Below are 55,684 nucleotides of genomic sequence, written 5' to 3'. Positions count from 1 at the left end.
CGGCTGCGGCATCCGTGTCGAATGCGGCGGCATCACCGTAGACGGGAGCGAACGCGGCATCGGCCGTGAGGGTCGACAGCTCGACCGTCTTGGCCTCGGTGGCGTTGTTCAGCGCCACCAGATACTCGACCTTGTCGTCGCGGTCGACGCGAGAGAAGGCGTAGACGCCGGGGCCGTTGGTCGCGTGGCGCTCGATCTGGGCGCCGTCGACGAGGGCGGGGTGCTCGGCACGCAGCTGGGCGAGGCCGGCGATGTGCTGGTACACCGGCTCGTCGGTGCCGAAACGGTCGACGGCGCCGACGGTCTCGCCGGTGAGGAGCTTCTGGTCGGTGTACTCCGCGACCTGGCTGGCGAACAAGCTCTGACGGGCGCTCTTGTCGTTGCCCGGCTCGGCGCCGGCGAATCCCTGCTCGTCGCCGTAGTAGACCACCGGCTGGCCGCGGCCGAGGAACATCAGGTCGTGCGCGAGCAGGTCGCGCTCGAGGGGCTGCGACTGGTTCTGCAGGAAGTACCCGACCCGTCCCATGTCGTGGTTGCCGAGGAAGGTCGGCAGCGCCGTCGCCGACGAGTCCGGCGTCGTGTAGCGGTCGTCACCGGCGTACAGGTTCTGCAGGCCCTTTGCGCTGTTGCCGGCGGCGTAGGCGACCGCCGCGGACTGGAAAGTGAAGTCGAGCACCGAGTTCATGTCGGTGTCGCGGACGTAGGGGGCGAGCTTGACCGGGTCGGCATCGTAGACCTCGCCGAACATGAAGAACTCGGGCTTGCCGGCGGCGTGGGCGTAGTCGAGCACCTGCGCCGACCACTCCTCCCAGAACTCGAAGTTCACGTGCTTGGCGGTGTCGATGCGGAAGCCGTCGATACCCAGGTCGATCCAGGTCTGGTACACGTCCACGAAGCCGTTGACCACCGTCGGGTGCTCGGTCATCAGGTCGTCGAGGCCGACGAAGTCACCGTAGGTGACCGATTCGCCCTCCCACGTCGAGTCGCCGCGGTTGTGGTACAACGTCGGGTCGTTGAGCCACGCGGGCACCTTCACGTCGGCGTCGGCCTCGGAGACCACGGGCGTGTAGGGGAAGCTCGTCGCGGCATCCATCTCGGGGAAGCTGCCGGTGCCGGCGAAGTCGGCCGGGTCGAAGGCGTCGCCCGCCGCGTCGCGGTAGGGGCTCGTCGCCTTGTCGATGTAGGAGTACTGACCCTCCTGGTAGTCGATGACGTCGGCGGTGTGGTTGGTGATGATGTCGAAGTAGACCTTCATGCCGCGCTCGTGCGCGTCGGCGATCAGGGCCTCGAGCTCGGCGTTGGTGCCGAGGTGCGGGTCGATCTGCGTGAAGTCCGTCACCCAGTACCCGTGGTAGCCGGCGCTGGCGTTGTCGCCCTCGCCCTGCACCGGACGGTTCTTGAAGCTGGGGGTCAGCCAGATCGCCGAGGTGCCCAGGCCCTGGATGTAGTCGAGGTTGGCGTGCAGACCCGCGATGTCGCCGCCGTTGAAGAAGCCCTTGTCCGTCGGGTCGAAGCCGTGGTCCAGGCGGTCGCCGGCGATGCCGGCGGTGTCGTTGCCGGTGTCGCCGTTGGCGAAGCGGTCGGTCATGACGAAGTAGAACTGCTCGTCGCTGCCCGGCTGGCGGGCGGGGGCCGCCACCAGCGCGTCGTCGTCCTCGGTGTACTCGCCGCGCGTGGACTGCACCTCGACGCCCACGCGGTGCGCCACGTCGTCGAAGAGGAAGCGCAGCGTCGCAGGGCCCGCGATCGACAGCGGGATGTTGTCGCCGCCGCCGTTCAGGCCGTACGACTCGTCCCACGTGCCGTTGACGGCGACCTTGTACTCGTAGGTCCCGGCCGGCACCTCGAACTCGGCGGCGTACAGCCCGTCGGTTCCGGTGGCCACGAGCGCGCTCGCGCCGCAGTCGAGCTGCCAGTCACCCGGGCACCCGATCTCTTGCTGCAGGTCGCCGACCAGCGTGAACGTGCGGTCGGCGGCCATCGCGGGAGCCGCGGCGACCGCGCCCCCGGTGATGATGAGGGCCGCTGCGGCGAGTGCAGCAGAGACCCGGCGGACACGGGAGTGAGTCGTCTTCGACACGAATGGTGCTCCTGATGGCGCGGCGGCACGACAACGTGCCGAGGATGCGGTGTGCCGCCGACTTTACGTCGCCCGCCGCGATAGTGCAAGCGCTTACAGCATGAGAAGGGTCTCATGCGCGGGTTTTCCCGCGGATGCCGTGGGCCGCAGCATCCGCGATCGCAAGCGCTTGCACGGCGCGCCGCTCACTCCCACCCGGTCGTCGAGCGAGCGTAGCGAGACGAAACGCCCCGCGCCTCGGCATCCTCCCTTCGCCGACACCGAGCGGAGTGGATGTCACCCAAAGGAGTACGAAATCGCGATTTCGGTCCTCCGCTCGCCGACATCCCCTCCCATCGCCGTCGGCGAACGGAGGACCCGGCCCGCAGGTAGGCCCCTACAGGCGCTCGATGATCGTGGCGTTGGCCATGCCGCCGCCTTCGCACATGGTCTGCAGCCCGTAGCGGCCGCCGGTGGCCTCGAGGTGCGCGACGAGGGTGCCGAGCAGGCGGGTTCCGGAGGCTCCGACGGCGTGGCCGAGCGCGATGGCACCGCCCCACGGGTTGAGCTTCGCGGGGTCGGCGCCGAGGTCGCGCTGCCACGCCAGCGGCACGGACGCGAAGGCCTCGTTGACCTCGTACGCGTCGAGGTCGCCCACGCGCAGACCGCTGCGCTCCAGGATGCGGCGGGTGGCGGGAATGGGGCCGGTCAGCATCATGAGCGGGTCGTCGCCGACCACCGCGAACGAGTGGAAACGCGCCCGCGGCGTCAGGCCGAGCTCGAGCGCGCGCTCCTCGGACATGATGAGCGCGGCGGACGCAGCATCCGTCAGTGGAGAAGAGTTGCCCGCCGTGATGTGCCAGCCGATCTCAGGGAAGCGCGCGGCGAGTTCGTCGGTGCGGAAGGCCGGCGGCAGGGCGGCGAGGCGATCGGCCGTGGTCCCCTCGCGGATGGTCTCGTCGACGGCGACCGCCTCGTCGCCGCCGGCGAGGACGGGCACCACCTGCGAGTCGAACGCGCCGCGGGACCACGCTTCGGCCGCCCGCCGGTGCGATTCCGCCGCGTACTCGTCGAGCTCGGCGCGGCCGATCCCCCACCTCGCGGCGATGAGCTCGGCCGAGACGCCCTGGTTCACGAGTCCGTGCGGATAACGGCGACGGATGCCGTCGGCCGGGGTGCCGCCCTGACGCGACGATCCGAGCGGTACGCGGCTCATCGACTCGACGCCGCCGGCGATCACGATGTCGTACGCGCCGGCCATGACACCCTGCGCGGCGAAGTGGGCGGCCTGCTGACTGGATCCGCATTGGCGGTCGATCGTGGTCGCGGGGACGGTCTCGTCGAACCCGGCGGCGAGGACCGCCTGACGCGCGATGTTCATCGCCTGGTCGCCGATCTGGCTGACGCACCCGAGCAGGACGTCGTCGATCTGGACCGAGTCCAGGCCGTTGCGCTCGAGGACGGCCATGAGCACGCCGGCGGCGAGGTCGACGGGATGAGCGGCGCTCAGCGCTCCCGCCGGCTTGCCTCGTCCGGACGGGGTGCGGACGACGTCGACGATGACGGCAGTTCTCATGAGCCGATCCTTGCACCGGCGAGCGTCCACCCCCCTACGAACCGGCGCTCGAGCCTCAGCCCGCGGCTTCTTCGGGCCGCTCGGCCACGTCGATCGCGGCAGTGTCGGGCACGTAGCCGTCGATGTGGCGCTCGTCGGGGCCGTTGTAGGCCGACAGCGGGCGGATCAGCGCGTTCGAGGACAGCTGCTCCATGATGTGCGCCGTCCACCCCGTCACCCGGGCGGCGACGAACAGCGGCGTGAAGGTGGCCGTGTCGAACCCGATCAGGTTGTACGCCGGGCCCGACGGATAGTCCAGGTTCGGATAGATGCCCTTCCGCGCGACGAACCCGGACTCGAGCGCGTCGTACAGCGCCGCGACGTCAGGGCGGTCGTAGTGGGCGACGAGCGTGTCGAGCGCCGCCTTCATCGTGGGCACCCGCGAGTCGCCGCGCTTGTAGACGCGGTGGCCGAAGCCCATGATCTTGCGCTTCTCGGCGAGCGCGCGGTCGAGCCAGCCCTCGACGTTCTCGGCCGACCCGATCTCGTCGAAGATGTGCAGAACCGCTTCGTTCGCGCCGCCGTGCAGCGGGCCCTTCAGCGCTCCGATCGCGCCGACGACCGCCGAATACAGGTCGCTGAGCGTGGACGCGATCACTCGCGCGGTGAAGGTCGAGGCGTTGAACGAATGCTCGGCGTACAGGATCATCGACCGGTTGAACGCGTCGACGACGACGTCGTGCGCCTCCTCCCCGAAGGTCATCCACAGGAAGTTCGCCGCGTAGTCCAGATCGTCCCGCGGCTCGACGAGCGCTTCGCCGCGCCGGCGTCGCTGCCCGTAGGCGACGATCGCGGGAAGGACGGCGAACAGGCGGATGCTGCGCTCGAGGTTCTGCTCGACCGATCCGCTGGCATCCATCACCGATCCCGAACCGGCCAGATCACGTGATCCGAGCAGGCTGACGGCGGTGCGCACCTCGTCCATGGGGTGGGCGTCGAGGGGGACGAGATCGATGGCGGCGCGGACGTCGTCCGGCAGTGCACGATGGGCGCGCTCGGTCGCGCGGAACGACGCCAGCTCATCCGGCGTCGGCAGCTCGCCGTGCCACAGCAGCCACGCCACCGCCTCGAACGACTGGGTCGCCGCGAGCTCCTGCACCGGGTAGCCGCGGTACAGCAGCGAGTTCGTCTCGGGATTCACCTTCGACACGGCGGTGTAGTCGACCGTGACCCCGGCGAGGCCCTTCTTGATGTCGATGTCGGTCATGTCACTCCTTGGTGATCGAGAAGGTGAAGACGTTCTGGTCGAAGTGGGCGTACTCCTCGTAGTCCACCAGGTCGTACAGGTCGGCGCGGTGCTGCATCTCGCCGAGCCGCGAGGTGAGATGCCCCTCCGACTCGAGCGTGTCGAGAGTCCGGGATGCCGCACCCATCGCCATCCGCAGGAGCGACACCGGCCAGATCACGATGTTGACGCCGACGTCGCGCAGCTGCTCCACGCTGAAGAGCTCGGACTTCCCGAACTCGGTCATGTTGGCCAAGATCGGGACGTCGACGGCGGCCCGCACGGCGGCGAACTCGTCGAGCGTGCGCATCGCCTCGGGGAATACGGCGTCGGCACCGGCGTCCACGAGCGCTCTCGCCCGGTCGATCGCGGCATCCAGCCCGTCGACGGCCCGGATGTCGGTGCGCGCCATGATCAGGAAGTTCTCGTCCCGGCGCGCATCGACGGCCGCGCGGATGCGCTTGACCGCCGTGTCGGCATCCACGACGGACTTGCCGTCCAGGTGCCCGCAGCGCTTGGGGTTCACCTGATCCTCGATGTGCATGCCCGCCAGGCCCGCATCCTCGAGGGTCTGGACGGTGCGGGCGACGTTCATCGGCTCGCCGAAGCCGGTGTCGGCGTCGATGAGAGCGGGCAGATCCGTCATGCGGGCGATCTGCTGGCCGCGCGCGGCGACCTCGGTCAGCGTCGTCAGCCCGATGTCGGGCAGACCCAGGTCGGCCGAGAGGACGGCGCCCGAGATGTAGACGCCCTCGAATCCGCGGCGGTCGATCAGGCGGGCGGATAGCGGGTTGAAGGCGCCCGGGAACCGCAGGAGCTCTCCGGAGGCGAGGCGCTCGCGCAGGATGCGGCGCTTCTCGTGGGCGGGGACGGTGGAGTAGAGCATCAGCGGGCCGCCTGGGGTCGGGCGCGCTTCGTCTCGCTGCGCTCGCTCAGCGACCGGAGGGACGCCGCACCGCCCAGCGACCGCAAGGACGCCGCACCGCCCAGCGACCGGAGGGACGCCGCACCGCCCAGCGGCCGGAGGGACGCCGGAGCGGGGCGCATCAGAAGAGGCCCTTCGGGGCGGGCGCCGTCGCGAGGACGCCCGGGGCGGCGACGATCGTCAGCTGCAGCACCTCTTCGGCGGTGAGCTCCGGCAGGCGCTGGGCGAGGTCCAGGAACCGCTCGATCTCGTCCGCGGCGAGCACCGGCTCGGCGAGGATCCGGAACTTGCGGATGTAATCCTCGCGGGCGAACGGCCGCGCACCCAGGGGATGGGCGTCGGCCACCGCGATCTCGTCCTCGACGGTCGAGCCGTCGGTGAGGGTGATGACCACACGCCCGCCGAAGGCCTTCTCGTTCGGGTCCTCGGAGTGGTAGCGGCGGGTCCACTCGGCGTCTTCGGCCGTCGTGATCTTGTGCCACAGTGCCACGGTGTCCTCACGGCCGGCGCGCTCGGGCGCGTACGAGTCGACGTGGTGCCAGCCGCCGTCCTGCAGCGCGACGGCGAAGATGTAGGGGATCGAGTGGTCCAGCGTCTCGCGCGACGCGGTCGGGTCGTACTTCTGCGGGTCGTTCGCGCCCGAGCCGATCACGTAGTGGGTGTGGTGCGAGGTGTGCAGCACGATCGACTCGACGTTCGCGGGATCGGCGAGCTCGGGGCGCGCGTTGTGCAGCTTGCGTGCGAGGTCGATCCACGCCTGCGCCTGGTACTCGGCCGAGTGCTCCTTCGTGTAGGAGTCCAGGATGCCGCGCTTGGGCTCGCCCGGGGCGGGGAGGGGCACGTCGTACGAGGCGTCCGGGCCGTCCAGCATCCAGGCCACGACGCCGTCCTCACCCTCGTAGATGGGCGACGGCGAGGTCTCGCCGCGCATCGCGCGGTCCACGGCCTCGATCGCCATCTTCCCGGCGAAGGCCGGCGCGTGCGCCTTCCAGGTCGAGATCTCGCCCTTGCGCGACTGGCGGGTGGCGGTGGTGGTGTGCAGCGCCTGCCCGACCGCCTGGTAGATCGTCTCGACGGGAAGGCCCAGCAGCGTGCCGATGCCGGCCGCGGCCGACGGGCCCAGGTGGGCGACGTGGTCGATCTTGTGCTTGTGCAGGCAGATGGCGCGCACGAGGTCGATCTGGATCTCGTAGCCGGTCGCCAGGCCCCGCACGAGCGCCTGCCCGTCGGCGCCGACGTGCTGGGCGACCGCCAGGATCGGGGGGATGTTGTCGCCGGGGTGGGAGTAGTCGGCGGCGAGGAACGTGTCGTGGTAGTCGAGCTCGCGCACCGCGACGCCGTTCGCCCATGCGGCCCACTCCGGCGACGTGCGCCGCTCGAGGGCGCAGCCGAAGATGGTCGCGCCGGTGCCGCTGACCGACACCGCGTGGTCGAGGGCCTGCTGCCGCGCGGCGCTCACGGGGGCGCGGGTGAGCGAGGCCGCCGCGACGGCGGCGTTGTCGATGACGCGGTTGATGATCATCTCGACGACGTCGTCGTCGACGGCGACGGGATCCGCCGCCACCTCGGCGATGTGCCAGGCCAGCTGTCCCTCACGGGCGAGGTTCTCGTCGCTGCGGTGCACGCGCAGGTGATGCGTGATGGTCATGCTGCTCCTTGGGTTGCGGGTCGGGCGCCCCGCGCGGCGGAGCGCGCCGGGGTCGGTTCGTCGGATGCCGGCATCCGTGGTGTGCTCTCGAGAGAGGTGAGGATGCTCGTGAGGGCGTTGTGCAGGTGCACGTGGGTGGCGTGGGCGGCGAGGTCGCCGTCGCCGGCGGCGATGGCCCGCGCCACCAGCGCGTGCTCCGCCGAAGATGCCGCCAGGCGCGCCGGGTTGTCGCGGGCGAGGCGCCGGACGCGGACGAGGTGGGTGCGCACGGTCCGCAGCGCGGCGGTCAGGTAGTCGTTGCCGACGGCCCGGTCGACGGCGGCGTCGAAGTCGGCGATGAGGGCGTAGTACGCGTCGCGCCCGTCCTCTCCGTCCAGCAGCGCGTCGGCGAAGCGCTCGGCGAGGCCGGCGAACAGCCGCCGGTCGGCGCGCGCGGCAGCCAGCCGCGCGGCGGTCTCTTCGAGGGCGCGGCGGACTTCGAACAGCTGCCGGATGTCGTCGGCATCGACCGGGCTCACGGCGGTGACGCGGGGCGACACCTGCACGACCAGCCCGTCGGCGGCGAGGCGGCTGAGGGCCTCGCGCAGCGGCGTGCGGCTGACACCGAGCCGCGCGGCCTGCTCGACCTCGCCGAGGACGGCGCCGGGGGCGAGTGCGCCGCGCTGGATCTCGTCGAGCAGCGTGGCGTACGCGCGATCGCTGGCTCGCATACGGGCACCTCCTCGACGAATCAGGTTCAGTGTATACACAAACCCCCACCGGTCCGCCATGGAGTGCCCCAGCACGCGCTTGGGTATACACTGCGTGCGGTCGGCGCCGTTCGTGCACCCATCTTCACAAGTTTGTGAAATCGGCGTAGCTTCACGGCCATGACCGACGTCATCCTCACCCGCGACCTGACCAAGCACTACGGTCCGGTCCACGCCCTGGACGGACTCGACCTGCGCGTGGCGGCCGGGCAGGTCCATGGATTCCTGGGGCCCAACGGCGCGGGCAAGTCCACCACGATCCGGATCCTGCTCGGGCTCGCCCGCAAGACGGACGGCTTCGTCGAGGTGTTCGGCTCGGACCCCTGGCAGAACGCCGCCGAGCTGCATCACAGCATCGCCTACGTGCCGGGCGACGTGAGCGTGTGGCCGAACCTGTCGGGCGGCGAGGCGATCGACTTCCTGTCGCGGCTGCGCGGGGCGGGTCGCCGCGATCGCGCCTACCGCGAACGCAAGGACCGCCTGATCGAGGCGTTCCAGTTCGACCCGCGCAAGAAGGGCCGGTCGTACTCGAAGGGCAACAGGCAGAAGGTCGCCCTGATCGCGGCGTTCGCGGTGCCCGCCGAGCTCTACATCCTCGATGAGCCGACGAGCGGCCTGGACCCGCTCATGGACGTCGTGTTCCGCAGCGAGGTCCGCCGGGTGACCGCGGCGGGCGCCACGGTGCTGCTGTCGAGCCACATCCTGTCCGAGGTCGAGCACCTGTGCGACCACGTCTCGATCATCCGCGCGGGACGCATCGTCGAGACCGGGACGCTGCGGGAGCTTCGCCACCTCACCCGCACCGAGGTTGCGATCGAATCACGTGATCCGGGCGCGGTGGCGGGGATGCCGGGGGTGCACGACGTCTCGGGCGACAACGGCCTGCTGCGGTTCACCGTCGACACCGACGCGCTCGCCGGAGTGCTGCCGGCGCTGGCGGCGCAGGGGGCGGCGGGACTGCGGATCGCACCCCCGTCGCTCGAGGACCTGTTCCTGCGCCACTACGGCGACGACCTGCGCGAGGGCGCCGCCGCGGAGCGCGCCGAGCCCGGAGCATCCGACGAGCAGTCGCGCCCGTCCTCGGCGGGCGCAGACGCCGGGCCGTCGTCGCGTCGTCTGCGCCGGGACCGCCGGAAGGGGGCGTGAGCATGTTCGCCGCGCTGCTCCTGCAGCGCATGCGGCGAGATGCGGTGCAGCTGGCCGTCTGGATCGCCGCCGCGGCGCTGCTGTCGGCGGGATCCGCCGCCGGCGTCGCCGACACCTTCGGCACCGACCAGGAGCGGCACGCGCTGCTCGCGCTCGCTCTCGCCAACCCTGTCATCCTCGTCTTCCGCGGTCTGCCGTCGGGTGCCGAGGAGGGCGCGTTCCTGATCTTCCTGATCCTGCCGTTCCTGTGCCTGCTCATCGCACTCATGGCCGGGTTCCTCGTCGTGCGGCACACGCGCGCCGAGGAGGAGACCGAGCGCGCCGACCTCGTGGCCGCGACCCCCGCCGACCGGATGCTCCCGACGGTCGCCACCCTGGCCCACGGCATCCTCGCCTGCGTGCTCTTCTCGGCGGCGAGCGCCGCAGCGCTGGCCGGGACGGGACTGCCGGCGCAGGGCGCGCTGGCCACCGGCGTCGCCCTGCTCGCCTTCGGCGGGGTGTTCCTGGCGCTCTCGCTCGTGACCGCGCAGCTGGTGCGGTCCGCTCGCGCGGCGAACTCGCTCACCGTCGCGGTGCTGCTGACCGCGTTCCTCGTCGCCGGGATCGGCAACGCCATCGGCACCCCGAGCGACGACCTGACCCGCATGTACAGCTCTCCGCTGGCGTGGGCGTCGCCGTTCGCGTGGGCCGAGAACGTGCGGCCCTTCGGCGACGACCACCTGGCTTCGCTTCTCCCCGCCCTCATCGCGACGATCGTGCTGCTCGGAGCGGCGTGGGCCCTGCACGTGCGGCGCGACGTGGGTGCAGGCCTGTTCGACACGCACGCGGCGCGCGCCGACGCAGGTCCGCTGCTGTCGTCGCCGTGGGGGCTGGCGTGGCGGCTGAGCGCGGGGTCGCTCGTGGCATGGTCGGTCGGCGCGGCGGTCGTCGGCACCCTGTCCACCGCGCTCGGGTCGGTCATCGGCGAGATGGCCACCGACAATCCCACCGTCGCCGCGATCCTGCGCCGGCTGGCGGAACAGGGGTCGATGGACCAGGGGATCCTCGTGACGTTCTACGTCATGGTGGGGGTGCTCGCATCGTGCTTCGGTGTCCAGACCGTCCAGCGTGCCCGGCAGGAAGAGGTGCGCGGCACCGCCGAGGCGACGCTCGCGACCGCGATCAGCCGGTCCCGCTGGCTCGCCGCCTTCCTGGCCACGGCAGTCGCCGGCATCCTGATCATCGTCGCGGTGGCCGTCACGGCCTCGGCCGTCTCGCTCGCCGCCACCGACGGCGACCCGGACCGGCTGCGCGACGCGTTCGTGTCGGGCGCGGGACAGGTGGCCGCGGCATCCGTCTTCGCCGTGCTGACCGCCGTCGTCTTCACCCTGCTGCCGCGCGCGACCGTGGTGCTCGGGTGGGCGCTCGTGATCGCCGCGGCGGGCCTGGCGTTCTTCGGCACGATCTTCGGTCTGGACGAGTCGATCATCCAGTTCTCGCCGTTCGCCGCTGTCCCGACGCCCGACGGCGACGGCATCGACCCCGGCGGGGTGTGGGGGCTGATCGCCGTGGTCGCCGTGGGCGCGGCGGCCGCGCTCACCCTGATGCGGCGGCGCGAGATGGCGGCAAACGGATGAGCGCGGTCACCGGCCGCGCCCACGCCGGCACCGAGGCGGCCGAGCAGGCCGCCGCCCTCATGACGGCAGCGGGGATGGCCCGCATGCCCGCCCGCGTCATGATGGCCCTCGTCGGCTCGCCCGACGACGGCTACACCGCCGCGGAACTGGCCGAGCGGCTGGGGGTGTCGGCCGGGGCCGTCTCGGGCGCGGTGCGCTACCTGCAGTCGATGCACATCGCCCAGAGGCTGTCCCGGCCCGGCGAGCGACGGGACCGCTACGACCTGGCCGACGACGCGTTCGGCGGCGTCGTCACCGGCAACACGCCGCTGTACGCGCGGCTCGCCGACCTGATGGACCGCATCGCCGACGACAACGCCGAGGCGCCGGACTCCGTCGCCCGCGCGCGTGACACGGCCGACTTCCTGCGCTTCCTCGCTGCACGGATGCCGGACCTCGTGGCCGAATGGCGCGCGCAGCGCTGACCCGCGCCGACCCGTCTCACCCGGCGCCGAGGGCGGCGAGGTGCGCCGCGAGCGCGTCGAGCGCGGGCCGCTGCCCCGTCACCAGGCGCTCGCGCGCGGCATCCGGGGCCATCCACTCCACGCGGTCCACCTCGGGGAATCGCCGGGTGCGGCCGGAGCGAGGAGGCCACTCCAGCTCGAACTCGCCGAAGGCGACGCCGTCGAGCTCCACCCCGGCGCCATCGGCGACGAAGACGGTGACCCGCTTGCCCGACGAATACGCCCAGGTGCCCAGTTCGGCGTACGGCGTGCCGGGCGGGTCGATGCCGAGCTCCTCGCGGAACTCGCGGCGTGCGGCCACGAGGGCGGACTCGCCATCCGGATCGAACTCGCCCTTGGGGATCGACCACGCGCCAGCATCCCTGCTCGCCCAGAACGGGCCGCCCATGTGGACGATCAGCACCTCGGGGGCCGGGGTGAGTCGATACAGCAGGATGCCGGCGCTCGCGGTCACCTCAGGTCACACCAGGCGCGACTTCGGCGAGACCGAGTACGTCTCTTCGGGGTCGGTGACGGCGACCGGCGCGAGGGCGTCGTCGATCGCGGCGAGGATGTCGGCATCCAGCGTCACGCCCGAGGCCTTGACGCTGTCGTCGAGCTGCTCCGGCCGGGACGCGCCCACGAGGGCGGCGGCGACGTTCGGGTTCTGCAGCACCCACGCGATCGCCAGCTGCGGCATCGTGAGTCCCGCCTGCTCGGCCACCGGCTTGAGCTTCTGCACGGCGGTGAGGACGTCGTCGGTCATGAAGCGCTTGATGAACTCCGCGCCGTTCTTCTCGTCCGTCGCCCGCGAGCCGGCGGGCGCCTGCTGCCCGGGCAGGTACTTGCCGCTGAGGACGCCCTGGGCCATCGGCGACCAGACGATCTGCGAGATGCCGAGGTCGGCCGAGGTCGGCACGACCTTGCCCTCGATCACGCGCCACAGCGCCGAGTACTGGGGCTGGTTGGACACGAGCTGGAACTTCAGCTCCTTCGCCAGTTCGTGGCCGGCCTGCAGCTGCTCGGCGGTCCATTCCGAGACGCCGATGTAGAGGGCTTTGCCCTGCCGGACGACGTCGGCGAACGCCTGCATCGTCTCTTCGAGCGGGGTTTCGTAGTCGTAGCGATGGGCCTGGTAGAGCTCGACGTAGTCGGTGCCCAGCCGCGTGAGCGAGCCGTTGATCGACTCCATGATGTGCTTGCGGCTGAGGCCGGTGTCGTTCGGCCCCTTCGGGCCGGTCGGGAAGTAGACCTTCGTGAAGATCTCGAGCGACTCGCGCCGCTGGCCCTTCAGCGCCTCGCCGAGGACGGACTCCGCGGCGGTGTTGGCGTACGTGTCGGCGGTGTCGAAGGTGGTGATGCCGAGATCGAGCGCGCGGTGGACGGTCTTGATCGCGGCGTCGTTCTCGACCTGCGACGCGTGGGTGACCCAGTTGCCGTAGGTGATCTCACTGACCTTGAGGCCGCTGTTGCCGAGGTATCGATATTCAACCATCGGGCCAGCGTAGACGGGGTCGGCGACGCGGATGCGGACTTGACGACCGGCGCCCCGAGTGTCCTAGACGGGGGTCGCCGCGGCGGCCTGCTCGTCCTCGGCCGTGGCCACCAGCTGCCCGCACGCACCGTCGATCTCTTTGCCGCGGGTGTCGCGCAGCGTCGTCGGGATGCCCTTGGCCTCGAGGCGGCGCACGAACTCGTCCTGCACGGCCGGCTCGGACGCGGTCCAGATCGACCCGGGAGTGGGGTTGAGCGGGATCGGGTTCACGTGCACCCAGCCGCGGCCGCGGGCGTTCAGCTTGTCGCCGAGCAGGTCGGCGCGCCAGCCGTGGTCGTTCATGTCCTTGATGAGGGCGTACTCGATCGACACCCGGCGCCCGGTGCGGTCGAAGTACGCGCGAGCGGCATCGAGGGCCTCGTCGACCTTCCACCGGGAGTTCACCGGGATCAGCTCGTCGCGCAGCTCGTCGTCGGGGGCGTGCAGCGACAGCGCGAAGGTCACCGGGATGTCCTCGTTCGCGAGCTTCGTGATCGCCGGCACCAGCCCGACGGTCGAGACCGTGATGCCGCGGGCGCTCATCCCGAGCCCCTGCTTCTTGTCGGTCATGACCCGGACGGCCTGCATGACGCGGGCGTAGTTGGCCAGCGGCTCGCCCATCCCCATGAAGACGATGTTCGTCACCCGCTCGCCCTCGTGCCCGACGCGGCGCGGGTCGCCGAGCCCGCCGTCGGCGATGAGGCGGTTGGCCCGCACGACCTGGTCGACGATCTCGGCCGCCGACATGTTGCGGGTGAGGCCTGCCTGGCCGGTCGCGCAGAACGGGCAGTTCATGCCGCATCCGGCCTGGCTCGACACGCACAGCGTGATGCGGCCGGGGTAGCGCATGAGCACCGACTCCACCAGCGCACCGTCGTGCAGCTTCCACAGGAACTTGATCGTGTCGCCGCGGTCGGTCTCGAGCTTGCGGACCAGGGTCAGCAGGGGCGGCAGCATCCCGTGGACGAGTTCGTCACGACCGGATGCCGGCAGGTCGGTCATGCGCGCCGGGTCAGAGGTGTAGTGCGTGAAGTAGTGCTTCTCGAGCTGCTTCGCCCGGAAGGACGGCATGCCGAGCTCGGCGACCTTCGCCGCGCGCTCGGCGGGGGCGAGGTCGGCCAGGTGCACGGGCGGCTTGCCGCGCTTGGGAGAGGCGAACTGCAGGAGCGGGCGCCCCTCGGCGTCCTTCTTCTGCGACCACCCCTCGGTCTTCGGGCGCACCTGGATGACGGGGGTGTTCTCGGGCCGCCCGTCGGCCGGGGCGGCGGGGCGCCGGGAGTCGGCAGGAGGGCGGGTCGACGTCATGCGTTCCAGGTTAGGCGACGGGCCTGCGTGAAGCCTGGCCGCGGATCGATTCGGCCGCACCGGCCCTGGGCCCGCCGGCGAGGGCTACCGTGGAACGCGGGGACGCCGACGCGGGCGGGGCGCGTCACGCGATGGAGCGGACGGGATGGATGAGGTCACACGAGCCGAGCTCGCGACGCTGAGACGCCGCGCCTTCGGCCCCGCGCCCGACATCGACGGCGATCCCGTCGCCCGCGCCCGACTCGAGGAGCTCGAGGGGCTCGCCCGGCAGGAACGGGCGGCGGCGATCCGTGCCGAGGACGCCGCGAGCGCGAGTCTCGAGGACGCCGCGCTCGCGATGACCGCCGAACGCGCAGTCCCGCGGGCCGCGGATGCCGCTTCCACCACGGATGCCGCTCCCCCCGAGGATGCGGCGGCACCGGCCGGGCCCGCCGGCCAGGCCGACTCCTCCGGCCCCGCACCGCCCGCGCGGCGACGCGGCCTCGCGGTGGCGGCCGTCGGCGTCATCGCCCTCGCGGTCGCGGCCGCGCAGGTCACCGCGGGACTCACGACCTCGGCGGAGTCCGCCGCGCCCACGCCGACGGCATCCCCCACGCCCGTGGCGGTCGCTGCCGCGGCGGCGATCCCCGACGGGACGGTCCTGCTGCAGATCCCGCTCGACCGGTCGCTCGCCCGCTACGTCCAGCCCTCGCCGCCGCCGGCCTTCCCGATCCCCGAGGACCTGCAGTGGGCGACGAGCATCGGCACCTACTACGGGTGGGATCTGTGGCTCGCACGCTCTCGCAGCGGCCATCCCTGCATCCTGGTCGCACGCGACGGGATGACGAAGGGTCAGTGCGTGGCGGACCAGGTGTTCCGCGAGCACGGCGTGAGCGTCGCCCTCGGCTACGGCAGCATCGACGCCGTCCGCCGCCCGCAGCAGATGGACGCCACCGAGCGGATCGAGTACTGGTGGCTGCCGCAGCGCGGCGCGGTGGTGGTGCTCGGCGGCGGGACGCTCACCTATTTCGGCGACCCGTGAGCCCGGGTCAATCGAGGAAGATGTCGGGGAAGAGCGCACTGTCCGGGGTGCCGGGCACCGCGGCGTAGCGCGAGAAGTCGGTGATGCCGGCATCCGTCAGCACGTCCTCGACGATGAGGCCCTGCCCCGTGCACTCGCGAGCGGGACGCATGAGCACCTCGTACGCCGCGTCGGCGTAGATCTCGGGCGTGCGGCTGACCTTCATCATGCGCTCGCCGCCGAGCGAGAACTGCACCGCCGCCGTCGCGATCGTCGTGCGCGGCCACAGCGTGTTGGCGGCGATGCCGTCCGAGGCGAACTCCGACGCCATCCCGAGCGTGACCATCGACATGCCGTACTTGGCCAGCGTGTATGCGGTGTGCGCGCCCAGCCAGCGGGGCGAGAGGTTCAGCGGCGGCGACAGCGACAGGATGTGCGGGTTCTCGGCATCCTTCAGCATGGGGACGGCCGCGCGCGAGAGCATGAACGTGCCGCGTACGTTGATGTCCTGCATCAGGTCGTACTTCTTCGCGTCGAGCTCGAGCGAGCCGGACAGGTCGATGGCGCTGGCGTTGTTGACGACGATGTCGATGCCGCCGAATTCGCCCTGGGTCTTCAGGACCGCCTCGGTGATGTCGTCGTCCAGCCGGACGTCGCCGACGATGGCGAGGGCCTGCCCGCCCGCGGCGCGGATCTGCTCGGCGGCGGTGTGCACGGTGCCCTCGAGCTTGGGGTGCGGGGTGTCGGTCTTGGCCATGATCGCGACGTTGGCGCCGTCGCGCGCGGCGCGCAGGGCGATCGCGAGCCCGATGCCGCGGCTGCCGCCGGACATCAGGATGGTCTTGCCGGCGAGGCTGGTGTCGGTCATCTCTCTCCTCGGGTTCCTCTGTCGGCCGACGCGGCGGCGAAGGCGCGGATGCGGGCCTTCGCCTCGGGGGTGTCGAAGGCGGCGCCGATGGAGCGCGCCTCGTCGTCCAGGTTGTCGGCGAACTGGCGTCCGGCGCCCGTGCGCACGAGGCGCTTGGCCTGCCCGAACGCGGCGGTCGCACCGGCCAGCCACGCCCCGGCGACCTCGCGGGCGCGATCGGCGAGCCGCTCGGCGGGGACCACCTCGGTCACGAGTCCCCACTCCAACGCGGTGGCGGCGTCGATCGTCACGTCCTGCAGCAGCAGCTGCAGCGCGCGGCGCTGCCCCACCGCGGCCGGCAGCAGCGTCGAGACCCCGAGGTCGGGGGTCAGGCCGATCTCGGCGTACTTGCTGACGAACCGGGCGCGGTCCGCGGCGACGATGTAGTCCGCGACGAGCATGAGGCCGAGTCCGCCGCCGGCGACGGCACCCTGGACGGCGGCGACGATCGGCTTGTCCGATTCGACGAAAGCCCGGATGCCGTCATGGATGGTCCGCGCCGCCTCGGTGACGTCGCGGCCCGCCGCCTGCGACGTGGCCATCTCGACCACGTCGCCGCCGGCGCAGAACGCCGGGCCGGCGGCATCGAGCAGGATCGCGCCGACGGAGTCGTCGGCGACGAGCTCCCGCGCGACGTCCCGCCAGCGGCCGCCCATCTCGAACCCCATGGCGTTGAGGGATGCCGGCCGGTTGAAGGTCACGCGCGCGAGCGCGCCCTCGCGCGAGACGAGGATCGACTCGCTCATTTCGGCGCCATCCGGATCGCGCCGTCCAGGCGGATCGTCTCGCCGTTGAGGTAGCCGTTGGCGACGATCGCCGCGACGAGGTCGGCGTACTCGTCCGGGCGGCCGAGGCGCTGCGGGTAGGGAACCTGCAGGCCGAGGGAGTCCTGCGCGGCCTGCGGCAGCCCCTTCAGCATGGGCGTCTCCATGATCCCGGGGGCGATCGTGACCACGCGGATGCCGTAACGGGCGAGCTCGCGGGCGATCGGCAGGGTCATCGCGTGGACGCCGCCCTTGCTGGCCGCGTACGCGGGCTGGCCGATCTGGCCGTCGAAGGCGGCGACGCTGGCGGTGTTGACGATGACGCCGCGGTCGCCCCCAACGGCCGGCTCGGCCTGCGCCATGACGGCCGCGGCCTGCGCGACGACGTTGTAGGTGCCGACGAGGTTGATGCGCACGATGCGCTCGAAGTCGGCGAGGGGCGTCGGACGCCCGTCGCGGTCGAGGACCTTGGCGGGCGGGGCGATCCCGGCGCAGTTGACGACCACGCGAAGGGGCCCGGATGCCGCAGCCTGCGCCACCGCGGCGGCGACCTGATCGGGGTCGGTGACGTCGGCGGCAGCGAAGGTGCCGCCGAACCCGGCGATCACGTCGGCGCCGGGCGACGTGGGCAGGTCGACGATCGTGACGGCGGCGCCCGCGGCGGACAGGCGGCGGGCCGTGGCCAGTCCCAGTCCGCTGGCTCCGCCGGTGACGAGGGCGGCTGCGCCCGTGAGCTCCATGAGTTCTCCTTCGAACCGATATCGCGTTCCACAATACGTGGAACGCAGTCCCACGCGGAAACCGCACGACGGACGATCCCGCCCTCTACGGTAGCGAGCGCGCCGCGGCCTCGTCAGGCCGGGCCGAGGATGAAGTTCCAGGCGCCGGTGGCCACGGCGGCGCCCACCGCGACCGCGGCGACCGTCGCGCCCAGCGCCATGAGCGCCCACTCCCGCGCGCCGAACGCCGAGTCCCGCGCCCACGTGCGGCGACCCGGCGCGCCGAAGCCGCGCGCCTCCATGGCGGTGGCGAGCTTGGACCCGCGGCGGATCGAGAGCACCAGCAGCGCGAAGGCCATGCCGAGGAATCGCCGTAGCCGGCCCCGGTCGGCCACGCCGCGGGCGCGGCGGGCGAGCTCCAGCGCGCGCCAGTCGTCGATGAACAGCCCCACCATGCGCAGGCCGGCGAGGGCGCCCAGGACGAAGCGGGCGGGCAGACGCAGCACCTGCGCCAGGCCGTCGGCGAGATCGGTCGGGTCGACGGTCACGAAGAGCACCACCGACGGCAGCGCGATGGCGAGGACGCGCAGCAGGGTGGCGGCGGCGAGGGCGAGGGACCCCTCGCTGATGCGGACGACGAACCATTCCGCGTAGATCTGCCCGGACGTCTCGCCGTAGAGCGCGATCGTGAGAGCGGTCAGCGGCGCCGCGAGCCACACCGGCCACGTCCGCACCCAGAACTCCCGCCAGCCGAGCCCCGCGAAGGGCAGCAGCAGCAGCTCCAGGGCGAGCGCGACGCCGGCCGATACGACGTCGATGGTGAAGATGAGAGGCAGCGCGATGAGCGCGGCGGCACCGAGCTTGGCGACCGGGTTGATGGCGGCGACGGTCCCCGTTCGGGCGCGCGTGTCCAGGAGCGTCATGCCGCCACCGCCGCGAGCTCGTACCGGTCGGCGTACAGCGCCGCGACGACGTCGAGGTCGTGGGTGATGGCGACCACGGCGGCGCCGCCGTCGCGCAGCTGCGCGAGCAGCCCCACCAGCTCCGCCCACGTGCGCGCGTCCTGGCCGAAGGTGGGTTCGTCCAGGACAAGCACGCGAGGTCGGGTGGCGAGGGCCGCGGCCACGGTCAGCCGCCGCTTCTCGCCGCCGGACAGCGTGTAGGGGTTCGCGCGCTCGAGCCGCCGCAGCCGCAGCCGGTCGAGCAGGTCGTCCACGCGGTGCGCGGTCTCGTCCGGATCGAGCCCGAGCGCGTGCGGGCCGACCTCGAGCTCGCCCCGCACCGTCGTCGACAGCAGCTGGTGCTCGGGGTCCTGGAACACCGTGCCGATGCGCGTCAGCAGCTGCCGCGACGTCCAGCGGATCGGCTCGGCGGGCACGGCCTCGGCCAGGTCGCCGGCCGCCGACAGCCGGCCCGATGCCGGCGGCAGCAGACCGGCGAGGGTGAGCCCGAGCGTGGACTTGCCCGCGCCGTTCGGGCCGGTCACGGCGAGCGCCGAGCCGGCGCGCACGTCGAGGTCGATCCCGGCGGCGACGGGTCGCCCCGCCACGCGCTGGACCGTCAGCTCGCGGGCCACCAGCAGCGGGCCGCCGCCGTGCGTGGCCGGCGGGGGCGGGTGCGGCGGGCGGATGCCGGGCACCCAGACCCCCGCCGCGGCCAGGGACTGCCCCTGCCCCCGCAGCACGTCGGCCGGGGTGCCGTCGGCGATGACCGCGCCCGTCCCCCCGGCGTCGCCGGCGCCGCCGATGACGATGACCCGGTCGATGAGCGGCAGCCACACGTCGATCCGGTGCTCCACGACGACGAGGGTCATCGGCTGCGCGTCCAGGGCCGCCGCCACGGCGTCGCGCACCTCGACGACGCCCGCCGGGTCGAGGTTGGCGGTGGGCTCGTCCAGCAGCAGCAGGCCCGGCCGCATGGCGAGGGACCCCGCCAGCGCCAGCCGCTGCTTCTGCCCGCCCGACAGCGCCTTGGTGGGCCGGTCCAGCGGCACGTCAAGTCCGACGGCGTCCAACGCCTCGCGCACGCGCGGCCAGATGCGGTCCCTCGGGACCCCGAGGTTCTCGCAGCCGAACGCGACGTCGTCGCCGACCCGGGCGAGGATGACCTGCGAATCGGGGTCCTGGATGACCAGGCCCGCACGACCGCGCGCCTCGGCCGCCGGCATCCCGTCGATGAGCAGGGATCCTGCGGTCTCGCCCTCCTCCTCGCCGCCGAGGACCCCGGCGAGGCCGTGCAGGAGCGTGGACTTGCCGGCGCCCGAGGCGCCGAGCAGCAGCACGCGCTCCCCCGGCTCGATCCGCAGGTCCACGCCCGCAAGCGCCCAGTCGCGGCGCGACGCGTGCCGCCATCCCCACCCGCGCGCCTCGACGGCCGCGGCGCGGGGGACTGCGCCGCCCACCGCGTCAGACCCGCGTGCGGACGTCCCGGCCGGACGCGAACCGGTCGAGGGCGCCCGTGGCGGCGAGTCCTCGCGCCAGCAGCCACGACAGGGCGCCGGCGATGACCGCACCCGAGACGATCGTCGAGGCGAGGTAGACGACGGTGAAGAGGGCGTCGGCGCCGACGTACCACAGCAGCAGGTTGTTGATGCCGCCCGCGAGGGCCGCTCCCGCGCCGGCGAGGACCGCCACCGGCAGGCTCCACCGCTTGTAGAGGAAGAGCAGGAAGATCAGCTCGGCGCCCAGACCCTGGACGAGCCCCGCCTCGATCGTGAGGAAGCCGCCCCACTGGTTGCCGACGAGGGCGGAGACCACTGCGGCGAGCGTCTCGGTGTAGATCGCGGCGCCGGGCTTGCGGATGATGAGCGCACCCAGGACGCCGGCGAACAGCCATGGGCCGTCGAGCAGACCCTGAAGGCCGGGCAGGAGCGGGTCCAGCAGCGTCTTCGGTCCGAGGTACCCGACGTTCCAGGCCAGGAAGATGAGGCCGGACGCGACGCCGATGACGCTGGCGACGACGATGTCGACGACGCGCCAGCGAAGGCTGCGACGCGGGGGCGTGGACGTGCCCGTGCCGGTGGATGCGGATGTGGACGTGTGCATCGGATCTCCTCCCTGCGCCGGCATGACCCGGATCAGGTTCGACGGTCGAAGCGTGGGTCGCTTCCTCTCAGCCCGGCTCACCGGACTCCCGTGGTTGTGGCGATGAGTATAGCGCGCTGCGGCGGGGGTAGTTTGGTCGCGTGACCGTGGATGACGCGCCCCTGATCTCGAGGCGTCAGGCGCGTGTGCGGCGGCAGGCCGACGCGCGCGAATCGTCCACGCCGACGACGCCGTCGCCCTCCTCGGCGTCGACGACGAGCGAGACTCCGGATGCCGTGGCGGCGGGGTCGCCGCCGGGCACCCTGGTGGCCCCGGCGATGAGCTCGTCGCCCGCGCCGCCCACCTCGACCGCCCCGACGCCCGCGCCGGCCGGCGAGCCGGCGCTGACGGCATCCGGCCGCATCGCGCTGACGTGGCTGGACGAGCAGACCCTCACGCCCCGGCCCATCACGACCCCGACCTTCATCACCTACGGCCTGCTCGACCGGCCGCCGCGCCGGTCGCCGCTGCGACCCGGGGTGCTCGTGCCCGCCGTCATCGTCCTCGCGGTCGTCGCCGCCTACTGCCTGACCACCCTGCTGTGGCCGCTGACGGCAGTTACACCGACGATCGCCGCCGCCGAGGTGACGTCGGCGGCGGCCCCCGCCTATGCGCCGGCGTGGCCGGACACCGGCGGCGCGGCGGTCGCGGTGGCCGGCATCGACGGCACGCTGTCGTCGACGGACGCGCCCGACGCCATCGCCAGCATCACGAAGGTGGTGACCGCGCTCGTCGTCCTCGACGAGATCCCGCTCGGACCCGGCGACGACGGGCCGGAGTTCTCGTTCACCTACGCCGACTCGCTGGACTACTGGAACTACCGCTACCGCGGGGAGTCCGCGCTGGACGTCCCGGTGGGCGGCGTCCTGACCCAGCGGCAGCTGCTGGAGGGCATGCTGATCGGCTCGGCCAACAACTACGCCGACCGCCTGGCCGGCAACCTCTTCGCCTCGGATGCCGTCTTCGCCGACGCCGCCGAGACGTGGCTGCGCAGCCACGGCGTGCCGGGCATCACCGTCGTCGAGCCGACCGGCATGGATCCCGGCAACCGGGCGACCCCCGCCGCGCTGATCGCCCTCGCCGAGAAGGCACTGTCCAACCCGGTGATCGCCGGCATCGTCGCCCAGCGCGAGATCGAGCTGCCGGGCGCGGGCACCGTCGAGAACACCAACTCCCTGCTCGCCGACGACGGCGTCGTCGGCATCAAGACCGGGACGCTCGCGAACTGGAACCTGCTGTCGGCCAAAGACCTCACCGTCGACGGGACCCCCGTCCGGGTGTTCGCGGCGGTGCTCGGGCAGCCGGACGCCGACGCGCGCAACGCGGTGTCGCGCGACCTGTTCGATCAGCTCGAGCAGGAGCTGCAGACCGAGCCGTCCGTGACGGCGGGCACGGTCGTCGGGATGGTCCGGACGGCGTGGGGCGAAGAGGTGGACGTCGTGACCGCCGAGGACGCCGCGGTGGTGCTGTTCAACGGCGGCGCGGGCACCGTGACGATGCGCTTCGACCTCGGCGACGTGCGCGAGGCGGGCGGCGAGGTGGGCGCGCTGACGGTCGACGGACCCCTCAACGTCACGACGGTGCCCGTGCGCCTCGCGGACGACGTCGAGGACCCGTCGGCGTGGTGGCGCCTGACCCATCCGCTGGAGCTGTTCGGGCTTTCGGGCTGAAGCGGCCGGGCACGCGGCTCAGACGAACGCGACCGCCCGCTGCAGGCGGGTGCGGATGTCGAACACCTCGTTGCCCCCGATGTCGCGGGCCCCGGTGATGCCACGGCGCAGGACGGTCGACAGGGCGCTGCGCGAGACGATCGCCACCGGCATCCCCTTGACCCTGCCGAGCTCCTCGACGGGCTGGACGACGTCGTCGTCGGGCAGGACGACGATGGCACCGCTGAAGCGGACGCCCGCCGCGCGGGCGATGACGCGCATGCGCGCGACGAGGGCGGCCACCGGGGCGCCGTCGACCCCGTCGCCGATGAGCTCGGCCCGCCGCGTGCGCACCGGGCCGCCGAAGTCCTCCGACAGGATCGCGTACAGGCCGCTCGGCCCGAGGACGATGTGGTCGAGCTTGTCGTCCGCATCGCCGCCGCGGCCGGCCGCCGCGACGTCGTGCCACACCGTGTAGCCCATGCCGAGGTCGGACACCACGCGCGCGGTCGCCTCTTCGGCGAGCGCGTCGGCGAGCAGCCGGCGCACGGCGTGCGGGGCCGAGCGGACCAGCGCCGGGTCGTAGGGGTCCTCGACGGTCACCCCGCGGCCGGCCCACTCCCGGATGAGAGCCAGGTACCGCTCGCGGCGCCAGCCGCCCGGGTGGCCGAACGAGCGGGCACGGGGACGGGTGTCGCGGGTCGCGGGACGCGGCGGCGACCACTCGGACCACTCCGGCGGAGCGCTCTGGCCGAACCCGTGGCCCCGGTCGTACGCCGCCCGGGCCTGGGGGGTGCCGACGAGCTCCCACGCCCGCTGGACCTGGACGAACATCGCCGCGTCGCCGCCGGTGTCGGGATGGGTCTGGCGCAGCCGCAGCCGGTACGCCTTGCGGAGCGCGTCGTCGTCGGCGGCCGGATCCACGCCCAGGATCTCGTAGGCGGATGCCGAGAGCGGACTGTCGAACATGTCAGTCGCCGCTCCACAGCGGCGGCTGCGGCGCGTAGGCGAAGGCGGCCTCGATGATGCCCGGGTCCACGTCGGCGAGCGTCGCCGGCTGCCAGGCCGGCGAGCGGTCCTTGTCGATCAGCTGCGCGCGGATCCCCTCGATGAGGTCGGGCTGGGTGGCGGCGAACCACAGCACCAGTCCGTACTCCTGGGCGAGGACGGCGCGCAGGCCGGGCAGCGTCCGCGCCCGGCGGACCGCCTCGAGGGTGACCGTGAGCGCCGTGGGCGCCAGCTCCGCGAGGGTCGCGAGCGCCTGGGCCGCGCCGGGCTCGGGCCGGGCGCGCAGCCGTTCGATGATCCCGGTCACCGTGTCGGCCGAGAAGGCGTCGTCGATCCACTCCCGCGCTTCCGCGAGGGGAGCGGGCGCCGGCGTCTCGTCGAAGAGCAGGACCAGCTCGTTCGCCGTGCCCGGGTCGGCGCGCGTGCGGAGCGCGTCGACGAGGCTGTCCAGCCGGTCGGAGGGGACGTGGTGGTCGGCGAGTCCGGCGTACAGCGCGTCGGCGGGGCCCATGACGGTCCCGGTCAGTGCAAGGTACTCCCCCACCCGCCCGGGAGCGCGGGCGAGCAGCCACGTCCCGCCCACGTCGGGGGTGAAGCCGATGCGGGTCTCGGGCATCGCGAGCTTCGAGCGCTCGGTCACCACGCGGACCGCCGCGTGGCCGGCCAACCCGATGCCGCCTCCCATGGTGACCCCGTCGGCGAGGACGACGACGGTCTTGGGGTACTCGGCGATGCGCGCGTCGAGGGCGTACTCCGCACGGAAGAACTCCGCCGCGGCCCCCTGGTCGCCCGCGCGGATCTGCTCGGCGAGACCCCGCACGTCGCCGCCGGCGCACAGCCCGCGCTCCCCCGCGCCGTCGATCAGGATCAGGTCGACCTGCGGATCGCGCTCCCAGCGGTCGAGGGCCGCGGCGAGGTCACGGATCATGCCGAGGTCGAGGGCGTTGATCGCCCGGGGACGGTTCAGGGTGAGGTGTCCGACGCCCGCCTCGACGCGGGCCAGGACGCGGGCCTCATCAGTCTCACGCACCCTCGCCACGTTACCCGCCCGCCGCCGAATCCCGGGATCGGGGCGGCCGGTGGGCCAGGATAGGGTGAACGCCCACACGACTGCGCACCCCACGACACGGAGAGGTTCGGCATGCCCGAAGGACAGCTGCTGGAGTTCTCGGCGGTCACCAAGCGGTTCGGCGGGATCACGGCGGTGTCGGATCTCACCGCCCAGGTCGAACCCGGCCGGGTCACCGGCTTCCTCGGGCCCAACGGCGCCGGCAAGACCACGTCGCTGCGCATGCTGCTGGGTCTCGTGCGGCCGACCTCGGGGCGTGCGACCATCGGCGGCACTCCCTACGCGAAGCTGCGGCATCCGCTGCGCACCGTCGGGGCCGTGCTCGAGGCCTCGAGCTTCCACCCCGGGCGCACCGCGGCGAACCACCTGACGGTCTACGCGCAGGCGGCGGGCATCCCGCGTTCCCGCGTCGACGAAGTGCTGGATCTCGTCGGGCTGTCGGATGCCGCGAGCCGCCGCATCGGCGGATTCTCGCTGGGCATGCGCCAGCGGCTGGGCCTGGCGCACGCGCTGCTGGGCGACCCGGGCGTGCTGGTGCTGGACGAGCCGGCCAACGGCCTGGACCCCGAGGGCATCCGCTGGATGCGGGGATTCCTGCGGCAGCTGGCGCGGGAGGGGCGCACGGTGCTGGTCTCGTCGCACCTGCTGACCGAGATCCAGCAGACCGTGGACGCCCTGCTGATCCTCTCGCGCGGCAGCCTCGTCTTCCAGGGCGGGCTCGGCGAGCTCGCCGACCCGGACGAGACGGTCACGGTCGTCGACGCCCCCGACCGCGCGGCCCTCGTCGCGGCGCTCGGCGCGGCGGACATCCCCTTCGAGGTGCTGCGGACGGGGCTCACGGTGCGCCAGAGCAGCGCCGCCGAGATCGGCGCGGTCGCCGCCGCCGCCGGCATCGCCCTGTCGAGCCTGCAGCGTCGTGGTCCCGCGCTCGAGGAGGTCTTCCTCGACCTCGTCAACGGGACCCGCGTCCACGTGAGCGCCGCCCCCCTCGCCCCCGCCGACGCCGACGAGGCCTCCTCCCGGACGCTGAGCGAGCCCGAAGGGCGAGACGAAGCGCCCCCCGCCCCCGCCGACCCCGCTCCCGCCGACGCGGACCCCTCCGACGCCGACTCCTCCGACGCCGACGCCGACCCGGCCGACGCGGACCCCGCCGACGCCGACACCGACGCGGACTCGGCCCCCGCCGACGAGGACGAGCCCTCCTCCCGGACGCTGAGCGAGCCCGAAGGGCGAGACGAAGCGCCCCCCGCCCCCGCCGACGCCGACACCGACGCGGACTCGGCCCCCGAGGACGAGGACGAGGCCTCCTCCCGGACGCTGAGCGAGCCCGAAGGGCGAGACGAAGCGCCCGCCACCCCCGCCGACGCCGACACCGACGCGGACTCGGCCCCCGAGGACGAGGACGAGACCTCCTCCCGGACGCTGAGCGAGCCCGAAGGGCGAGACGAAGCGCACCCCGACCCGGACGACCCCGGTCCCGCCGACACCGGCCCGCCGGCATCCGATCGATGGGACGACACCGCGGCGTTCGTGGTCGCCGCGACCGGCGTGATCGACGTCGTCCCCGCGCGAGAAGGGAGCGAGCAGCGATGAGCCTGGCACTCGCGACACGTTCCGAGACGACCAAGCAGTTCACCACCGCGTCGTGGTGGGTGCTCGCGATCGTGCTTGCCTGCTACATCGCCTTCACCGCCGGTGTCCTCGCCTTCGTCTTCGCGGCGTCCTCGTCCGGGTCCCTGCCCGGCAACGCACCGACGATCCCCGAGGAGGGCCTGGCCGAGGTGCTCTACTCCACGGCGACCTCGGTGGGGTACGTGTTCCCGCTGCTCATCGGGACGCTGATGATCACCAGCGAGTTCCGGCACAAGACGCTGACCTCGACGTTCCTCGCCGTCCCCCGTCGCGGGCGCGTGCTCGTGGCGAAGCTGCTCGTCGGGCTGCTGATGGGCGTGATCTTCGGCGTCGTGGGAATCGTCGCCTCGGTCGCGCCGTCCGCCGGCGTGCTCGCCGCCTTCGGCGTCGACACGGCACTGACCGAGGTCGACACCTGGACGCTGCTCGGCCGCATGATGATCGCGTCGGTGCTGTGGGTGCTCGTCGGCATCGGCGTCGGCGCTCTCGTGCGCAACCAGGTGGCCGCGATCGTCGGGGTCCTGGTGTTCACCCAGTTCCTGGAGCCCATCGGCCGCGCCGCCGCCGCCTTCGTCGACGGGCTGTCGACTTTCACGCAGTATCTGCCGGGAGCAGCAGGGGACGCCCTCGTGGGGGCGAGCGTCTTCACGAGCATGCCCGGCGGCGGCACCGGCGGGCTGGACTGGTGGGCGGGCGGGCTCGTGCTGCTGGGCTACGCGCTGGTGTTCGTCGTGCTCGGGCAGCTGATCAGCTGGCGCCGGGACGTCAGCTGACGCGGAGCCTCAGGCCGTTCCCGATCCGGCGACCAGATCGGCGACGTCGGCGGGACTCGAGTCGACATCGAGCCGGAGCGCCTTCACCAGCGCGAGGCCGTGGCGCGTCGTGAGGACGATGCGCTGGAACTCCGGGTGCCCGGCGAGGTCGATCACGACGCCCGTGCGGTGACGGCGAACGATGACGAAATCGTCGGCTGCCGCGGAGCGCCACGTCCCCATCGCGACGACGCCGCGCACGTGGGTGCCGGGCTGCGGGATGCCGCGGAGCCAGGTCCACGCGTCGTCGACGAGCTGCACCTTCTCGATCGTGTCGCGCTCGATCTCGACATTCCGCTTGCGGAATGACATGACGCGTTCGGCTCCCGACAGCACGACCTCGAGCCGGGCGGAATCCAGGAGCAGCGTCACCATTCCTCTAGTCTGCCAGCGCCGGGTTGCTGTCGTCGGAATGCGTTGCTCACGAGCGCGCAACGATCCGGGCGACGCTCCGGACCGCAGGCGGTGCGAGACTGGATCGATGACTCTGCTCGGAACCTCCGGCGCACGGCGGGTGGCCGCCTCGGCGGCGCCGATCCTCGAGCGTGCCCTCGCCGGAGAGGCCCTGTCGGCGGACGACGCCGAAGTGCTGCTGGGCGTGTCGGACGCGGACGTCGCCGCCGTGCTCGCCGCGGCCGCCCGCCTGCGGGATGCCGGGCTCACGGCATCCGGTCGTGAGGGCGTCATCACCTACTCGCGCAAGGTGTTCGTGCCCCTCACGACCCTGTGCCGCGACCGCTGCCACTACTGCGTCTTCGTCGACACCCCGGCGCAGCTGCGAAAGAAGCACAAGCCCGCTTACATGTCGCCCGAGCAGGTGCTCGCCGTGGTGCGGCAGGGGCAGGCGATGGGCTGCAAAGAGGCGCTGCTGACCCTGGGCGACCGCCCCGAGGACCGCTGGCCAGAAGCCCGCGAATGGCTCGACGACCACGGCTTCGCGAGCACGCTCGATTACGTCGCACACATCGCGCGCCTCATCACCGCCGAGACCGGGATGCTGGCCCACCTGAATCCCGGCGTGCTCACGGCGGAAGAGCTCCGGATGCTGCGTCCCACCGCCCCGTCGATGGGCATGATGCTCGAGACGACCTCGCGCCGGCTGTACGAAGTGCCCGGGCAGGTGCACTACGGCTCGCCCGACAAGGACCCCGAGGTGCGGCTGAGGGTGCTCGAGGATGCCGGGCGCGCGCGCGTGCCCTTCACCACCGGCATCCTGGTGGGGATCGGCGAGACCGTGCGCGATCGCGCGGAGTCCCTGGTCGCCCTGCGCGACGTCAACGCCGCGCACGGCGTGGCCGGCCAGGGGCACGTGCAAGAGGTCATCGTGCAGAACTTCCGCGCGAAGCCGCAGACCGCGATGCAGGACGCGCCCGACGCCGACCTGCGCGAGTACGTGCTGACGGTGGCGGTCGCCCGGCTCGTGCTGGGATCCCGGATGCGGATCCAGGTGCCCCCGAACCTGTCGGACCCGCGGGAGCTCGGGCTGCTCGTCGCCGCCGGCGCCGACGACTGGGGCGGCGTGTCGCCCCTGACCGCCGACCATGTCAACCCGGAGCGCCCGTGGCCGCACCTCGACGACCTGGCGCGGCGCACCGCCGAGCTCGGGTTCGAGCTGCGGGAGCGCCTGACGGCGCACCCGGAGTTCGTGGCGGACCCCGGGACGTGGCTGGACCCGGCGATGCACGAGCCGGTGCGGGCGCTGGCGGATGAGGCGACCGGGCTGGCGGGCGCTTCGTCTCGCCCTCCGGGCTCGCTCAGCGACCGGGTTGCGGCGACGCACGACCGGATTGGCGACCCCCGGACCCTGAGCGAGCGAAGCGAGACGAAGGTCCCCCGGACCCTGAGCGAGCGAAGCGAGACGAAGGTCCACCGGACCCTGAGCGAGCGCAGCGAGACGAAGGTCCACCGGACCCTGAGCGAGCGCAGCGAGACGAAGGGCCGGGCGGACCGCGCCGCCGCGGACCCGCTCAGCCTCGACGACGCCGAGTGGACCGCGCTGCTCGAGGCGACCGGCGACGACCTCGAGGCCCTCGTCGCCACCGCCGACGACGTCCGCCGCTACACCGTCGGCGAGGCGGTCACCCTCGTGGTCAACCGCAACGTCACCTCGAGCGGGTTCACGCGCGGCGCCGCGACCCTTCCCCAGCAGTTCACGCTCGACGACGTCGCCGCCGTCGCCCGCGACGCCCGCGACCTCGGTGCGACGGAGCTGTGCGTCCAGGGCCTCCTGCCGCCCGACGTCGACGCGGCCGCGTACCTCGACATCGCCCGCGCGGTGAAGGCCGCGGCACCCGACCTGCACCTGCACGCCTACCGGCCGCAGGACGTCGCCGATCTCGCCGAGCGCGGCGGGTTCGCGGGCAACCTCACCACGGCGCTCCAGGCGCTCCGCGAGGCGGGCGTCGACACCGTGCCGGGCACGGGCGTGAAGGTGCTGAGCGAACGCGTCCGCGCGCTCGTCGCCCCCGGCGACCTCGAGATCGACCGCTGGATCGAGGGGATCACGGCGGCCCACCGCGCGGGCTTCCGCTCGACGTCGGTCCTGTTCTACGGCCACGTCGAGACGGCCGCCGAGCGCATCGGCCACCTGCGACGGCTGCGCGAGATCCAGGCCGAGACGGGCGGCTTCACCGAGTTCGTCCCGATCCCGCTGCCCGGGCCCGCCGGGGGCGTGCCGCTGGTCGCCGGGCGCAGCCCGCTCGACGAGCACCGCGCCATGGTCGCCGTGTCGCGCCTGCTGCTGTCGGGCAGCATCCCGCACATCCAGATCCCGTGGACGCGCGTCGGCCGCGAGGCTGCGGCGGTGCTGCTGCGGGCGGGCGGCGACGACCTGGGGGGCGTGCTGCTCGACGGCCGCGTCCGGCCCGAAGCCGGCATCGAGCACGGCCAGGAACTGCCCGTGACGGATGCCGCGACGATCGCCCGCCGGCTCTTCCGGCCGTTCCGGCTGCGGACGACCGACTACCGCGACGCGGGGGCGGGGTCGTGACGATCCCGCACAATCGCATCGCGATCGTCGGGGCGGGGTTCGCGGGCCTCGGGATGGCGATCGCCCTCCGCCGGGCGGGCCGCGACGACATGGTCGTCCTCGAGCGGGCGGCATCCGTCGGAGGAACCTGGCGCGACAACACCTACCCCGGCGTCGCGTGCGACGTGCCCGCGCACCTGTACGGGTTCGCCAGCCACCCGAATCCGCACTGGTCGGGGCTGTTCGCGCGGGGCGATGAGATCCGGGCGTACCTCGAGGACGTGGCCGCCGCCGAGCGCCTGGGCGAGCGGCTGCTGCTGTCGACGGCGCTGACGGGGGCCCGCTGGGACGCCGCCGGCGAGCACTGGCGTCTGGACACCTCGCGCGGGCCCCGCACCGCGGACGTGCTGATCCTCGCCTGCGGCCGGCTGACCGAGCCGCGGATCCCCGGAATCCCGGGGCTGGAGTCCTTCCCCGGCCCGATCTTCCACTCGGCCCGCTGGGACCACTCGACCCCCCTCGACGGGACTCGCGTGGCCGTCGTCGGCACCGGTGCGAGCGCCGTCCAGCTCGTCCCCGAGCTCGCCCGCACCGCCGGCCACGTCACCCTCTTCCAACGTACGCCGGCATGGATCGTCCCCCGCGGCGAGCGCGCGTACTCGGCGGCCGAACGCGAGCGGTTCGCCACGCACCCGGGCGAGCTCGCGCGGCTGCGGGCCGAGCTGTACGCCGAGGGCGAGGCCCGCTTCGCGTCTCGATCGGGGGATGCCGTGGCCGCCGCAGCGGCACGGCGGACCGCGCGGGACCACCTGGCGGCGCAGGTCGCCGACCCGGAGCTGCGCGCTGCGCTGACGCCCGGCTACGCGTTCGGGTGCAAGCGCGTGCTGCTGTCGGACGAGTTCTATCCGGCCGTGTCCTCGCCGGCGGTGACCCTCGAGCCGTCGGCCCTCGCCGCAGTCGACGGGCGGACCCTCGTCTCGGCGACGGGCGCGCGTCACGAGGTCGACGCGCTCGTGCTGGCGACCGGCTTCGCCACGACGCGTCAGCCCTACGCCGACCTGGTCGTGGGTGAGGACGGCACGTCCCTCGCCGACCACTGGGCGCAGGGCATGACGGCGTTCGGCTCCACGGTGGTCGCCGGATTCCCGGACCTTTTCGTCCTCGACGGCCCCAACGCCGCCCTCGGCCACAACTCCTCGGTGCTGATGATCGAGGAGCAGGCCGCCTACGTCACGCGGTGCCTCGTGCACCGCGACCGGTCCGGTGCGCCGCTGCGCGTGGACCCCGCCGCCGAGGCCGCCTACACCGACGAGATCGCCGAGGCCGCGGCATCCACCCCCTGGATGACGGGGGGATGCCGCAACTGGTACGTCGACGAGCGCTCGGGCCGCCTCACGCTGCTGTGGCCGGGGACGGTCGACGCGTTCCGGGCGCGGCTGGCGCGGGCCGACGGATCCGAGTTCACCCTCGCGCCGGCCGGCGCGGGCGACGTCGAGAAAGTCGAGAAGGGAAGATCATGACCGCTCCGCTCACCCACCACGGCGTGCCGCTGCGCTTCGGCTACAAGGCCTCTGCCGAGCAGTTCGGGCCGACCGAGCTGCTGGACTTCGCCATCCTCGCCGAAGAGGTCGGCTTCGACTCGGTCTTCGTGTCGGACCACCTGCAGCCGTGGCTGCACGAGGGCGGGCACGCCCCGGCATCCGTCCCGTGGCTCGGCGCGCTAGGCGCGCGGACCGAGCGCGTGCTCATCGGCACGTCGGTGCTGACGCCGACCTTCCGCTACAACCCGACGGTGGTCGCGCAGGACTTCGCGACGCTCGGCGTGATGTACCCGGGCCGCGTGATCCTGGGCGTCGGCACCGGTGAGGCGCTCAACGAGGCGAACCTGGGGATCGCGTGGCCCGACCCGCCGGAGCGCTTCCAGCGCCTCAAAGAGGCGATCGGGCTCGTCCGCCGGCTGTGGAGCGAGGACCGCGTCAACTTCGAGGGCACGTATTACACCGCCCGCAACATCACGATCTACGACAAGCTCGACCAGCCCGTCCCCATCTACATCGGGGCCGCCGGCCCTGCCGCGACCCGCCTGGCCGGCCGGATCGCGGACGGCTTCATCACCACCAGCGGCAAGAAGCGCGAGCTGTACACCGACACGCTGCTGCCCGCGCTGCACGAGGGGCTCGAGAAGGCCGGGCGCCCGGCGGACGCGATCGACACGCTCATGGAGATCAAGGTGTCGCTCGACGACACCATCGAGGCGGCGAAGGAGAAGACCCGGTTCTGGGCGCCGCTGGCGCTGTCGCCCGAAGAGAAGATGGGCGTGGACGACCCGCTCGAGATGCAGCGGCTCGGCGAGGAACTGCCCATCGAGCGCGCCGCCTCGCGATTCATCGTCTCGGACGACCCGGACGAGCACGTCGAGAAGATCGCGTGGTACGTCGAGCTCGGCTTCCGCCACCTCGTCTTCCACGACCCCGGTCACGACCAGGAGAGCTTCCTGCGCCGGTACGGCGCCGAGATCCTGCCGCGGCTGCGGGAGCGGTTCGGCTCGTGACCGGCTGGGCGGTGATCGTGCCGGTGAAGTCCGTCGCGTCGGGCAAGTCGCGCCTGGACGTGCCGGGCGTCGACCGGGCGACCCTCGCCCACGCCATCGCGCTGGACACCGTCGCGGCCGCGGCGGCCAGTCCCGTCGTCGCGCAGGTCTTCGTCGTCACCGATGACCCCGCCGTCGTCATCGGCGCGCACGACATCGCCGGGCTCCGCTTCGTGCCCGAGGGCGACCCGCGCGGTCTCGACGCGGCGATCGCGCTCGGGGCGGCCGAGGCCGGTGACGGGATGCCGCGGGCCGCGCTGCTCGGCGACCTGCCGGCCCTGCATCCCGAGGACCTCACCGACGCCCTGCGACGTGCCGCGGCCGTGGACCGCGCCGTCGTCCCCGACGCCGAGGGCGACGGCTCGACCCTCGTGACCGCCCGCGCCGGCGTGAGGTGGGAGTCGGCCTTCGGCCCCGATTCCCGCGCGCGCCACGTGGCGCTCGGCTGCGTCGAGCTGCCGCTCGCCCCGGAATCGTCGCTGCGGCGCGACGTCGACACCGCCGAGCAGCTGCGGCAGGCGGACGCCCTGGGCGTCGGGCCGCGGACGGCGCGGCTCGTGGCGCCGCCCGAGGAGCCGAGCTCGACGGCCTGAGCCCGACCGGGTCAGATCAGCAGGTAGACCGCGCCGACGATCGTGAAGCCGATCACCAGCCGCTCGAAGAGCACTTGGTCGATGCGCCCGGCGAGCCACCGGCCGGCCAGCGCCCCGGCGATCACGAGCGGGATGAGGACGAGGTCCAGCGCGACCCCCGACGGCGTGAGGAGTCCGAGGCCGATCGAGAACGGCAGCTTGCTCAGGTTGATGACGGCGAAGAACCAGGCCGCCGTGCCGAGGAACGCCTTGACCGAGAACCGCGCGGCCAGGAAGTACATCGACATCACCGGCCCCGCGGCGTTGGCGACCATCGTGGTGAAGCCGCCGAGGGACCCGTAGGCGGCCGCGGCCAGCTTGTGGGGCCCGGTGTCATCGACGACGGCCGCCGCCCGGCGCCGCAGCAGCGTGATCGCGATGACCCCCAGCAGGATGACGCCGATCAGCCGCTTCACCCAAGCGTCGTCGGCGACGGCGAGGAACGCCACCCCGGCGGCGAGCCCCACGACGACCGCGGGCACGAGCCGCAGCAGCGCCCGCCAGTCGGCGTGCCGGCGGTAGGCGAGCACCGCGAAGACGTCGGCGACGATGAGCAGGAGCAGCAGCGTGCCGGTGGACTGCCTGGCCGGCAGCACCGCGGCGAACACCGCGACGGCGATCGTCGTGGCGCCCGGGACGGCCGTCTTGCCGAGGCCGACCACCAGGGCGGCGACCGCGAGCAGCACCCAGCCCCACGCGGCCAGGTCGGGCAGGAGGAACGCGCCCACGGTCACACCCCCGCCGCGGTCAGGGCGGCTTCGCCCAGGGCGGCCGTCGTGACGGCATCCGTCATCCACAGCGGCGCGACGACGGGACGGATGCCGGTGGCGGCGACCTCGTCGGCCGAAGAGGCGTCCTCGACGGCCATCAGCCACGCGTCGAGCAGTCCGCCGTCGCGACGCGCGCCGTAGTGCGCGGCGACGCCGGCGGCCGTGGCCGGCACGCCTATCGCGGCGAGGCAGATGTCGGCCATGCCCCGGACGACCGCGCCGCCGATGACTCCCGACACCCCCACCACCGGGGCCGCGGCGGAAGCGAGCGCCTGCCGGATGCCGGGGACGGCGAGGATCGGTCCGACGGACACGACCGGGTTGGACGGCGCGATCAGCACTACGTCAGCAGCGGCGATCGCCTCGGCCACACCGGGCGCGGGGCGTGCCGCCTCGACCCCCGGATTGTCGAAGCGCACCGGTTGCAGCGCACCGCGGTGCCGGGTCCACCATTCCTGGAAGTGCAGGTCGCGGGTTGCGCCGTCCTCCCGGACGGTGACACGGGTGTCGACCTCGGCGTCGGTCATTGGCAGCAGGCGGACGCCGAGCGGCCATCGCGCGGACAGCCGCGCGACGACATCGCTGGGGCTCGCACCCTCGCGCAGCCAGCCGGTGCGGGCGAGGTGGGTGCCGAGGTCGAGGTCGCCGAGTGTGAACCACGGCCAGCCGGCGCCCCACTGCCGGAGCTCGTCGTTCACGCGCTCGGTCTCACCCGCGCGACCCCAGCCGCGGGCTGCGTCGTTGACGCCGGCGAGGGTGTACAACAGCGAGTCGACGTCGGGCTGCAGACGCACCCCCGAAAGCCACAGGTCGTCGCCGGTGTTGGCCACCACGGTGAGCGCCGCGGCGGTGTCGGCGATCCCCCGCGCGCGCAGGGCGGCGCGAACGCCGCTGGCGAAGCGGGAGCCGCCCACGCCGCCGGCGAGGACCACGACGGCCGGCGCCGGCCGGGCGTCGGTCACAGGGCGAATTCGTCGGTCGCGTGGGGCAGGGCGAACCGGGCGACCGCGTCGATGAGCGCCTCGACGGTCTGCTGCTCGGCGACCACGTCCACTCCGAGGCCCGTGCTGCGCGCGTCGTGCGCCGTGCGCGGACCGATCGCGGCGATGAGGGTCGAGTCGGGGATGTCGGGGAACTGCTGGCTCACCTGCTCGGCGACCGAGCCGCTCGTGACGAGGATCGCGTTGATGCGGCCGGAGCGCACGTCCTCGGCGATGCGGTCCGTCACCGGCACCCCCACGGTGCGGTAGGCCACGACGCTGCGGACGTCGTGCCCGGCATCCGTCAGCCGCTGCGTGAGGACCGGCTTGGCGATCTCGCTGCGCAGCGTCAGGATGCGCCGCGGCTGGGGCTCGAGGGCGATGAGCTGATCGGCCATGCCGCCGGCGGAGTTGTCGCGCTCGGGGATGAGGTCCACGCGGTAGCCGACGGCCTGCAGGGCGGCGGCGGTGGTCTCGCCGACCGCCGCGACCTTCGTCGAGGCGGGGATGGTGGCGCGGTAGGCGTAGAGGACGTCGACCGTCGTGGCGCTGGTGACCGTCAGCCAGTCGAACGCGCCCGCAGCGAGGTCGCGGATCGCCTGCTCGAGCGTCGCCTCATCGGTGGAGGGGGCGAAGTTGATCAGCGGCGCGATGACGGGGGTCGCGCCCTGCGCGCGCAGCGACGCCGCCACCCCGTCGCCCCACGGTCCCCCACGCGGCACGAGCACGCGCCACCCCTTGAGGGGCTTGGGAGCCGGATGCTCGGATGTGTGGTTCATGGGGTGTGACTCTCGTGGTGCGCGGCGGCCACCCCTACCTTCGAGCAGCCGAGGCGCGACGGACCGGTTCGCGCGAGCGGCAGCATCCGCACCATTGCACTGCCTGTGAATCCCACCATACCCCCGCGCGTCGCCGCCGGGCGTCGCGCCGCCTGGGGCTCAGCGCGCGGCGATCTTGACCACACCCCACACCGCCGCGCCGACGCCGAGGGCCACGGCCAGCGCCGCAGCCGCCGCGCCGTTGGGGTTGCGCCGCGCGAACGCACGCGACTTGACGATGCCGCGATCCAGCGCCAGACCCGCACGCTTGGGCAGGTTGGCCTTCTCTTCGATGGCCGCCAGCGCCGCCTTGAGCTCGGCGCGCGCCTTCTCGACGGGATCCGTGATCCCGATGGGCACCGCCGTACGGGGCACGGCCACAGCGCGAGAGTCAGTACTCACCGCGCACCTCCTTCACGTCTCGGGCGATCGCCTGGGCGGGGTTCTTGCGCGATCCGAGCCTCTTGAAGCGCAGGATGCCGAGGAGCGCCAGCACGACGGTCACCAGCAGCATCGCGATGAACACCACGAGCGCCGACAGCCACACCGGCCACCACGACGACAGCCCCGCGATGACGAACGCGCCGAGGACCGGGATCGACCAGAACAGCACGAAGAGGGCGGCGATCATCCAGATCGCGCCCCATCCGCCGTCCTTGGCAGTGCGGGCAGCCCACACCTTCGCCGCGTCGATCTCGGCCGTGACGAGGTTCCGGACGAGTTCGGGGATCTCGCCGATGAGGGTCAGCAGACCGTCGTCGGCGCGATCGCGGAAGCCACGGGGCGTCGTCATGTCACGCCCCGTTGCTGTCGCGCGCCTCTTCGGCGGACCTCTTCGCCTTCTCGGCGGCCTTGCGCGCCGCGGCGGTGGTCTCGTCGGCGGCACGCTCGAGGTCGTCGGCCGCTTCCTTGCTCGCCTTCACGGCGGCGTCCACCCGCTGGCCGGGGGTCCCCTTCGCGGCGGCGGCCTTGCCGACCTTCACCGCCGAGTCCCACACCGTGCTCGGCAGTGCCATCGCGCTCGACTTGGCGAAGTCGGCGACCTTGCTCACCTGCTCCTGCACGGGCTCGAGGTTCCACACCTTCAGCCACTGGGTCTTGATCTGCTCGTACCGCTCGCGTCCGGCCCGCGACCCGAGCACGTAGCCCACGGCGATTCCGATGGCGAGTCCTGCCTTGCCCTTCATGGGTGTCCTCCCGGTAGGTGGTGCGCCTGAATAGGTGGTGCGCCTGAGTGGTGCACCCCAGATTAGCCATCCATGCCGTCAGCGGCATCCGCCCTTGACATTCGCCTGGGAATCGCCATCATCACGGCGCGCCGCCGGTCCACAGCACCGCTCGGCGCACGCGATCGGCCTCGGCCACGGCGTCCGCGATGGTGCGGTCGAGCTCGCTGCCCGCGAGCCACGGGCCGACGACGGCGATCGCGGGGGCGGCGCCGGCGGGTCGGGGTGCGGCGGACCGGGATCCGGCGGTTCGCGGCTCCGCGGGCCGGGGCGCGGGGGCACCCTCGGCGGTGGCGGCCCCCAGGGCAGCCCGGAGGGCCGTCCGCAGAGCGGCGGTTCCCGCGGCGTGACCCGCCGCCGAGGCCGGGCGCACGGCGGTGCGGCGGGTGCGGACGGCGGCGCGGACGCGCGGGACCGTCGGGATCCCGAGCAGCTCGACCGCCTCGGCGACGGCGAGCGCCACGGCGGCGGAGTCGTCGAGGGCGGCGGTCGCCGGCGCGGTCGCGCTGGTGCCGAACGACACTCGCAGCACGCGGCGGTCCGGCCCCGCGGCGGCGGCGAGCCACGGCGCGCGCGACGTCTCGTCGACGGCGGCGACCGCCGGGCCCGACCCCGGCACGCGGAAGACGACGGACCGGGCGGACGCCCCCGCCTGCGGGGCGTCGACGACCATCGTCACCGTCTCGACGTCCACCGCCGCCGGTGTCGCGGGCAGTTCCGCCAGCGGCGCCAGCAGCGCCCGGACGACGCCCTCGGATGCCGCGAGCACGACCCCGTCGGCCACGATCCGCGCCGGGGGTTCGGGCAAGTCCGGGGCGGCGCCCGGGTCGGCGCTCGTGGCGGCGTGATCCGCCGGCATCCGGGTCTCGATCTCCCAGATGTCGTCCTGCCGGCGGGACAGACCGGCGACGTCCGCCACGAGAACCTGCACCTCGAGCTCGGCGAGGCGGGCCCGCAGGGCGTCGGCGAGGCGCGGCATCCCGCCCTCGAGGACGCCCCGTGACGCGCCCGGCGCGGACAGCCGCAGCTCGGCGACGGCCGCGGCGAGGGATCCCGTCCGCGTGAGGGCGGTGTTCAGGCCGGGCGCGGCGAGGTCGACGTCGAGGTCGCTCGGGGTCAGGCCGAAGCGGCCTGCGACGACGGGGGCGACCATGCGGTCGAGGATCCGCGCCCCCATGCGCGAGCCGACCAGGCGCGCGAGGTCGCGCTCGACGCCGATGGTCAGCGGCGGGCGGAGCCGGTCGAGGTACGCGCGCCATGCGCCCCGCCAGCCGATCAGCGCGCGGACGTCGTCCGCCCACGGGTTGGCGGGGATGCCGAGCACGGTCTCGGCCGGGAGCGGCGCCGCCCCCAGGGGAAGCCCCGCGATCCAGGGCCGATCCGCCGCGTGGTCGCGGATCGCGTCGTCGAGGCCGAGTTCGGCGAGCAGAGACCGCGCCGCGTCGCCGAGGTCGTCGTCGGACGCCGCCGCGGGGACGGCGAGCCCGTCGAGGTCGAGGCGCCCGGCGGCGGAGCCGGCATCCGGGTCCACGACGATCACGCGCAGGCCGACCTTCGCGCATTCGAGCGCGGCGACCAGGCCCGCCACGCCCGCCCCGATCACGACCACGTGGCGCTCGTGCGCGAGCGCGATGAGATCGGGAAGGCTCTCGGTGCTGTCGGCCACGCAGCCATCCTCGCACCCCGGCGGGAGCGGCCGCGGGCGAGCGGTGCGAGGATGGCGGCATGACGCTGCACATCACCGGCGACGCCGCCGCCGACCGGCTGCTCACCGACGACCCGCTCGCCCTGCTGATCGGGATGCTGCTGGACCAGCAGGTCGCGATGGAGACCGCCTTCGCCGGTCCGCTGAAGATCGCCGAGCGCGCCGGGACCTTCGACGCCGCCGCCCTCGCCTCGTTCGACCCGGACGCCTTCGCCGAGCTGTTCAAGGCCACGCCCGCCGTCCACCGGTACCCCGGCTCCATGGCCTCGCGCGTCCAGGCGCTGTGCCGCGCGGTCGAGGAGGACTGGGGCGGGGATGCCGCCTCGATCTGGACCCAGGGGGACCCCGACGGGGCGACCGTGCTGAAGCGGCTGAAGGCGCTGCCGGGCTTCGGCGAGCAGAAGGCGCGGATCTTCCTCGCTCTGCTCGGCAAGCAGTACGGCTACCGCGGCGCCGGCTGGCGCGAGGCGGCGGGGTCGTACGGTGACGAGGGGTCGTTCCGCTCGGTGGCCGACATCACCTCACCGGAGTCCCTGACCAAGGTGCGCGAGTACAAGCGCGAGATGAAGGCCGCCGCGAAGGCGGCGAAGTCGTGAAGAAGACCGGAGGCAGCGTCGCGGCGTTCATCGCGGGCGTGGCTCCCGCGGCGCGGCGGCGGGACGCCGAGACACTGGTCGCTCTCATGGGCGAGATCACCGGACGCGAGCCCGAGCTGTGGGGCACGATCATCGGCTTCGGCGCGTGCCACTACCGCTACCCCACCGGCACCGAGGGCGACATCCCGGTGCTGTCGTTCTCGCCGCGGCGCCAGGCGACGACGATCTACATGATCCCGGGGTTCGCCGACCACACGCCCGCCCTCGAGGCGCTCGGACCCCACACCACCGGCGCCGGCTGCCTGTACCTCAAGGATCTCGAGGCCGTCGACCTCGGGGCGCTCCGCGGAATCCTCACCGACACCGAGCGCTGGGTGCGCGACGGCGGCGCCGACGCCATGCGCATCACCGTCACCGACTGACCGCGCGCGACCGCGACGCGCGGCGCAACGACCGCGAGACTGCATCTCTGTCCCGACACGGTGGGTTCACACCGCGGTTTCGGGCCGGAGATGCAGTCTCGCGGTCGTGGGTGGTGCGGCTCGCGTCCCGCGCGCCGCACCGCGCGGCGCGGGGTGGCGCGGGCGGGCGCGTCTCGCGTCCCGCGCGGGGCGGGTCAGGCGCCGCGCAGGCGCTCGGCGAGGTAGGCGGTGAGGCCCTCGAGGGGCACGCGCTCCTGGGCCATGGTGTCGCGGTCGCGGACGGTCACGGCGCGGTCCTCGAGCGAGTCGAAGTCCACGGTGACGCAGAAGGGCGTGCCGATCTCGTCCTGGCGACGGTAGCGGCGACCGATGGCTCCGGCGTCGTCGAAGTCGATGTTCCAGTCGCCGCGCAGCGAGTCGGCGACCTCGCGCGCGAGCGGCGACAGCCGCTCGTTGCGAGACAGCGGCAGGATCGCGGCCTTGACCGGGGCGAGGCGGGGGTCCAGACCCAGGACGGTGCGGGTGTCGGTGCCGCCCTTGGCGTTGGGCGCCTCCTCCTCGCGGTAGGCGTCGACGAGGAACGCCATCATCGCCCGCGTCAGGCCGAACGAGGGCTCGATGACGTACGGGATGTACTTGTCGCCCGACGCCTGGTCGAAGTAGGTCAGGCTCTGGCCGGACGCCTCGGTGTGGCTGCCGAGGTCGTAGTCGGTGCGGTTGGCGATGCCCATGAGCTCGCCCCACTCCTTGCCCGGGAAGCCGAAGCGGTACTCCACGTCGATCGTGCCGGCGGAGTAGTGCGCGCGCTCGTCCTCGGGGACGTCGAAGCGGCGCATGTTGTCGGGGTCGACGCCCAGGTCCACGAACCAGTTCCAGCACGCCTCTACCCAGTGGTCGAACCACTCGCCGGCTTCGGCGGGCGGCGTGAAGTACTCGATCTCCATCTGCTCGAACTCGCGCGTGCGGAAGATGAAGTTGCCGGGGGTGATCTCGTTGCGGAACGCCTTGCCGACCTGGCCGATGCCGAACGGCGGCTTCTTGCGCGAGGCGGTGAGGACGTTGGAGAAGTTCACGAAGATGCCCTGCGCGGTCTCGGGACGCAGGTAGTGCAGGCCCGACTCGTCGTCGACGACGCCGAGATAGGTCTTCACCAGGCCCGAGAACGCCTTGGGCTCGGTGTACTGCCCCTTCGTGCCGCAGTTGGGGCACGGGATGTCGGCGAGACCGTTCTCGGCCGCGCGGCCCTTGCGCGCCTCGAAGTCCTCGATGAGGTTGTCGGCGCGGAACCGCTTGTGGCACTGCAGGCACTCCACGAGCGGGTCGGTGAAGGTGGCGACGTGGCCCGAGGCCTCCCACACGCGCTTGGGCAGGATCACCGAGGAGTCCAGGCCCACCATGTCGCCGCGGCCGCGCACGAAGGTCTGCCACCACTGGCGGCGGATGTTCTCCTTCAGCTCGGTCCCGAGGGGGCCGTAGTCCCACGCCGAGCGGGAGCCGCCGTAGATCTCACCGGCCTGGAACACGAACCCGCGGTGACGGGCGAGGGCGATGACTTTGTCGAGGCGGGACTGCTCGGCCACGGTGGCTCCAATGGTCGGGTGAGGGGGCGCGAGAGCGCGGGGAACGCCGCGTCGCGGCATCCGTCGATTCTAGATGAGCGGATGCCGCGGCTCACGCCCGCGGGGGCGTGCGGTCAGCGGACGAAGCGGATCGCCGCCGGGTACTCGTACCACTGGCCCTGGTTGGCCTTGACGGCCGCGACGATGGCGAGGACCAGGCCGAGCACGTACGCGGCGATGAGGATCAGGATGCCGATGAACACGATCGCCAGGATGCTGCCCACGACGTAGGCGATCAGCAGCGTCAGCTGGAAGTTCAGCGCCGTGGCGGTGTGGGCGCGGATGAAGGGTCCGCGGTCCTTGAGCACGAGGTAGCCGATGAGCGGGGCGAGGAAGCCGAAGAACAGCCCCCCGAGGTGGATCAGGGTCGCCCACAGGCGCTCGTCGGCGGGCGAGAGCGGCGGGGCGGGCGGGCCGTAGGCGGGCGGCGGGGTCGAGGTCACGCCCTCACGATACCGAGCGGCGCCGGCCGCCGTCAGCGGGTCGGCAAACCGGGCGGCGCCTGGTCGGCCGCCGGCGGTCAGCGCCCGAAGCCGCACCAGTCGGCGACCCACGACAGGATGCGGCCGCGCAGCGTCTCGCCGACGAACAGCTCGATCTCTCCGGGGTCGCCGTCGACGACGACGCGGACGTCGAAGATCGTGCCGCGCTTGTCCTCTTGCACGGCGTGCGGATCGCACCGCGACGGGACGATCGGCAGGACGATCTCGACGGATGCCGCTCCCGGCGTCGCGCGGACGCCGATCGGATGGGCGGCGCCCGGGGCCTCGCCCGCGAACTCCAGCAGGTTGGTGGGCTGCACGTCCTCGATCGTCACCGCGGGGGCGCCCGGGGCGGCGGCGACCGGCGCGATCCGCAGGCGCAGCGCCGCCGCATCGCCCGGGGCCGCGGCGTCGAAGCCGGCGAACGAGAGCTCGGCCGCCTCGAAGACCCGCATCGCGCGGCACTCCCGCTCGTGGAGCGGCGCGACGAAGCCGAGGGGATCGCCGGCGGGCACGGTGACGACCTCGCTCCGGCCGCCGACCGCGAGCGCGAGCCGCACGCGGGGCTCGCCGTCGTGCGGCGCCGTGCAGTCGACCTGCGGCAGATGGACCCGCACGTCGACTCTGCCGCCGGGGGCGACCTCGCTCGAGCCGCCCGCGATGACACGGACGGCCTCACGGTCGAACCGCTGATCGACCACCGCGACGTCCCCGACGGTGACGGGGGTCTCCGACACGTTCACGACCTGCACCTGCGCCTGCCGTGCGGCCACGTCGCCGCGCAGCTGCACGAGCGTCACCTGCACCCGCTCGCCGAGCGGGGCGTCGTCGCTCGCGGCGGGGGATGCGGCGCCGTCGCACCCTGCCAGCGGCGCGGCTGCGAGGACCAGCGCCGCGACCGCGGGAGCGACCCGGCGCACCGGCTACCTGCGCAGCTCTTCGCGCGCGACCGTGGCGTCCTCGAGCACCACCGGGTCGATGTCGACCCCGAGGCCGTGCCCGAGCGGCACGCGGACGTGGCCGTCCTCGAGGACGGCGGGCTCGGTGACGATGTCGCGAGCGTAGAAGCGTCCCGACGCCGAGATGTCGCCCGGCAGCGTGAAGCCGGGAAGGGCGGCCAGCGCGGCGTTGGCGGCGCGCCCGATGCCGGTCTCGAGCATGCCTCCGCACCACACCGGGATGCCGGCATCCCGGCAGAGATCGTGGATCGCGACCGCTTCGAGATAGCCGCCCACGCGCCCCGCCTTGACGTTGATGACGGATGCCGAGCCGAGCGCCAGCGCATCGACGGCGGCCTTGCGCGAGGTGATGGACTCGTCCAGGCACACCGGCGTGCGCAGGTGGCGGGCGAGGGCTGCGTGGTCGACGATGTCGTCCTCTTGCAGCGGCTGCTCGATGAGCAGCAGGTCGAAGCGGTCGAGCTCGGCGAGCGTGTCGAGGTCGGTCAGGGTGTAGGCGGAGTTCGCGTCGACCTGCAGCGGGATCGCCCCGAAGGCGTCGCGCACGGCGGCGGTGTCGGCGACGTCGCGCCCGGGCTTGATCTTGATCTTGATCCGCACGTAGCCCTCGTCGAGGTAGCCGCGGACGGTCTCGACGAGCGCGGCGGGGTCGCGCTGGATGCCCACCGACACGCCGCTCGGCACCCGGTCGTGGACGGCGCCGAGGTACTCGGCGAACGAGCGCGACTCGGACCGCAGCGCGGCGTCGAGGACGGCGAGCTCGAGCCCGGCTTTGACCATGCGGTGCCCCTTGAACGGCTCGAGCACCGACGCGACCTGCTCGGGCGCGATCGGGCCGTGGTCCAGCAGCGCGGGGCCGAGCCACCGCAAGGCCACGTCCCACGCCGACTGGGTGTACTCGCTGGAGTACAGCGGGGCGGCGCCCGTGACGACCTCGCCCCACCCGTCGCCGTCCGCCGTGCGCGCCCGCACCACGATCACCTCGCGCACCGTCTCGGTGCCGAACGACGTCGTGAACGGCGACACGAGCGGCAGGTGCAGCACGCGCAGCTCGATCCCGTCGAGGGCGACGGATGCCGTGGGCCGGGCGATGGGCATGGGCTCAGCGTACGCCGGGCCCGGGACGTAGCGGCCGGCCCGAACGCTCAGTGGGCGACGCGCATGCCGCGCAGCACCGGCACGAACGTGGAACGCGCCACGCGCGGCTCGCCGCGCCGCGGCCGGCGGACGCGGTGCCCGCGGTCCTCGCGGTGCTCGCTCCACGCCTGGATCAGGGTCTCGATGTGCTCGCGCATGATGCCTCCTCGGTCGAGATGAAGGAGGCGCACGCCGGCCCGCTGATACGCGGGCGCCGCGATCAGGGCCGGACGAACAGGTAGCCGAGGTCGTCGTCGAAGCCGCCGATGACGAGCCCCTCGCCCAGGTGGGCCAGGACGGCGTCGCGCACGCGGGTGCGCCAGGCGGCGGCATCCGCGGGGTTGTCGCGCCGCATCGACTCGATGTCATGTGGCACGGGGACGTGGGCGACCACGAGGTCGGGGCCGGGGGTGGGGACGGGCCGGGCCGCGACCGCCCACGACACCATGACGCGGTCGGACTCGTCGCCGCGGTTGACGCCGTCGTCCATGGGTCCGTAGTGGTTCACGAGGTACTCGGTGACCCGCGTGCCGAGCACGCGCAGGTTGAAGTGGGCGTTGCGGGCGACGAGGGGGTCGAAGGTCCACGTGATGTGCCCGACGTCCCGCGCGAGGGCCCACTCGCGCTGGTGCTGCTTGAGGATGCGGCCGAGCCCCTGGCTGCGGACCTCGGGCAGGACGCCGGTGATGTGGCTGTGCATCGACCGCGCGGCAGGCTCGGCGAAGAAGGCCACGGATGCCCCGACCATGCGCTCGCCGGCGTAGAGCCCGACGGCGTAGTTGCCCGAGTGCGCGAGGGCGCGCAGCAGGTTCGGCGGCATGCCCGACTTGTCGCCGCCCCACACCTCGGACAGCACGGCCGAGGCGGCGAAGACCTGCTCGACGGTGGCGAGGGGGCGGATGTCGATGCCCGGCGGCGTCTCGGTGGAAAGGTCGGCCATGGCCTCACCCTACGCCGCTCGCGACGCGCGTTCGGGTGAGTCCGCGCAGCCGTCAGGCCGGGGCGCGGGCGGGCCGGCCGCCCGGGATCTCGATGACCCCGGTCGTGGGCGACTCGACGCCGGCGGTGATGACGTGCTCGGCGAACAGGCCCGGCCACGCCATGACGCCGTAGGGGGTGCGCGCGACGACCAGGCGGCTGTGGGGCAGCAGCGCGTCGAGCTTCGTCGCGGTCCGCAGCGGGTGGGTGTGGTCGCCCGTCCACGCCAGGATCAGCGTCGGCACGGTGATCTCGGCGAGCGCCTTCTTGGGCGGCAGGTCGGCGCGCGCGGCGCCGCGCAGCACCGTGGGCAGCAGTCGCTCGGCGACGGCCGGGCCGGTCTGGGGGGCGCCGGCGAGGGCGGGCGGGACCGGGGTGGTGCTGCCGAGCTCGACGAAGGCGGCCACGCCCCCGCGCTCGACAAGGTCGGCGCCGGCGAGGTAGACGTCGGCCTGCGCGCGGCGCGTGCCCCACGCCGTCGGCGGCAGCATGAGCGTCAGGCTCTCGAACCGCGTGCGGTCGCGCAGGGCCGCGTGCAGGAGGGTTCCGGTGCCCATGGACGGGCCGAGCCCGTGCACGGTCTCGCCGGGCGCGATGACGTCCAGCGCGGCGAGCAGGTCGTCGGCGAGGCGGTCCCACGTGTAGTCGGCGGGGTCGGCGGTGCCGCTGGATCCGCCGTGGCCGCGCGCGTCCAGGCGCAGGATGCGATGCCCGCGCAGCGCGCGCCCGAGGTCCAGCCCCAGCTGCGCGTCGCGCGACCTGCTCGAGGTGAGCCCGTGCAGCTGGACGACCAGCGGCCCGTCGTCACCGGTCAGATCGAAGTCGAGCCGGGCGCCGTTCACCTCGATCACCGGCCGCTCCTTCCCGGAACGCCGCCCGGCCGGCGTTCACCGGCCCGACACGAAAGCGGCGTCGCACGAAACCTGAGCCCCCTACACTACGGCCGATGCGCCTGACGAACGTCGCCCGGATGGGCCTTCCCGCGGGGGAGGTCCACAGCTATGCGCTCGAGGTGTCCGGCCCCGGAGCACCCCTGCCGGTGTCGTTCGACCAGCGCCGGCACGTCGGCGGCGGCGACCGCCCCGGGTCGTGGATGTCGATCGCGTTCCGCCTGCCCGAGGACACCGCACCCGACGCCCTCGCGTCCGCCTGGCATGCGGTCGTCGCGCGGCACGGGACGCTGCGGACGGTCTTCGCCCGGGAGGGCGAGGACGTCGTGCTGCACGAGGTCGAGGTGACCGGCGGCGCGTGGCGGCGGCATCCGGTGCCCGGCGCAGCCGAGACGCGCGACGTCGTCCGCGCGGTGTTCGACGCCGCGTGCCGGCCGTTCGCGCGGCCCTCGCACCGCATGATCCTCGTGATCCCGGATGCCGGCGACCGCCGCCCCGTGGTGATCCTCGGCTCCGACCACGCGCACGTGGACATGTGGTCGCTGCTCGTGCTCGTGCACGACCTCGTCGGGTGCCTGGCCGATGTCGCGGCCGGGCGGAGTCCGGGAGCGGCGCTGGAGCCGGTGGAGTCCTTCGCGACCCACACCCGCGTGCTCGAGGAGCTGCCGCCGGCGCCCGCCGGCGTCGCCGAGCGGTGGGCCGAGATCCTGGACGCCGAGGGCGGGACGATGCCGCTGTTCCCCCTGCCGCTCGGCGACCTGTCGACCGCACGGCCGGCCGTCGTCGAGGTGCGGGACGTGCTGGACGGCGCCGAGACGGAGCGTTTCGCCGGGCTGGCGCGCGAGCAGGGCGTGGGGCCTGCGGCGCTGGCGATGTCCGAGCTCGCGCGCGTGACGCGCGAGCTCGCCGGCGCGCCGCTGCGGGCGGTGTTCCCCGTCCACAGCCGGTTCGAGAGGCGCTGGCACGACGCGGTGGGCTGGTTCATCACGAACTCGGTGCTCGAATGCGCCGATCCCGACCCGGTCGCGTGCGCGGCCGCGGTGCGGCAGGCGATGACGCTCGGCTCGCACCCGCTGGCGCCGATCCTCGCGCCCTACGGCGGGATGCCCACCGCGCCCGGCATGTTCGCGCTGTCGTGGCTGGACACCCGCCGGCTGCCGGTGTCGCTGTCGCCGGGCCTCGAGATCCAGTACGTCTCGAGCGTCATCGAGTCCGACGACGTCATGGTGTGGTTCATCGTCAACGACTCCGGCCTGCACCTGCGGTACCGCTGCCCCGACACCCCCGAGGCCGTGGCGAACGTGGGGATGTGGGTGGATGCCGTCACCGCAGGCCTGCGGGAGCGGGCCGCGGTGCGCGTGCCGGTGGGCTGAGCCGGCGGCATCCGCCCTCGCTCGCCCACGGGCGGGATAGCCTCGTCGGATGGGTCGGGACGAACAGCTGCGCCACCGACTGACCTGGATGCCGCCGCAGTGGGCCATCGTCGCCGTGCTGGCCGCCGCGGGGCTGGCGTCGTCGTTCATGTTCACGCTGGTCGTGCCGATCCAGTCCAAGCTGCCCGAGCTGCTGGACGCCGGCCGCGAGGACACCGCGTGGGTGGTGACCTCGACGCTGCTGGCCTCGGCGGTGATCACACCGATCTCGGGCCGGCTGGGCGACATGTACGGCAAGCGGCGCATCGTGCTGGTGCTCGTGGCGCTGCTGGTGGTCGGGTCCGTCATCGCCGCGCTGTCCACCGACCTCGTCGGGGTGATCGTGGGGCGTGCCCTGCAGGGAGCGGTCACCGGCGTCGTGCCGCTGGGCATCTCGATCCTGCGGGACGTGCTGCACGAGAACCGGGTGGATGCCGCCATCGCCCTCATCAGCGCGACCCTGGGCGTCGGCGGCGCGCTGGGCCTTCCGATCAGCGCGCTCATCACCGAGCGCAGCGACTGGCACCTGCTGTTCTGGGTGGCGGCGGGCCTGGGTGTCGTCGTGTTCGGCCTCGTGCTGTGGATCGTGCCGGTGAGCGTGCTGCGGACGGCCGGCCGGTTCGACTTCGTCGGCGCGGCCGGGCTCACCGTGGGACTCGTCGGCATCCTGCTGGCGATCTCGCGCGGCAACGAGTGGGGCTGGACTTCGCCGGCGATCCTCGCGTGCGGCGTCGGCGGGGTGGTCGTGCTGCTGGCGTGGGGCTGGTTCGAGCTGCGGATCCCCGAGCCGCTGCTGGACCTGCGGGTCGCCGCCCGCCCGGCGGTGCTGCTGACCAACATCGCCTCGATCGCGATGGGCTTCGCGCTGTTCGCGTCGAACGTCGCCTACCCCCAGATCCTCGAGCTGCCCGTGGCCACCGGCGGCTTCGGGCTGTCGCTGCTGGGCGCGAGCCTGGTCGTCATGCCGGCGGGCCTGGTGATGATGGTGCTCTCGCCCTTCTCGGGCCGCATGGCCCGCACCGTCGGGCCCAAGCTGCTGCTGATCCTCGGCGCGCTGTCGCTCATCGTGGCGTACGGCTTCACGCTGCTGTTCTCGTCCGAGGTGTGGCAGCTCGTGGTGGCGAACCTGCTGATCGGGGTCGGCATCGGCTTCGGCTACGCCGCGATGCCGATGCTCATCATGCGGTCCGTGCCGCAGACCGAGACGGGCGCCTCGAACGGACTGAACGCGCTGTTCCGGTCGCTCGGGACGAGCTCGGCCGCCGCGGTCATCGGCGCGGTCCTGGCCACCTACACGGTCGGCCTCGACGGGATGCCGGTCCCCTCCCCCTTCGCGTTCCAGCTGTCGTTCGTGCTCGGCGGCGTCGCGGCCGTGTTCGCGCTCGGGGTGGCGCTGTTCATCCCCCGCGCCCGCGACCCGCACGAGCGGCATCCGTCCCTGCGCGACGCGGGTTGACGGCATCCGTCGCCACGCTTTGCGGTGACCGCGAACGGGTCAACCCCGCGCGCGGCTGGGTGGTGGCGTTGACCGCATCCGTCACCACCCGCCCCGGAAACCGCAAACAGCGTCAACCCCGCGCGTGAGCGACCGCCCGAGTTGACCGCATCCGCCGCTACCGGCGCCGGTGACCGCGAACAGCGTCAACCCCGCCCGCGGGCGCGTGCCGGAGATGGCGGCATCCGTCGCGAAACGGGCGCGGCACGGTCCCCCTGCCGCGAGACTGCATCTCTGCGGCCAGACGGCGGTGTGAACACACGCTCTCGGCACGGAAATGCAGTCTCGCGGTCGCAGGGGCGGGCGGAGTGCGCGGGTTCCGAATCGGCGATGTGCGGCATCAGCGATCGGGCGTTCCGGGGTTGCGCGGCGCGACCTAGCGTCGAGGCATGGATGGGTTCGCAGGACTCTCGGGGTCCACCGTCGTCGTGACCGGAGCCGCCGGCGGTCAGGGGCTTGCGCTCGTGATCCTGCTCGCGGCATCCGGGGTAGACGTGGTCGCGATCGATCGACCGGATGCCGCATTCCGCGGCCTTCCGCCGGGTGCGCGTCGCCGCGCGTTCGACGTCGCCGACGAGTCCGCGTGGCGAGAGCTCGCTGACTCGCTCGCCGGCCGGCCGGTCCGCGGGCTGGTCAACAACGCCGGCATCACCCACCGCGCGCGACTCGGCACGGTCGAGCGTGAGGACTGGGACCGCGTGCTCGCTGTGAACCTCACCGGGGCGATGCTCGCCATCCAGGCGCTGGCGCCGCTGATGGCGCGAGGTGCGTCGATCGTGAACGTCGGTTCTTCGGCGGCGCTCAACGGGCACTACCCCGTCGCGTTTACCGCGTCGAAGTGGGGACTGCGGGGGCTCACGCACGCTGCGGCGACCGAGCTGGGGCCGCGCGGCATCAGGGTCAACATCGTCCATCCCGGATTCATCGAGACGCCGATGACCTCCGGGGCTCCTGCAGGGATGCGCGACGCGCAGCTCGCGCTGACCACCCTGGAACGCCTGGGCCGACCGGATGACGTGGCCGGCACCATTGCCTTCCTGCTCTCGGATGCCGCCGCGTACATCACCGGCGCCGAGATTCCCGTGGACGGCGGGGCGACCTCCTCCGCGGGCTCGAAGTACCTGGCCGACTGCATCGCGCGCGGCTGACGCTCGGGAGACGCGGCGCGGGGCGTCCGCGGGCGGTGCCCGAGATAACGGCATCCGTCACCACCCGCCCCGGTGACCGCGAACAGCGTCAACCCCGCGCGCGAGCGCGCGCCCGAGTTGACCGCATCCGTCACCACCCGCCCCGGTGACAGCAACCAGCGTCAACCCCGCGAGCCAGCGCCCGAGATGACCGCATTTGTCACCGCCGGCACCGGTGACCGCAAACAGCGTCAACCTGCGGACGAGTGTGCGTGAGGGCGCGGCGCCGACCGCAGGTGGGGCGTCAGACCGCGGTTGCGGCGACGACCGCAGGTGCAGCGCACGTTCGCGGTCGCGGCGCACGTTCGCGGTGGGGCGCACGTTCGCTGCTGCGGCGCCCCGATTCTGCGGGTGCGCCGCGCGAGGGCGCCACTTCTCTGCGGGGGCGGTGCAGATCTGCTGCGCCGCAACAGAAAACGTGCACCTGAGCGCGGACGTACCCACCCGCCGCAACCCAACCCGACGGCCGCCGCCCGCCGCGTCAGGCGCCGACGCGGCGACCCGCGAACGGCGCGAGGCCGTCGCGCAGGGCGGCGACCTGGGCGACGTCCATGCCGACGCGCGCCATGACCCGCTCGGGAACCTTCAGCGCCGCGCGGCGCAGCGCGCGCCCCTCGTCGGTGAGGGCGATCTCGAGCACGCGCTCGTCGCTCGGCCGGCGGGAGCGGGTCACGCGCCCCTGCGCCTCGAGGCGCTTGACGAGGGGCGACAGCGTCGCCGGTTCCATCGCGAGCTCCTCGGCGAGGTCGCCCAGCGACCGCGGCGACTGCTCCCACAGCACGAGCATCACGAGGTACTGCGGATGCGTGAGCCCGAGAGGCTCGAGCACCGGTCGGTAGACGGCGACCACGTTGCGGGCAGCGGTCACCAGCGCGAAGCACAGCTGGTTCTCGAGGCGCAGCAGGTCGTCGTCGTTCACGGATTGATCATAACGCGATTGTTTCGTACACTAACGGTTGTGCCACGAACCAATCCGGATGCTGCGAACCGTCCTCCCCTGCGCGAGCGGGTGCGCGCGGCCGGCGGGTGGTACGCGTTCCTGAACGACCGGCTGGTGCGGGCCGCGGGCCCCGCCGCCGTCGGGCCGTACGACACCGAGCCCGAGCCGGTGCGCACCGAGCGCCCCTGCCCGCTGTGCGGTCACCCGATGTCGTCGCACGAGTTCGACCGTTCCGGGCCGAAGCCCCTCATGCGCTGCCCTTAGGCGACCCGTCGGGGCCGCGTCGCCGTCCGCACGGGCGTGGCTCGTGAGCGGAGTGTGCCACGATCGAGCATGGCCAGCGAGTCCACTCTGCGCTTCGGCGCGCAGACCGACGAAGTCACCAGCCTGCTGCGGATCGTGAACCTCGTTCGCACCGGAGAAGCCAGCACGAGGCCCGAGATCGGTCGCCTCACAGGTCTCGGACGAGGCGTGGTGACGCAGCGGGTGGACCGCGCCATCGAGATGGGCTTCCTCGAGGACGGCGACTTCGGCCCCTCGTCGGGCGGTCGCGCGCCTCGCACGCTCCGGTTCCGCGCCGAGGCGGGCCGCATCATCGTGTGCGCGCTGGGCGCCCTGCACATCCACGTGGGCATCACCGCGCTCGATGGCGACATCGTCGATCAGACCCACCGGTCGTGGGACATCGCCACCGGCCCCGCCGACACGCTCGACGTCGTGATGGCGATGATTGACGAGCTCGTCGACCGCAACGGCGAGGCCCCGGTGTGGGCGGTCGTCGTGGGGGTTCCGGGCCCGGTGGACTTCGACACCGGCCGCCCGGTGGCCCCGCCGATCATGCCCGGCTGGAACGGGTTCGACGTCAAACGTCGATTCGAGCAGCGCTTCGACGCCCCGGTCTGGGTCGACAACGACGTGAATCTGCTCGCCCTCAGCGAGCGGGCCCGACGGCGCGGCCAGCACGCGGACCTGATCTACGTGAAGGTGGGCTCGGGGATCGGCGCGGGGCTGCTGTCGCACGGCCGGCTGCACCGCGGCGCGAACGGGGCCGCGGGCGACATCGGCCACGTGCGGGTGCGCGACGCGGATGCGCAGTGCCGATGCGGCAAGGTGGGCTGCCTCGAGGCGGTCGCCGGCGGCTGGGCCCTGGTACGGGATGCCGAGGCGAGACTCGCCGCCGGCGCGGGCGGCCGACTGGCCCAGGCGGAGTCCCTCACCCCCGAGACCATCTCGCGCGCGGCAGAGGACGGAGACGCCCTGGCGATCGCGCTCATCCAGGCGTCGGCGCACGTCGTCGGCGAGTCGGTCGCGACTCTCGTCAACGTCTTCAACCCCGGCGTCATCGTCATCGGCGGCGCTGTGGCCGCGGCGGGGGAGCTGTATCTCGCCGAGGTCCGGCAGCGGGTGTACGAGCTCTCACTCCCCCTGGCGACCCGCGACCTGACGATCTTGCAGTCCGTCGACGACCGGCGCGAACCCCTTCGTGGCGGCGCGGAACTCGCGCGCGAACAGCTCTTCGAGATCACGTTCCCCCGCTGGTTCGCAGAGGGACGTCCGTCCACGGCCACCTCGCACCGGGCATCCTGACGAGCGACGTCCGCGGACGCCAGTCCACTCAGTCGGCCTTGGTCGAGAACGCGGCGTCGAACGCGGCGGCCGGCGGGGTGATGGCGTTGAGGGTGCGCACGAACTCGATCGCCTCGGGGGCGCCGTGCAGCCGGTCCATGCCCGCGTCCTCCCACTCGACCGACGTCGGTCCGGTGTAGCCGATCGCGTTGAGCGCGCGGAACAGCGGCTCCCACGGGACTTCGCCGTGCGCGGTCGACACGAACGTCCAGCCGCGTCGGGGGTTCGCCCACGGCAGGTGCGAGCCGAGCACGCCGTTGCGGCCGTCGAGGTTGGTGACGGACTCCTTCACGTGGACGTGGAAGATGTGGTTGGCGAAGTCCAGGACGAACGCCACCGGGTCCAGCTGCTGCCACATGAAGTGGGAGGGGTCGAAGTTGATGCCGAAGCTCTTGCGGTGCCCGATCGCCTCGAGCGTGGCCTTGGTGGTCCAGTAGTCGTAGGCGATCTCGGAGGGGTGCACCTCGAGCGCGAAGCGCACGCCGACCTCTTCGAACACGTCGAGGATCGGGTGGAAGCGGTCGGCGAAGTCCTGGTAGCCGGCGGCGATGTAGGCGTCCGAGGCGGGCGGGAACATCGCCACCGCCTTCCAGATCGACGACCCGGTGAAGCCGGTGACGGTCTTCACGCCGAGCTTCGCGGCGAACCGCGCGGTCATCTTCAGCTCCTCGGCGGCGCGCTGCCGCACGCCCTCGGGGTCGCCGTCGCCCCACACCCGGTCGTTGAGGATGTCCCGGTGGCGCTCGTCGATCGGGTCGTCGCACACGGCTTGACCTGCGAGGTGGTTCGAGATCGTCCACACCTTCAGCCCGTTGCGCTCGAGGATGTCGCGGCGGGACTGCACGTACGCCTCGTCGTCCCATCGCGAGACGTCGATGTGGTCACCCCACGAGGCGATCTCGAGCCCGTCGTACCCCCATTCGCCGGCGAGGCGCGCGACCTCTTCGAAGGGCAGGTCGGCCCACTGGCCGGTGAACAGCGTGATCGGTCGTGCCATGTTCGTCCTCCTCAGACGGATGCCGGTGCCGGCGCGGTCGTGCGCGTCCAGGCCGAGTCGTTCTGCGAGCTGCGCTCGACGGCGTCCAGCACGCGCTGCACGCTGAGCCCGTCGGCGAAGGTGGGGTGCGGATCCGTGCCCTCGGCGATGCCGGTGACGAGGTCCACCACCTGGTGGCTGAAGCCATGCTCGTAGCCGAGCACGTGCCCGGCCGGCCACCACGCCGCGACGTAGGGATGCTGCGCCTCGGTGACGAGGATCCGGGTGAAGCCCTGCATCCCGGCCTCGGCCGTGCGGTCGTAGAACCACAGCGTGTTGAGGTCCTCGAGCTCGAAGCGCAGGGCGCCCTTGTCACCCGAGACCTCGATCGACAGCGCGTTCTTGCGGCCCGTGGCGAAGCGGGTCGCCTCGAACGAGGCGAGCGCCCCGCCGGCGAGCCGGCCGGTGAAAAGCGCCAGATCGTCGACGGTGACGTCCCCGAGCTCGGACCCCGCGACGCCGGTGAAGCCCACGCGCTCGCCGAGCACAGGGCGCTGCTTCACGATCGTCTCGATCGTGCCCGACACCGCCTCGACCTCGAGACCCGTCACGAACTGCGTCATGTCGACGATGTGCGCGCCGATGTCGCCCAGCGCTCCCGAGCCGGCGTGCTCCTTCTGCAGGCGCCAGCCGAGCGGCAGCTGCGGGTCCACCAGCCAGTCCTGCTGGTAGGCGGCCCGCACCTGCTGCACCCTGCCGATCCGGCCCTCGGCGATCAGGTCGCGCATCAGCGTGACCGCGGGAACCCGGCGGTAGGTGAAGCCGACCATCGCCCGCACGCCGTCCGCGGCCGCGCGCGCAGCGGCATCCGCCATCGCCTGCGCCTCGCCGGCGGTGTTGGCCAGCGGCTTCTCGCACAGCACGTGCTTGCCCGCTTCGAGCGCGGCGATCGCGATCTCGGCGTGGGAGTCCCCCGGCGTGACGATGTCGACGATGTCGATGTCGGAGCGTTCAATCACCTCGCGCCAGTCCGTCGCCGACTCCGCCCAGCCCCACTTCTCGGCCGCGGCGGCCACCGCCTCGGGGTTGCGCCCCACCAGCACCGCCATCTCGACGCCGACGGGCAAGTCGAACATCCGGGGCGCCTGACGCCAGCCCACCGAGTGCGCCGAGCCCATGAAGCCGTAGCCGATCATCGCCACGCGCAGCCGTTCGCCGGCCGTTCGGGAATTCCTCATCATTCGCTCAGACTAAATGTCTGAATGCAACATAAGGGAAGGCCGGCGGCTACAGCAGGCGCAGCTCCGCCTCGACGGCCGCGGCCGTCTCGCGCAGGGACGGCAGGCAGGCCTCGATCAGCTCCTCGGCGGTGCCGCGGTTCGCGCTCGCCGCGACGTTGAGGGCGGCGATGCTCCGGCCGTCCCGACCGTGCAGCGGCACGGCGATCGAGCGCAGTCCCACCTCGAGCTCGCCGTCCACCAGGGCCCACCCCTGTCGCCGCACCCGATCCAGCTCGGCGGCCAGCGCACCCGGGTCGGTCAGCGTGCGGTCGGTGAGGTGCGCCAGCTCGGATGCCGCGAGGACGGCCGCGCGCTCGCCCTCCGGCATCCCGGCCAGAAGAACGCGGCCCATGCTCGTGGCGAACGCCGGGAACCGCGTGCCGATCGTGATGCCCACGCTCATGATGCGACGCGTGGGGACGCGGGCGACGTAGACGATGTCAGCGGCGTCGAGGACCGCCGCCGACACCGACTCGTCTGTCGCGCGGGACAGCCGCTCGAGGTGGGGCTGGACCACCTCGGGCAGCGTCAGCGCCGACAGGTAACTGAAGCCGAGCTCGAGCACGCGGGGCGTGAGCGAGAAGTCACGACCGTCGCTGCGGACGTAGCCGAGTGTCTCGAGCGTGCGCAGGAACCGCCCGGCCGCCGCCCGGGTCAGCTCCGCGCGGCGCGCGACCTCGCTGAGCGTCAACGCGGGGTGCTGCGCGTCGAAGGCGCGGATCACGGCGAGGCCCCGGGCGAGGGACTGGACGAAATCGTCGGACTGCTTCTCGGGCACGCGCTCTCCTGGATCGTGGGTGGACGAGCCGGTCACCGCTCCAGCACGACGGCCAGGCCCTGGCCGACGCCGATGCAGATCGCGGCGACCGCCACCCCGCCGCCGCGTCGCGCGAGCTCGTGCGCGGCGTGCCCGACGATGCGCCCGCCCGAGGCTCCGAGCGGGTGGCCGATGGCGATGGCCCCGCCGTGGATGTTGACCTTCTCGGGGTCGAGGTCGGGCCAGCCCTGGATGCACGCGAGCGACTGCGAGGCGAACGCCTCGTTCAGCT

Annotated in this window: 55 protein-coding genes and 1 riboswitch (2 of these 56 cut by a window edge); of the genes, 18 read left to right on the top strand and 37 right to left on the bottom strand. The window is 73.0% G+C overall.

Annotated features, from left to right (window positions below):
* From pulA to ACYVF4_RS08675, 6 genes are all read right to left on the bottom strand, one after another.
* Window positions 1–2,080 carry the 5' end (the start) of a pullulanase-type alpha-1,6-glucosidase gene (gene pulA / locus ACYVF4_RS08700; RefSeq protein ID WP_460721757.1) on the bottom strand. The gene continues 3,677 nt to the left of window position 1, outside the view, so only the first 2,080 of its 5,757 coding nucleotides appear in the window; it begins with the start codon at window positions 2,078–2,080; the stop codon falls past the left edge of the window.
* Between the two features lie 376 nt (window positions 2,081–2,456).
* Window positions 2,457–3,635, bottom strand: a complete 1,179-nt coding sequence (locus ACYVF4_RS08695) for a thiolase family protein (protein WP_460721755.1) — start codon at window positions 3,633–3,635, stop codon at window positions 2,457–2,459.
* A 55-nt stretch (window positions 3,636–3,690) separates the two neighbouring features.
* Window positions 3,691–4,881, bottom strand: coding sequence for a bifunctional 2-methylcitrate synthase/citrate synthase (locus ACYVF4_RS08690; protein WP_460721753.1), 1,191 nt, complete (start codon window positions 4,879–4,881; stop codon window positions 3,691–3,693).
* A 1-nt stretch (window position 4,882) separates the two neighbouring features.
* Window positions 4,883–5,785, bottom strand: a complete 903-nt coding sequence (gene prpB, locus ACYVF4_RS08685) for a methylisocitrate lyase (RefSeq protein ID WP_460721751.1) — start codon at window positions 5,783–5,785, stop codon at window positions 4,883–4,885.
* Window positions 5,786–5,945: 160 nt separating this feature from the next.
* Window positions 5,946–7,472 (bottom strand): MmgE/PrpD family protein, encoded by a 1,527-nt coding sequence (locus tag ACYVF4_RS08680; protein ID WP_460721749.1) that lies wholly within the window; start codon window positions 7,470–7,472, stop codon window positions 5,946–5,948.
* A complete protein-coding gene (locus ACYVF4_RS08675; RefSeq protein ID WP_460721747.1) occupies window positions 7,469–8,182 on the bottom strand; it encodes a GntR family transcriptional regulator in 714 nt (237 codons plus the stop codon). The genes ACYVF4_RS08680 and ACYVF4_RS08675 overlap by 4 nt, the downstream gene beginning before the upstream one ends.
* 159 nt (window positions 8,183–8,341) lie before the next feature.
* On the opposite strand from ACYVF4_RS08675, the gene ACYVF4_RS08670 reads away from it, so the two are divergent.
* Genes ACYVF4_RS08670 through ACYVF4_RS08660 form a run of 3 tightly spaced genes read left to right on the top strand, consistent with a single transcriptional unit; the run spans window position 8,342 to window position 11,447 of the window.
* Window positions 8,342–9,367, top strand: coding sequence for an ABC transporter ATP-binding protein (locus ACYVF4_RS08670; protein WP_460721745.1), 1,026 nt, complete (start codon window positions 8,342–8,344; stop codon window positions 9,365–9,367).
* Between the two features lie 2 nt (window positions 9,368–9,369).
* On the top strand, window positions 9,370–10,983 hold the full coding sequence (locus tag ACYVF4_RS08665; protein ID WP_460723094.1) for an ABC transporter permease: 1,614 nt from the start codon (window positions 9,370–9,372) through the stop codon (window positions 10,981–10,983).
* Window positions 10,980–11,447: a GbsR/MarR family transcriptional regulator gene (locus ACYVF4_RS08660; protein ID WP_460721744.1), complete on the top strand. Its 468-nt coding sequence runs from the start codon at window positions 10,980–10,982 to the stop codon at window positions 11,445–11,447. The genes ACYVF4_RS08665 and ACYVF4_RS08660 overlap by 4 nt, the downstream gene beginning before the upstream one ends.
* A 16-nt stretch (window positions 11,448–11,463) precedes the next feature.
* On the opposite strand, the gene ACYVF4_RS08655 is transcribed toward ACYVF4_RS08660, so the two are convergent.
* The 3 genes from ACYVF4_RS08655 to rlmN form a co-directional block, all read right to left on the bottom strand.
* The gene (locus ACYVF4_RS08655) at window positions 11,464–11,940 is read right to left on the bottom strand and encodes an NUDIX domain-containing protein (RefSeq protein WP_460721742.1); all 477 of its coding nucleotides are present in this window, start codon (window positions 11,938–11,940) and stop codon (window positions 11,464–11,466) included.
* A gap of 6 nt (window positions 11,941–11,946) precedes the next feature.
* Entirely contained in the window at window positions 11,947–12,960 is a 1,014-nt protein-coding gene (locus ACYVF4_RS08650) for an aldo/keto reductase family protein (protein WP_460721740.1), read from the bottom strand.
* A gap of 63 nt (window positions 12,961–13,023) precedes the next feature.
* Window positions 13,024–14,304, bottom strand: coding sequence for a dual-specificity RNA methyltransferase RlmN (rlmN, locus tag ACYVF4_RS08645; protein WP_460721738.1), 1,281 nt, complete (start codon window positions 14,302–14,304; stop codon window positions 13,024–13,026).
* A gap of 145 nt (window positions 14,305–14,449) precedes the next feature.
* On the opposite strand from rlmN, the gene ACYVF4_RS08640 reads away from it, so the two are divergent.
* A complete protein-coding gene (locus ACYVF4_RS08640) occupies window positions 14,450–15,325 on the top strand; it encodes a hypothetical protein (RefSeq protein ID WP_460721736.1) in 876 nt (291 codons plus the stop codon).
* Between the two features lie 7 nt (window positions 15,326–15,332).
* On the opposite strand, the gene ACYVF4_RS08635 is transcribed toward ACYVF4_RS08640, so the two are convergent.
* The 6 genes from ACYVF4_RS08635 to ACYVF4_RS08610 form a co-directional block, all read right to left on the bottom strand.
* Complete coding sequence (locus ACYVF4_RS08635; protein ID WP_460721734.1) at window positions 15,333–16,172, bottom strand: SDR family oxidoreductase; 840 nt, start codon at window positions 16,170–16,172, stop codon at window positions 15,333–15,335.
* Window positions 16,169–16,957 (bottom strand): enoyl-CoA hydratase/isomerase family protein, encoded by a 789-nt coding sequence (locus ACYVF4_RS08630; RefSeq protein WP_460721732.1) that lies wholly within the window; start codon window positions 16,955–16,957, stop codon window positions 16,169–16,171. The genes ACYVF4_RS08635 and ACYVF4_RS08630 overlap by 4 nt, the downstream gene beginning before the upstream one ends.
* Window positions 16,954–17,715 (bottom strand): SDR family NAD(P)-dependent oxidoreductase, encoded by a 762-nt coding sequence (locus ACYVF4_RS08625; protein WP_460721731.1) that lies wholly within the window; start codon window positions 17,713–17,715, stop codon window positions 16,954–16,956. The genes ACYVF4_RS08630 and ACYVF4_RS08625 overlap by 4 nt, the downstream gene beginning before the upstream one ends.
* 113 nt (window positions 17,716–17,828) lie before the next feature.
* Window positions 17,829–18,617 carry an energy-coupling factor transporter transmembrane component T family protein gene (locus tag ACYVF4_RS08620; RefSeq protein WP_460721729.1) on the bottom strand — a complete coding sequence of 263 codons (789 nt, stop codon included), beginning with the start codon at window positions 18,615–18,617 and terminating at the stop codon, window positions 17,829–17,831.
* Window positions 18,614–20,095, bottom strand: a complete 1,482-nt coding sequence (locus ACYVF4_RS08615) for an ABC transporter ATP-binding protein (protein WP_460721727.1) — start codon at window positions 20,093–20,095, stop codon at window positions 18,614–18,616. The genes ACYVF4_RS08620 and ACYVF4_RS08615 overlap by 4 nt, the downstream gene beginning before the upstream one ends.
* Window positions 20,096–20,099: 4 nt before the next feature.
* On the bottom strand, window positions 20,100–20,738 hold the full coding sequence (locus tag ACYVF4_RS08610; RefSeq protein ID WP_460721725.1) for an ECF transporter S component: 639 nt from the start codon (window positions 20,736–20,738) through the stop codon (window positions 20,100–20,102).
* Window positions 20,731–20,840, bottom strand: a riboswitch (TPP riboswitch). (Overlaps the previous gene by 8 nt.)
* A 38-nt stretch (window positions 20,841–20,878) precedes the next feature.
* Here ACYVF4_RS08610 and ACYVF4_RS08605 point away from each other — a divergent pair.
* A complete protein-coding gene (locus ACYVF4_RS08605) occupies window positions 20,879–22,447 on the top strand; it encodes a D-alanyl-D-alanine carboxypeptidase family protein (RefSeq protein WP_460721723.1) in 1,569 nt (522 codons plus the stop codon).
* A gap of 18 nt (window positions 22,448–22,465) precedes the next feature.
* On the opposite strand, the gene ACYVF4_RS08600 is transcribed toward ACYVF4_RS08605, so the two are convergent.
* The gene (locus ACYVF4_RS08600; protein ID WP_460721721.1) at window positions 22,466–23,395 is read right to left on the bottom strand and encodes a J domain-containing protein; all 930 of its coding nucleotides are present in this window, start codon (window positions 23,393–23,395) and stop codon (window positions 22,466–22,468) included.
* Between the two features lies 1 nt (window position 23,396).
* Window positions 23,397–24,464: an enoyl-CoA hydratase/isomerase family protein gene (locus ACYVF4_RS08595; protein WP_460721719.1), complete on the bottom strand. Its 1,068-nt coding sequence runs from the start codon at window positions 24,462–24,464 to the stop codon at window positions 23,397–23,399.
* A 111-nt stretch (window positions 24,465–24,575) separates the two neighbouring features.
* On the opposite strand from ACYVF4_RS08595, the gene ACYVF4_RS08590 reads away from it, so the two are divergent.
* Together ACYVF4_RS08590 and ACYVF4_RS08585 are read left to right on the top strand one after the other, a co-directional pair.
* On the top strand, window positions 24,576–26,096 hold the full coding sequence (locus tag ACYVF4_RS08590; protein ID WP_460721717.1) for an ABC transporter ATP-binding protein: 1,521 nt from the start codon (window positions 24,576–24,578) through the stop codon (window positions 26,094–26,096).
* Window positions 26,093–26,908: an ABC-2 transporter permease gene (locus tag ACYVF4_RS08585; protein WP_460721715.1), complete on the top strand. Its 816-nt coding sequence runs from the start codon at window positions 26,093–26,095 to the stop codon at window positions 26,906–26,908. The genes ACYVF4_RS08590 and ACYVF4_RS08585 overlap by 4 nt, the downstream gene beginning before the upstream one ends.
* A 9-nt stretch (window positions 26,909–26,917) precedes the next feature.
* Here the strand turns inward: ACYVF4_RS08585 and ACYVF4_RS08580 are convergent, their stop codons facing one another.
* Window positions 26,918–27,322, bottom strand: coding sequence for a hypothetical protein (locus tag ACYVF4_RS08580; RefSeq protein WP_460721713.1), 405 nt, complete (start codon window positions 27,320–27,322; stop codon window positions 26,918–26,920).
* A 106-nt stretch (window positions 27,323–27,428) separates the two neighbouring features.
* On the opposite strand from ACYVF4_RS08580, the gene cofG reads away from it, so the two are divergent.
* Genes cofG through cofC form a run of 4 tightly spaced genes read left to right on the top strand, consistent with a single transcriptional unit; the run spans window position 27,429 to window position 33,098 of the window.
* Window positions 27,429–29,936 carry a 7,8-didemethyl-8-hydroxy-5-deazariboflavin synthase CofG gene (gene cofG / locus ACYVF4_RS08575; protein WP_460721711.1) on the top strand — a complete coding sequence of 836 codons (2,508 nt, stop codon included), beginning with the start codon at window positions 27,429–27,431 and terminating at the stop codon, window positions 29,934–29,936.
* Entirely contained in the window at window positions 29,933–31,435 is a 1,503-nt protein-coding gene (locus tag ACYVF4_RS08570; RefSeq protein ID WP_460721709.1) for a flavin-containing monooxygenase, read from the top strand. The genes cofG and ACYVF4_RS08570 overlap by 4 nt, the downstream gene beginning before the upstream one ends.
* Entirely contained in the window at window positions 31,432–32,466 is a 1,035-nt protein-coding gene (gene fgd, locus ACYVF4_RS08565; protein ID WP_460721707.1) for a glucose-6-phosphate dehydrogenase (coenzyme-F420), read from the top strand. Before ACYVF4_RS08570 ends, fgd begins: the two co-directional genes overlap by 4 nt.
* A complete protein-coding gene (gene cofC, locus ACYVF4_RS08560) occupies window positions 32,463–33,098 on the top strand; it encodes a 2-phospho-L-lactate guanylyltransferase (RefSeq protein WP_460721704.1) in 636 nt (211 codons plus the stop codon). The genes fgd and cofC overlap by 4 nt, the downstream gene beginning before the upstream one ends.
* An 11-nt stretch (window positions 33,099–33,109) precedes the next feature.
* On the opposite strand, the gene ACYVF4_RS08555 is transcribed toward cofC, so the two are convergent.
* The 7 genes from ACYVF4_RS08555 to ACYVF4_RS08525 all read right to left on the bottom strand — a co-directional run bounded on the left by ACYVF4_RS08555 (window position 33,110) and on the right by ACYVF4_RS08525 (window position 38,597).
* Window positions 33,110–33,865: a sulfite exporter TauE/SafE family protein gene (locus tag ACYVF4_RS08555; protein ID WP_460721702.1), complete on the bottom strand. Its 756-nt coding sequence runs from the start codon at window positions 33,863–33,865 to the stop codon at window positions 33,110–33,112.
* Between the two features lie 2 nt (window positions 33,866–33,867).
* The gene (cofD, locus tag ACYVF4_RS08550) at window positions 33,868–34,869 is read right to left on the bottom strand and encodes a 2-phospho-L-lactate transferase (RefSeq protein WP_460721700.1); all 1,002 of its coding nucleotides are present in this window, start codon (window positions 34,867–34,869) and stop codon (window positions 33,868–33,870) included.
* On the bottom strand, window positions 34,866–35,666 hold the full coding sequence (locus ACYVF4_RS08545; RefSeq protein WP_460721698.1) for a uroporphyrinogen-III synthase: 801 nt from the start codon (window positions 35,664–35,666) through the stop codon (window positions 34,866–34,868). Before ACYVF4_RS08545 ends, cofD begins: the two co-directional genes overlap by 4 nt.
* A gap of 159 nt (window positions 35,667–35,825) precedes the next feature.
* Entirely contained in the window at window positions 35,826–36,107 is a 282-nt protein-coding gene (locus ACYVF4_RS08540; RefSeq protein ID WP_460721696.1) for a hypothetical protein, read from the bottom strand.
* Window positions 36,097–36,498: a phage holin family protein gene (locus tag ACYVF4_RS08535; RefSeq protein ID WP_460721694.1), complete on the bottom strand. Its 402-nt coding sequence runs from the start codon at window positions 36,496–36,498 to the stop codon at window positions 36,097–36,099. Before ACYVF4_RS08535 ends, ACYVF4_RS08540 begins: the two co-directional genes overlap by 11 nt.
* 1 nt (window position 36,499) lies before the next feature.
* Complete coding sequence (locus ACYVF4_RS08530; protein ID WP_460721692.1) at window positions 36,500–36,892, bottom strand: hypothetical protein; 393 nt, start codon at window positions 36,890–36,892, stop codon at window positions 36,500–36,502.
* A 121-nt stretch (window positions 36,893–37,013) separates the two neighbouring features.
* Window positions 37,014–38,597, bottom strand: coding sequence for a protoporphyrinogen/coproporphyrinogen oxidase (locus ACYVF4_RS08525; protein ID WP_460721690.1), 1,584 nt, complete (start codon window positions 38,595–38,597; stop codon window positions 37,014–37,016).
* 59 nt (window positions 38,598–38,656) lie between these two features.
* On the opposite strand from ACYVF4_RS08525, the gene ACYVF4_RS08520 reads away from it, so the two are divergent.
* Window positions 38,657–39,232 carry an HhH-GPD-type base excision DNA repair protein gene (locus tag ACYVF4_RS08520; protein ID WP_460721688.1) on the top strand — a complete coding sequence of 192 codons (576 nt, stop codon included), beginning with the start codon at window positions 38,657–38,659 and terminating at the stop codon, window positions 39,230–39,232.
* Entirely contained in the window at window positions 39,229–39,654 is a 426-nt protein-coding gene (locus ACYVF4_RS08515) for a DUF1801 domain-containing protein (RefSeq protein ID WP_460721687.1), read from the top strand. The genes ACYVF4_RS08520 and ACYVF4_RS08515 overlap by 4 nt, the downstream gene beginning before the upstream one ends.
* Before the next feature lie 194 nt (window positions 39,655–39,848).
* Here the strand turns inward: ACYVF4_RS08515 and ACYVF4_RS08510 are convergent, their stop codons facing one another.
* The 7 genes from ACYVF4_RS08510 to ACYVF4_RS08480 all read right to left on the bottom strand — a co-directional run bounded on the left by ACYVF4_RS08510 (window position 39,849) and on the right by ACYVF4_RS08480 (window position 45,680).
* Window positions 39,849–41,234 (bottom strand): glycine--tRNA ligase, encoded by a 1,386-nt coding sequence (locus tag ACYVF4_RS08510; protein WP_460723092.1) that lies wholly within the window; start codon window positions 41,232–41,234, stop codon window positions 39,849–39,851.
* A 113-nt stretch (window positions 41,235–41,347) separates the two neighbouring features.
* Window positions 41,348–41,716, bottom strand: coding sequence for a DUF4870 domain-containing protein (locus ACYVF4_RS08505; RefSeq protein WP_460721685.1), 369 nt, complete (start codon window positions 41,714–41,716; stop codon window positions 41,348–41,350).
* Window positions 41,717–41,793: 77 nt separating this feature from the next.
* The gene (locus ACYVF4_RS08500) at window positions 41,794–42,675 is read right to left on the bottom strand and encodes a hypothetical protein (protein ID WP_460721683.1); all 882 of its coding nucleotides are present in this window, start codon (window positions 42,673–42,675) and stop codon (window positions 41,794–41,796) included.
* A gap of 3 nt (window positions 42,676–42,678) precedes the next feature.
* Window positions 42,679–43,812 carry an o-succinylbenzoate synthase gene (menC, locus tag ACYVF4_RS08495; protein ID WP_460721681.1) on the bottom strand — a complete coding sequence of 378 codons (1,134 nt, stop codon included), beginning with the start codon at window positions 43,810–43,812 and terminating at the stop codon, window positions 42,679–42,681.
* Between the two features lie 47 nt (window positions 43,813–43,859).
* A complete protein-coding gene (locus ACYVF4_RS08490; RefSeq protein ID WP_460721679.1) occupies window positions 43,860–44,009 on the bottom strand; it encodes a hypothetical protein in 150 nt (49 codons plus the stop codon).
* Between the two features lie 62 nt (window positions 44,010–44,071).
* Window positions 44,072–44,791, bottom strand: a complete 720-nt coding sequence (locus ACYVF4_RS08485) for a GNAT family N-acetyltransferase (protein WP_460721677.1) — start codon at window positions 44,789–44,791, stop codon at window positions 44,072–44,074.
* Between the two features lie 52 nt (window positions 44,792–44,843).
* Window positions 44,844–45,680, bottom strand: a complete 837-nt coding sequence (locus tag ACYVF4_RS08480) for an alpha/beta fold hydrolase (RefSeq protein WP_460721675.1) — start codon at window positions 45,678–45,680, stop codon at window positions 44,844–44,846.
* A gap of 95 nt (window positions 45,681–45,775) precedes the next feature.
* Here ACYVF4_RS08480 and ACYVF4_RS08475 point away from each other — a divergent pair, with 95 nt between their 5' ends.
* From ACYVF4_RS08475 to ACYVF4_RS08465, 3 genes are all read left to right on the top strand, one after another.
* Window positions 45,776–47,092, top strand: a complete 1,317-nt coding sequence (locus ACYVF4_RS08475; protein ID WP_460721673.1) for a peptide synthetase — start codon at window positions 45,776–45,778, stop codon at window positions 47,090–47,092.
* An 88-nt stretch (window positions 47,093–47,180) separates the two neighbouring features.
* Window positions 47,181–48,587: an MFS transporter gene (locus ACYVF4_RS08470; protein WP_460723090.1), complete on the top strand. Its 1,407-nt coding sequence runs from the start codon at window positions 47,181–47,183 to the stop codon at window positions 48,585–48,587.
* Window positions 48,588–49,015: 428 nt separating this feature from the next.
* Window positions 49,016–49,774 carry an SDR family NAD(P)-dependent oxidoreductase gene (locus tag ACYVF4_RS08465; protein ID WP_460721671.1) on the top strand — a complete coding sequence of 253 codons (759 nt, stop codon included), beginning with the start codon at window positions 49,016–49,018 and terminating at the stop codon, window positions 49,772–49,774.
* 520 nt (window positions 49,775–50,294) lie between these two features.
* On the opposite strand, the gene ACYVF4_RS08460 is transcribed toward ACYVF4_RS08465, so the two are convergent.
* Window positions 50,295–50,732, bottom strand: coding sequence for a MarR family winged helix-turn-helix transcriptional regulator (locus ACYVF4_RS08460; protein ID WP_460721669.1), 438 nt, complete (start codon window positions 50,730–50,732; stop codon window positions 50,295–50,297).
* A gap of 39 nt (window positions 50,733–50,771) precedes the next feature.
* Here ACYVF4_RS08460 and ACYVF4_RS08455 point away from each other — a divergent pair, with 39 nt between their 5' ends.
* Both ACYVF4_RS08455 and ACYVF4_RS08450 read left to right on the top strand, forming a co-directional pair.
* Window positions 50,772–51,017, top strand: coding sequence for a hypothetical protein (locus ACYVF4_RS08455; protein WP_460721667.1), 246 nt, complete (start codon window positions 50,772–50,774; stop codon window positions 51,015–51,017).
* Between the two features lie 69 nt (window positions 51,018–51,086).
* Window positions 51,087–52,340: an ROK family protein gene (locus ACYVF4_RS08450; RefSeq protein WP_460721665.1), complete on the top strand. Its 1,254-nt coding sequence runs from the start codon at window positions 51,087–51,089 to the stop codon at window positions 52,338–52,340.
* A 28-nt stretch (window positions 52,341–52,368) separates the two neighbouring features.
* Here ACYVF4_RS08450 and ACYVF4_RS08445 read toward each other — a convergent pair whose 3' ends face one another.
* The 4 genes from ACYVF4_RS08445 to ACYVF4_RS08430 all read right to left on the bottom strand — a co-directional run.
* Window positions 52,369–53,376, bottom strand: a complete 1,008-nt coding sequence (locus ACYVF4_RS08445) for a sugar phosphate isomerase/epimerase family protein (RefSeq protein WP_460721663.1) — start codon at window positions 53,374–53,376, stop codon at window positions 52,369–52,371.
* An 11-nt stretch (window positions 53,377–53,387) separates the two neighbouring features.
* Window positions 53,388–54,551 carry a Gfo/Idh/MocA family protein gene (locus ACYVF4_RS08440; RefSeq protein ID WP_460723088.1) on the bottom strand — a complete coding sequence of 388 codons (1,164 nt, stop codon included), beginning with the start codon at window positions 54,549–54,551 and terminating at the stop codon, window positions 53,388–53,390.
* Between the two features lie 91 nt (window positions 54,552–54,642).
* Window positions 54,643–55,413 (bottom strand): IclR family transcriptional regulator domain-containing protein, encoded by a 771-nt coding sequence (locus ACYVF4_RS08435; RefSeq protein WP_460721661.1) that lies wholly within the window; start codon window positions 55,411–55,413, stop codon window positions 54,643–54,645.
* Between the two features lie 32 nt (window positions 55,414–55,445).
* Window positions 55,446–55,684 carry the 3' portion of a thiolase family protein gene (locus ACYVF4_RS08430; RefSeq protein WP_460721659.1) on the bottom strand. Its footprint extends 937 nt past the window's final position, so only the last 239 of its 1,176 coding nucleotides appear in the window; its start codon lies beyond the right edge, outside the window — the gene reads right to left on this strand; its stop codon occupies window positions 55,446–55,448.

It is taken from the genome of Microbacterium aureliae (genome assembly GCF_054780155.1).
This window is presented reverse-complemented; position numbering and strand designations above follow the sequence as displayed.

Excerpts from the sequence above, each read along its gene's own strand:
- ACYVF4_RS08695 (WP_460721755.1), bottom strand. The coding sequence starts at position 3,635 with ATGAGAACTGCCGTCATCGTCGACGTCGTCCGCACCCCGTCCGGACGA.
- ACYVF4_RS08690 (WP_460721753.1), bottom strand. The coding sequence starts at position 4,881 with ATGACCGACATCGACATCAAGAAGGGCCTCGCCGGGGTCACGGTCGAC.
- prpB (WP_460721751.1), bottom strand. The coding sequence starts at position 5,785 with ATGCTCTACTCCACCGTCCCCGCCCACGAGAAGCGCCGCATCCTGCGC.
- ACYVF4_RS08680 (WP_460721749.1), bottom strand. The coding sequence starts at position 7,472 with ATGACCATCACGCATCACCTGCGCGTGCACCGCAGCGACGAGAACCTC.
- ACYVF4_RS08675 (WP_460721747.1), bottom strand. The coding sequence starts at position 8,182 with ATGCGAGCCAGCGATCGCGCGTACGCCACGCTGCTCGACGAGATCCAG.
- ACYVF4_RS08670 (WP_460721745.1), top strand. The coding sequence starts at position 8,342 with ATGACCGACGTCATCCTCACCCGCGACCTGACCAAGCACTACGGTCCG.
- ACYVF4_RS08665 (WP_460723094.1), top strand. The coding sequence starts at position 9,370 with ATGTTCGCCGCGCTGCTCCTGCAGCGCATGCGGCGAGATGCGGTGCAG.
- ACYVF4_RS08660 (WP_460721744.1), top strand. The coding sequence starts at position 10,980 with ATGAGCGCGGTCACCGGCCGCGCCCACGCCGGCACCGAGGCGGCCGAG.
- ACYVF4_RS08650 (WP_460721740.1), bottom strand. The coding sequence starts at position 12,960 with ATGGTTGAATATCGATACCTCGGCAACAGCGGCCTCAAGGTCAGTGAG.
- rlmN (WP_460721738.1), bottom strand. The coding sequence starts at position 14,304 with ATGACGTCGACCCGCCCTCCTGCCGACTCCCGGCGCCCCGCCGCCCCG.
- ACYVF4_RS08640 (WP_460721736.1), top strand. The coding sequence starts at position 14,450 with ATGGATGAGGTCACACGAGCCGAGCTCGCGACGCTGAGACGCCGCGCC.
- ACYVF4_RS08635 (WP_460721734.1), bottom strand. The coding sequence starts at position 16,172 with ATGACCGACACCAGCCTCGCCGGCAAGACCATCCTGATGTCCGGCGGC.
- ACYVF4_RS08630 (WP_460721732.1), bottom strand. The coding sequence starts at position 16,957 with ATGAGCGAGTCGATCCTCGTCTCGCGCGAGGGCGCGCTCGCGCGCGTG.
- ACYVF4_RS08625 (WP_460721731.1), bottom strand. The coding sequence starts at position 17,715 with ATGGAGCTCACGGGCGCAGCCGCCCTCGTCACCGGCGGAGCCAGCGGA.
- ACYVF4_RS08620 (WP_460721729.1), bottom strand. The coding sequence starts at position 18,617 with ATGACGCTCCTGGACACGCGCGCCCGAACGGGGACCGTCGCCGCCATC.
- ACYVF4_RS08610 (WP_460721725.1), bottom strand. The coding sequence starts at position 20,738 with ATGCACACGTCCACATCCGCATCCACCGGCACGGGCACGTCCACGCCC.
- ACYVF4_RS08600 (WP_460721721.1), bottom strand. The coding sequence starts at position 23,395 with ATGTTCGACAGTCCGCTCTCGGCATCCGCCTACGAGATCCTGGGCGTG.
- ACYVF4_RS08590 (WP_460721717.1), top strand. The coding sequence starts at position 24,576 with ATGCCCGAAGGACAGCTGCTGGAGTTCTCGGCGGTCACCAAGCGGTTC.
- ACYVF4_RS08585 (WP_460721715.1), top strand. The coding sequence starts at position 26,093 with ATGAGCCTGGCACTCGCGACACGTTCCGAGACGACCAAGCAGTTCACC.
- ACYVF4_RS08580 (WP_460721713.1), bottom strand. The coding sequence starts at position 27,322 with ATGGTGACGCTGCTCCTGGATTCCGCCCGGCTCGAGGTCGTGCTGTCG.
- cofG (WP_460721711.1), top strand. The coding sequence starts at position 27,429 with ATGACTCTGCTCGGAACCTCCGGCGCACGGCGGGTGGCCGCCTCGGCG.
- fgd (WP_460721707.1), top strand. The coding sequence starts at position 31,432 with ATGACCGCTCCGCTCACCCACCACGGCGTGCCGCTGCGCTTCGGCTAC.
- ACYVF4_RS08545 (WP_460721698.1), bottom strand. The coding sequence starts at position 35,666 with ATGAACCACACATCCGAGCATCCGGCTCCCAAGCCCCTCAAGGGGTGG.
- ACYVF4_RS08535 (WP_460721694.1), bottom strand. The coding sequence starts at position 36,498 with ATGACGACGCCCCGTGGCTTCCGCGATCGCGCCGACGACGGTCTGCTG.
- ACYVF4_RS08530 (WP_460721692.1), bottom strand. The coding sequence starts at position 36,892 with ATGAAGGGCAAGGCAGGACTCGCCATCGGAATCGCCGTGGGCTACGTG.
- ACYVF4_RS08520 (WP_460721688.1), top strand. The coding sequence starts at position 38,657 with ATGACGCTGCACATCACCGGCGACGCCGCCGCCGACCGGCTGCTCACC.
- menC (WP_460721681.1), bottom strand. The coding sequence starts at position 43,812 with ATGCCCATCGCCCGGCCCACGGCATCCGTCGCCCTCGACGGGATCGAG.
- ACYVF4_RS08490 (WP_460721679.1), bottom strand. The coding sequence starts at position 44,009 with ATGCGCGAGCACATCGAGACCCTGATCCAGGCGTGGAGCGAGCACCGC.
- ACYVF4_RS08485 (WP_460721677.1), bottom strand. The coding sequence starts at position 44,791 with ATGGCCGACCTTTCCACCGAGACGCCGCCGGGCATCGACATCCGCCCC.
- ACYVF4_RS08475 (WP_460721673.1), top strand. The coding sequence starts at position 45,776 with ATGCGCCTGACGAACGTCGCCCGGATGGGCCTTCCCGCGGGGGAGGTC.
- ACYVF4_RS08470 (WP_460723090.1), top strand. The coding sequence starts at position 47,181 with ATGCCGCCGCAGTGGGCCATCGTCGCCGTGCTGGCCGCCGCGGGGCTG.
- ACYVF4_RS08465 (WP_460721671.1), top strand. The coding sequence starts at position 49,016 with ATGGATGGGTTCGCAGGACTCTCGGGGTCCACCGTCGTCGTGACCGGA.
- ACYVF4_RS08450 (WP_460721665.1), top strand. The coding sequence starts at position 51,087 with ATGGCCAGCGAGTCCACTCTGCGCTTCGGCGCGCAGACCGACGAAGTC.
- ACYVF4_RS08445 (WP_460721663.1), bottom strand. The coding sequence starts at position 53,376 with ATGGCACGACCGATCACGCTGTTCACCGGCCAGTGGGCCGACCTGCCC.
- ACYVF4_RS08440 (WP_460723088.1), bottom strand. The coding sequence starts at position 54,551 with ATGATCGGCTACGGCTTCATGGGCTCGGCGCACTCGGTGGGCTGGCGT.